Here is a 57,671-nt window from a genome sequence, read left to right as displayed (position 1 = left end):
TGCACTCAAGTTCCACTGTCCGATCGGCACCTGATTGCTGAAGGAATAGCGCCCTTCGTGATCCGAGTGGTTGCAGATGAAGTGCGCGTCAAAGTCATCCAGAAACGCAAACGGCCCGAAGTCGAAGGTGATGCCGAGGATCGACATATTATCGGTGTTCATCACGCCGTGGCAGAAGCCATAAGCCTGCCATTTGGCGATCAGCTCGGCATTGCGCTCTACGATTTCGCGGAACATCGCCAGGTACGGCTCGGGCTGTTCGCGGCACTCGGGGTAGTGCAGGTTCAATACGTGTTCGGCCAACAGTGCCTGCTGTTCGGGCTTTTTGGTGTAGTAGAAGTATTCGAAATGCCCGAAGCGGATATGGCTGTGTGCCATGCGCAATACCATCGCGCCGCGTTCCTGCTTCTCGCGCCACACGGGTGTGTCGGAGCCGATCACGCACAGCGCGCGGCTGCTGGGGATGCCCAGCGCGTGCAGCGCTTCGGAGGCCAGGAACTCGCGGATCGACGAGCGTAACACCGCGCGACCATCGCCCATGCGTGAATAAGGCGTCATGCCCGCGCCCTTGAGGTGCAGGTCCCAGTGTTCGCCGGCCGCGTTGTACACCTCGCCCAGTAACAGCCCACGGCCGTCACCCAATTGCGGGGTGTAGCCGCCGAACTGATGCCCGGAATAGACCATCGCCCGGGGCTCCGCTTCGGCCCACAATTTGTGCCCGCCAAACAGCTCGGCAAATACCGGTGTTTCGGCCACGGCGGGGTCAAGGTCGAGCAGGGCCAGGGCGGCCTCGCTCACCACGACCAGGCGCGGCGCGTCGAGGGGCTCAGGCAGTACGTGGGTCGAGAACGCGTCGCCCAGGCGTGCGAAGCGGTTGTCGAAGGTCAGTTCGTCGAGGGCTTTCACCGGCCATCTCCAGCAGAATGTCCGAGCATTCTGCTGGGGATAGCGCGGTTAGTCGAGTTTGCTCGGCGGCGGTTCAGGCGCGTCGTCGACTTTGCCGGGTGGCGGCTCGGGGGCATCTTGCTCTGTCGCAGGTCCGACGAGGGTCTTGCGGTCATCTTCGACCGGCACCAGTTTGTATTCCTGGCCGTGCATGTTCTTCAGGTACACCTCCATCTGCCGGAACGAGATGTTGATGTGCTGCTTCTTGAATTCGCGGTTGATGTAGCGGTTGACCTCGTCCAGCACCGGGTTGCGGTCACCCAGGTCGCGCACGTGCATGCGCAGTTCGTGGTCGAGGGTGCTTTCACCGAAATTGAGGAAGTACACGTGCGGTTCTGGTTCTTTCAGGACCCGCGGGTTTTCCCTGGCGGCCTTGAGTAACAATTCCTTCACCAAGTCCAGGTCTGAGCCGTAGTCCACGCCCAGTTTGAGGGTGACGCGGGTGATGGTGTCGGTCAGCGACCAGTTGATCAGTTGCCCGGTGATGAAGGTTTTGTTCGGGACAATGATGTCCTTGCGATCGAAGTCGGTGATCGTGGTGGCGCGGATGCGGATCTTGCTCACCGTGCCCGACAGGTTGCCGATGGTGATGGTGTCGCCGATGCGCACCGGGCGTTCGAACAGGATCATGATGCCGGAGATGAAGTTGGCGAAGATCTCCTGCATACCAAAGCCCAAGCCCACCGACAGCGCCGCCACCAGCCATTGCAACTTGTCCCAGCTCACGCCGAGGGTGGACAAGGTGGAGACGAAGCCGACGCCGGCAATCACATACGACAGCAGCGTGGTGGTCGCGTAGGCACTGCCCTGGGCCAGGTCCAGCTTGGACAGCACCAGCACTTCGAGCAGACCGGGCAGGTTGCGCGCCAGGGCGAAAGTGATGCCGATGATGATCAACGCGCCGAGCAGGTCACCGATGCTGATCGGCACCATGCTGATATTGGCGCCGGTGCCGCTGGTGTATTCGTACAACGTGACGTTATCCAGGTACGAAAACACCGAGATCAGGTCCGACCACACCCAGTACAGCGCCGCGATAAAGCCGCCGAGCAAGGCCAGGCGGATCAGGCGCATGGACTGTTCGTTGACCTGTTCGATGTCCAGGGTCGGTTCTTCGATCACCGCTTCACCGTCGCCGGCTTCCTTGGCGGCCTGGCGTTTGGCCAGGGCACGCGCATAGGCCAGGCGCCGGGCGGCAACGCCCAGGCCGCGAACGAAGGTGGCTTCGATCACCAGCCAGAACATCAGCAGGTACAGGGTGTTGATCAGTCGGTCACTGAGCTTGAGCGCGGTGTAGTAGTAGCCAAAGCACACGGCGATAAACAACGCGACCGGTAGCGCGGTAAACAACAGGCCCACAGCCTTGCGGAACAGCGAGGCTTTTTCATGGGTCGGGCTGTTGAGCAACAGGCGGCCGAGCAGCCAGGCCATCAGCGCGTAGCAGGTGAGTACCACACCAATGCCCAGCACGTCGTCGGCCAGCGCCGCCGGTTGGTGCTCGGCAATGGCCACCACGGCCACCAGCGCCAGTACCACCAGCCCGAGTTTGCGCACCCAGCCTTGCAGGAATTCGACCTGGGGTTTTTCCCAGCGAAAGTGCAACTCGGCCACGCCGCCCGGCGCCAGGATGCGATAAGCGGTGTAGAACACCAGCCAGGCCTGGGCGATCTGCAGCAGGGCCGAGCCAAGGTTGGCGTTTTGCCCACGGGCGTCGATCTGCAGCGCGTAGCCGCACAGCGCCAGGCCGAGGGACACCGGCATCGCCAGCAGGATATTGATCAGGATGGCCTGGGGCGTGTGCCACTGGCTGTCGCGCTTGAAGTGGCCAATATCCAGATGCACCTTGTTCAGGCGCTGGTATAGGTTTTTACGGCGCCATAGCAGCGCGCCAATCAACAGCAGCAGCGGGAGGAACAGCAGCGGGCGCTGGGTCAGGCCGTCATACAGCTCGCTGACGCTGGAGGCCCAGGGCAGGGTGGCGACTTGCTTGCTCAGGTGCGCCGGCACGGTTTCCAGCCATTCGGTGTCCAGCGGCTTGTTGCTGGGGATCCAGAACATCTGCTCATCCAGCGTCGCGCGCAGGGTGGTGGCGGTGCTGAGCAGTTGTTTCTGGTTCAGTTGCAGGGTGATGGATTCATTGAGCAGCGCGCTCAACTCACGACTCAGGCGCTCCAGCAGGTCGCTGCGGGTGATCGCCAATTCCAGCAGGGTGCGGCGCAGTTGCGGGGTGACGTCTTCCGGCGCTTGGTTCGCCAGCAAGTTATCCACATAGGCGCTGGGCGAACTGATCAGTTCGCGCTGCTGGTTCACCTCGAACTGGTACAGGCGAATGTTGGCAATGTCGTCCGCCAAGTCGCGGTCCACGGTCAGGCGTGGCAAGGCTTGTTTCTGTTTATAGAGAATCTTGGACAGCAACAGGCTGCCCTTGAGCACGTTGATCTGCTCGTCCAGGGCCGAATCGCTCTGGGTCACCGTGTCGAGTTGTTGCTTGGTTTTCAGGTTCTTCTGGGTCAGGTCATTGAGGCGGTCGGTGCTTTTGAGCAGGTAGTCGGACAGCTTCAGGTTGGCCGCGCTCTCGGTGGCGAGCAGGCTGCTGCCGCCGGCTTTTTGCGCTTCGATGGACTGCTGGGTCACCGTTTGTTGGGATTGGGCCAGGCGTTTCTGGTTGATCAGGGTTTGCAGGTCCTGGATCTCTTGTTCCAGGCGCGCGGTTTTTTCCATTACCAGGTCGTGCTGGCTGTTGCCCAGGTCTTGCAGTTGGCTGTTGCCGGCCAGTTCCTGGCGGCGCAGCGGGATCAGTGCGTTGAGGGCGGCGAGCTCGGCATTGAGTTGGTTGCGCTGGTCGCCGCTGAGAGCCTTGCCGTTGTCTTTGCCGGCCTTGAGGATTGAATTGATCTGCAGGATGCGCGTCTGGCTGCTGCTGATTTCGGTCTGGGCGCGTTCGGGGCGGGTCTGGGCGGCGATGGACAGGCTGTTGGCGTCGGCCAGTTCTTTTTGCAGGTCGCCTTGTTGGGTGGTGCGCTGCACCAGCAGTTGCTCCAGTTGCGGCACCGGCAGGGTGGCGTAGCGCTGGGCGACCGGGATGATTTTGGTGGCCTTGAGCCGGGTCAGCTCGCGCTGGTTGTCGGCGGTCTGGCGCGGCGCGTCTTCCAGCTGGCGCTTGAGGTCGACCAGGCGCTGCTCGTAATCCTGCTGGTTGCCCAGGTAGGTCAGGGTCTGCTGCAGGATGGTCTGCAGGGCCTTCATGTCGGCGTCGGGCAGCTTGCGGTCGGGCAGCTTGTCCAGGGTTTGCTGGATGGCGTCGGCGCTGGGCGGGTCGGCCGCGTGAACGGTGCCGACACAAAGGGTCAAGCCCAGCAGGGCGGTGGCGAGGAACGTGCACAGGGTAGGCATAGAGACCGGTCTTGCAAGGTGAAGAATCGGGGCGTCGTCGCCCCGCAGTTTAGAGGAAGAGTCCGGGGCCCGGGCGACTTCCTTCGGGGAATCTGACGCCCACTTTGCCGATCTTGTTCCCGTCCATGACCGCGACGGTCCAGATGGTGTTGTTCCACTCCACCTGGTCGCCGACGATGGGCGCGCCGCCGACTTTCTGGGTGATGAAACTGCTCAGCGGCATGTCCGGGTCGATGCCCTCCAGCTTCAGGCCGTACAGCGCGGAAACCGCGCCCAGCTGGGCGTCGCCTTCCAGCACGAAGTCGCCGAAGAAACGCAGGTCCAGACCGCGTTGCGGGGCCTGGCTGAACAGTTTGCCCAGGGCCGGCAGGTTGTGTTCGTGACCGATCACACAGAGCAAATCGTCGACTTCCAGTACGGTACTACCCGACGGATGGAGCAGCTGCTGGCCACGGAACAGCGCAGCGATTCGCGTACCTTCAGGCATTTTCAGCTCACGCAGGGCGGCGCCGATGCACCATTTTTCCGCGCCCAGGCGATAGACGAACAGCTCCCACTCGCTGGTGACGTGCACTTCCAGGGCAGCACGGGAAATCGGCGCCGGGTCCGGCGGTACGGTGACTTTGAGCAGCTTGGCCACCCACGGCAGGCTCGTGCCCTGCACCAGCAGCGACACCAGCACGATAAAGAACGCCAGGTTGAAGTACAGCTGCGCGTGGGGCAGCCCGGCCATCAGCGGGAACACCGCCAGAATGATCGGCACCGCGCCGCGTAGGCCGACCCAGGCGATAAAGGCTTTCTCACGACCGTGGAACGCCTTGAACGGCAGCAGGCCGACCATCACCGACAACGGCCGTGCAAACAGGATCATCCACAGCGCCAGGCCCAGGGCCGGCAACGCGATGGGCAGCAAGTCATGTGGCGTGACTAGCAGGCCCAGTACCAGGAACATGCCGATCTGCGCCAGCCAGGCCATGCCGTCGAGCATGTGCAAAATGCCATGACGGCTGCGCACCGGGCGGTTACCGATCACCAGGCCGCACAAGTACACGGCGAGGAAGCCGCTGCCGTGCAGGGCGTTGGTCACGGCGAAGACGAACAGGCCGCCGGCGATCACCAGGATCGGGTACAGGCCGGTGGCCAGGTTGATGCGGTTGACCATTTGCAGCATCAGCCAGCCACCGCCCAGGCCGACCACGCCGCCGATGCCGAACTCGCGCACCAGGTGAGTCAGCAGACTCCAGTGCAGGCCGGTCTGGCCGCTGGCCAGCATGTCGATCAAGGTGACGGTGAGGAACACCGCCATGGGGTCGTTGCTGCCGGATTCGATTTCCAGGCTGGCAGTGACCCGTTCGTTGAGGCCCTTGCCGCCGAGCAGCGAGAATACTGCCGCTGCGTCCGTGGAGCCGACAATCGCGCCAATCAACAAGCCTTGGATGATATTGAGGTCAAACAGCCAGGCCGCAGCCATGCCGGTGAGGCCGGTGGTAATCAACACCCCCACCGTGGCCAGCGACAACGCCGGCCAGAGTGCCACGCGGAAACTCGCCACCCGTGTGCGCAAACCGCCATCGAGCAGGATCACGGCCAGGGCGAGGTTGCCCACCAGGTAGGCGGTTGGGTAGTTATCGAAGATGATGCCGCCGCCATCGACGCCGGCGACCATGCCCACGGCCAGGATGATCACCAGGATCGGGATACCCAGGCGGGACGAAAGAGAACTCACCAGAATGCTCGCACTCACCAGCAACGCGCCGATCAAGAACAGGCTGTTGATGGTCGTCGCATTCAAAGGCAGTACTCCATGAGCAAACAAGACGGGGCGCAAACTGACCATGCAGTCTGCGTGCCAGCGATTCTAACCTGTTGAATTGCTGCGCTGTCAAAAAGCTTTTTCTGATTCGTGCAGGGTTAATGTGGAAGCTGGCTTGCTGTGGTGGGCAGGGCCCTTGGGGTGAGCAGGCTTGTTGTGGTGAGCAGGCTTGCCCTGCGCTGGGCTGCGAAGCAGCCCCAAAACCAGTCACCGCGTACTGTCTGTGAGCAAGAGGTGTTCCTGTTAGGGCTGCTTCGCAGCCCAGCGCAGGGCAAGCCTGCTCACTACAGGGTTCTGTGGTGTTCGTTAGAGGCGGAAGCGGCCGACCATTCCGTTCAAATCCACCGCCAGGCGCGACAGCTCACTGCTCGCCGCACTGGTCTGGCTGGCGCCGGTCGCTGATTGCACCGACAGATCGCGGATATTCACCAGGTTGCGATCCACTTCCCGCGCCACTTGGGCCTGCTCTTCCGCTGCGCTGGCGATCACCAGGTTGCGTTCATTGATCTCGACAATCGCGGTATTGATGGTATCCAGCGACATGCCGGCGCCTTTGGCGATGTTCAGCGTCGATTCGGCGCGTTCGGTGCTGTTGCGCATCGAATCCACCGCGTGCTCGGTGCCAGCCTGGATACTGCCGATCATCCGCTCAATCTCGCTGGTCGATTGCTGCGTGCGATGGGCCAGGGCGCGCACTTCATCGGCCACTACCGCAAAACCGCGACCGGCTTCACCGGCACGCGCCGCTTCAATCGCCGCGTTCAGGGCCAGCAGGTTGGTCTGGTCGGCCAGGCCGCGAATCACATCCAGCACCTTGCCGATGTCGCGCGACTCGTTGGCCAGGTCGCCAATCAGCGTGGCCGTGGCCTGCACGTCGCCGCTCATGCGTTCGATGGCGCTGACGGTTTCCTGCACCAGGTCACGGCCATCGCCGGCGGAGGTGGTGGCATTGCGCGAAGCTTCGGAGGTGCTCACCGCATTGCGGGCGACTTCTTCGACGGCGCTGGTCATCTCGTTCACCGCCGTGGCGGCTTGTTCGATTTCGTTGTTCTGCTGGGTCAGGCCACGGGCGCTTTCGTCCGTGACGGCGTTCAGTTCCTCGGCAGCCGACGCCAACTGGGTCGCTGACCCGGCGATGCGTTGCAGGGTGTCGCGCAGCTTGTCCTGCATCTTGGCCATGGCGGCCAGCAGGCGCCCGGCTTCGTCGTTGCCGTCGACCTTGATCGGCCGCGTCAGGTTGCCTTCGGCCACTTCTTCGGCGGCTTCGAGTGCCTGGGAAATGGGCAGGGTGATGCTGCGGGTCAGCAGCCAGGCGAACAGCAGGGTCAGCAGGGTGGCGATCACCAGCAGGCTCACCACCATGTTGAAGGCCATGTTGTATTGGTCTTCGGCGTCTTTATTGGTAGCCAGGGCCATCTTGTTGTTGATGTCCAGCAGACGGGTGAGCACGGCGTTGACCTGCTCGGAGTTGCTCAGCAGCTCGGTGTTGAGCAGGGCGCGCAGTTCCTCCACTTGATTGGCGCGCGACAGGCTCTTCATGCGCTCTTCAATCTGATGGTATTGGCCCAGCAGGCGCACGTATTCGTCGTAGGTCGAGCGCTCTTCGCTGCTTTCAATGAGTTTTTCGTAGATGCCCTGGGCGGTGCGAATCTGCTGGTTACGCAGTTCAAAGGCTTCCAGGGTCTTTTGCTGAACCTCCGGCTCGCGGTTGGTCAGCAGGCGGTACGACAGCACGCGCAAGCGCAGGGTCAGCTGGGTGAATTCATCGAGGGCACGAATGCTCGGCACGCTGGACAGGGTGATGTCTTCGGTGGCGCCACGGATCTTGCTCATCTGGTTCAGGGCAAACACACCGAGAAACAACATCAACGCGCCAATAAACGCGAAGCCGAGGAAGGCCCTCGGAGCGATATTCATATTACGAAGCGACATGCGGGAATCCTGGGGGAGAAGCGCGATCCGTGCGGCCATGAGACGGGGTGTCCCTCTCTATCGGTCGTACGACTAAAGTCTAAAGGGGCGTGTGCGGTTTTGTCGCATCTGACGAGGGGTTTGGCCGATTCAGGAACCAGATCCGGTAAATGCAGTCACTAAGGCTCGAAAGTGCGGCCCGGCCCTTAAAAAACGGGCTGCGCGCCGGGGATAACCCTGGCATCCGAGGTGAATTTTCTTTATCGTCACCGCCCTTTGAAAAAGCCCGAGAAATCAAAATGTTAGAAGCATCCCTCAGCCAATTGGAACAACTGGTCAGCGACCTGGTACAACAGAATCAGGACCTGCTGGGCTCCAACGAATCCCTCAAGGCGGAACTGGCCCGCGCCAAGGACGAGAACGACAGCCTGCAACTGAACCTGATGGAACAGGAAGAAAAGCACGGCGCCACCGCCGCGCGCATCCAGGCGCTGGTTGAGCGTGTGAGCGCAGGGCCTGTCGGCGCATGAGTGAAGGGATAAAGGTCGTTTCGATTCTCGGAGAGGATTACTCGATCAAGGCTCCGGCCGGGGAAGAGAAAACCCTGATGCACGCCGTGACCCTGCTCAAGGCGTCCCTGGCCACCACCAAGAAGAAGTACCCGACCCTGATCGGTGACAAGCTACTGGTGCTGGCGGCGCTGAACCTGTGTGCCGAGCAGATCGAAATGCAGCAGGCGCACCAGCAGGAACTCGACCGTTACCAAGAGCAAGTCAGCGCCACGGTCGATGTGATTTCCAAGGCGATCGGAACGCCTTAGAACCACTCATCTTGCATGCCGAGGCACGTGTCATCACGGGCCTCCAAGATTGCCAGTTCATGATGGCAGCTCGGCACTTCCCAGGTCAGGAAGTACCGGGCGGCCTGGAGCTTGCCTTTATAGAAGGCCACATCCGCCGCATTGCCCTTGGCCAAGCCGGCTTCGGCGCGAATCGCCTGTTCCAGCCAGCGCCAGCCAATCACCGTATGCCCGAACACCTTCAAGTACAGTGCCGAATTCGCCAGGCTGCTGTTGACCTTGCCGTGGGCGAGATCCGTCAGCAAACCGAGGGTGACGCTTTGCAGGCGGTTGACCAGTTGTTCCAGCGGCTCCCTCAGCGCGTTAAGGCTTGGGTATTCCTGGGCGCGGGCGCCGGTTTCGGCGATCAGTCGGATGAGTTGCTTCAAGCCCGCGCCGCCGTTCTGCGCCAGTTTGCGCCCGAGCAGATCCAGGGACTGGATGCCATGGGTGCCTTCGTGGATCGGGTTCAGGCGGTTGTCGCGGTAATACTGCTCCACCGGGTATTCGCGGGTATAGCCGTGGCCGCCGAGAATCTGGATCGCCAGTTCGTTGGCCTTGAGGCAGAACTCCGACGGCCAGGATTTGACGATGGGCGTGAGCAGGTCGAGCAGTTCGTGGGCTTGCTTGCGCTCGGTTTCGGTGCCTAGTGTGGTGGTGTCGTCGAACAGCCGCGCAGCGTAGAGGCCGAGGTCGAAGGCGCCTTCCACGTAGGATTTTTGGGTGAGCAGCATGCGCTTGATGTCCGCGTGCTGAATGATCGAGACCGGTGCGGTCGTGGGATCTTTACTGTCGGGCAGGCGACCTTGCGGGCGTTCGCGGGCGTATTCCAAGGAGTAGAGGTAGCCGGCGTAACCGAGCATGACCGCGCCCATGCCGACACCAATCCGCGCCTCGTTCATCATCTGGAACATGCAGCTCAACCCCTGGTGCGGCTTGCCCACCAGATAGCCGACGCAATTCCCGTTATCGCCGAAGTTCAGCGCGGTAGACGTGGTGCCACGCCAGCCCATCTTGTGGAACAGTCCCGCCAGCAACACATCGTTGCGCTCGCCCAGGCTGCCGTCGTCGTTGACTAGGAACTTGGGCACGATAAACAGCGAAATGCCCTTCACCCCGGCCGGCGCGTCCGGCAGTTTGGCCAGCACCATGTGCACGATGTTTTCCGACAGCGGGTGGTCGCCGCCGGAAATGAAGATCTTGTTGCCTTTGAGTCGATAGCTGCCGTCAGTCGCAGGCTCTGCGCGTGTACGAATATCTGACAGCGAAGAACCGGCGTGGGGTTCGGTGAGGGCCATGGTGCCGAAGAAACGGCCGTCGATCATCGGTTGCAGGAAGCGTTGTTTCTGATCCTCGGTGCCGAAGCTTTCAATCAGGTTGGCGGCGCCCATGGTCAGGAACGGGTAGGACGTGGATGCGGCGTTGGCCGACTGGAAATGCGCAAAACAGGCTTGGGACAGCAGGGTCGGCAGTTGCATGCCACCGGCTTCGAAACTGCGCGCGGCGTTGAGAAAGCCGGCTTCCAGGAAAGCGTCCACGGCGGGTTTCACTTCCGGGATCAGGATGGCCTGGCCGTCTTCGTAGCGCGGTTCGTTTTCGTCGTTCTTGCGGTTGTGGGGCGCGAAATACTTCTCGGCGATAGTGCGCGCGGTGCTGATGGCCGCGTCGAAGGTTTCACGATTGTGGTCGGCAAACCGCTCGCGCTGGGTCAGACCCTCGGCATCGAGGACTTCATACAGCTCGAAAGCCAGATTGCGGGAACTGAGCAGCGTCTCGGACATGGCGGCTTACCTTTAAAGGAATTGGCCTGAGTCTAAGTGCGCGAATGGAGGGTGGATAGCAAGATTGATTTGGGTGATGGAAGGCCAGAACAAACTCGGTTCCTGTGGGAGCTGGCAAGCCAGCTCCCACAGGGTTTACCGTTAGCCGATGGTCATCAGGCTAGCGTTACCGCCCGCGGCTGCGGTGTTGACGCTCAACGCCCGCTCGATCACCAAGCGCTCCAGCGCAATCGCCGTCTCGTCCTGCGACAAGCCATGCACGCCGACAATCGCGCCACCACGCTGCGCCACTTGCTGGCACACCGCACGCAATTGATCGGAATCACCGTGATGCAGAACAGCGTCAAACACCACGTCGTCCTTGGTCCAGTCGGCCACGCGCTTGATCTTCGCCTGAATCTCTTTAGGCAGGCGTGGGAACAAGGCCTTGGTCAGGTCGGATTCGGGCCATACCGCCGAGCCGCCCACAGCCAACACTGCCGCCAGCTGCGTCAGCAGATCGCCTTCCACTTCCGCCAGGCACAGTACGTGCTCGCGGGGCAGGATGGCGTAGCTGTTGCGTTCGCCGGTCGGGCCAGCCAGTTGGCGGGTGATACCGCTTTGCGATTGCGCGGCGAACTGGCTGCACAGGGCACTCAGGTCGCTGAACTTATTGCTGTCGGCCCAGGTTTTCAGGGCGGTCAGCGGCTGGCTCATGGCGTCACGCAGGCGCACGTCCGGTGCGGCCAAGGCGTCGCCGCGTACGAAGGATTGCTCAATGGCATCCGTAGGACGCGTCGACAGCAGGCGGTACAGGTACAGCGGGCCACCGGCTTTCGGGCCAGTCCCCGACAGACCCTCGCCGCCGAAAGGTTGCACGCCGACCACAGCACCGACGATGTTGCGGTTCACATAAACGTTACCGGCGTTGACGTTGTCGATCACCTTGGCGATGGTCTCGTCGATACGGGTGTGTACGCCCAGGGTCAGTCCGTAGCCGGAAGCGTTGATCTGGCCGATGAGCTGGTCGATCTCTTTGCGCTTGTAGCGCACCACGTGCAGCACTGGGCCGAAGATCTCGCGTTGCAGTTCGTCGAAGCTTTCCAACTCGATCAGGGTCGGCATCACGAAGGTGCCACGCTTGATCTCTTCACCGTCGGCAATCGCTACCTGGTACACATTGCGGCCTTTGTCGCGCATGGCCTGGATGTGTTTCTCGATGCCGGCCTTGGCTTCGGCGTCGATCACCGGGCCGATGTCGACGGACAGGCGCTCCGGGTTACCCAAGCGGCATTCCGCCATGGCACCCTTGAGCATTTCGATGACACGGTCTGCCGAATCTTCCTGCAGGCACAGTACGCGCAGGGCCGAGCAGCGTTGGCCGGCACTGTCGAAGGCCGAGGACACCACGTCGATGACCACTTGTTCGGTCAGCGCCGAGGAGTCGACGATCATCGCGTTCTGGCCACCGGTTTCAGCGATCAACGGGATCGGACGGCCCTGGGCATCCAGACGACCGGCGACGTTGCGTTGCAGCAGGCGCGCCACTTCGGTGGAGCCAGTGAACATCACGCCTTTGACGCGATCATCACCCACCAGGCGGGCACCGACGGTTTCGCCCTGGCCCGGCAGCAATTGCAGCACGCCTTCCGGAATACCGGCTTCCAACAGGATGCGCACGGCTTGCGCGGCGACCAGCGGGGTTTGCTCGGCAGGCTTGGCCAGTACCGGGTTGCCAGCAGCCAATGCGGCGGCGACTTGGCCGCTGAAGATCGCCAGCGGGAAGTTCCACGGGCTGATGCAGACCACCGGGCCCAGCGGGCGGTGGGCGTCGTTGGTGAAGTCGTTGCGTGCCTGCACCGCGTAGTAGCGCAGGAAATCCACGGCTTCACGCACTTCGGCGATGGCGTTGGCGAAGGTCTTGCCGGCTTCGCGAGCCAGCAGGCCCATCAGCGGTTGGATCTCGCCTTCCATCAGGTCGGCGGCACGTTCCAGGATCGCAGCGCGCTCGGCGGGCGGGGTGGCCTGCCAGATCGGGCCAGCGCTGATGGCGCACTGGATAGCGTTGTCGACGTCTTGAACGGTGGCTTCTTGCACATGACCGACCACGTCACGCAGGTCGGACGGGTTCAGTACCGGTGCTGCGGGTTGCTCGCTGGAGGCGCAACCGAGCATCGGCGCCGCTTTCCAGTGGTTGTGCGCGGTGGCCAGCAAGGCGCAGGACAGCGACGCCAAGCGGTGTTCGTTGGCCAGGTCGATACCGGCCGAGTTGGCGCGCTCGCTGCCGTACAGGTCACGCGGCAAGGGGATGCGCGGGTGCGGCAGGCCGAAGCCGCCTTCCAGCGTGGCCATTTGCTCGATGCTGGCCACTGGATCGGCCACCAGCTCCTGAATGGAGATGGACTGGTCGGCAATGCGGTTGACGAACGAGGTATTCGCGCCGTTTTCCAACAGGCGACGCACCAGGTAAGCCAGCAGCGTTTCGTGGGTGCCAACCGGTGCGTACACACGGCACGGACGGTTCAGCTTGCCTTCGGAAACCTTGCCTACAACCTGTTCGTACAGCGGTTCGCCCATGCCGTGCAGGCATTGGAATTCGTACTGGCCGGGGTAATAGTTCTGACCGGCGATATGGTAGATGGCCGACAGCGTGTGGGCGTTGTGCGTGGCGAACTGCGGGTAGATGACTTCCGGCACCGACAGCAGTTTGCGTGCGCAGGCAATGTAGGAAACGTCGGTGTACACCTTGCGGGTGTAGACCGGGTAGCCCTCCAGGCCTTCAACCTGGGCGCGTTTGATTTCGCTGTCCCAGTACGCGCCTTTTACCAGGCGGATCATCAGGCGATGGCGGCTGCGGCGCGCCAGGTCGATGACGTAGTCGATCACATACGGGCAACGCTTCTGGTAGGCCTGGATCACGAAACCGATGCCGTTCCAGCCGGTCAGTTGCGGTTCGAAGCACAGGCGTTCGAGCAGGTCCAGGGACAGCTCCAGGCGGTCGGCTTCTTCGGCGTCGATGTTCAAGCCGATGTCGTATTGCTTGGCCAGCAGGGTCAGGGACAGCAGGCGCGGGTACAACTCGTCCATCACGCGCTCGTATTGCGCACGACTGTAGCGCGGGTGCAGGGCCGACAGCTTGATGGAAATGCCCGGGCCTTCATAAATCCCACGGCCGTGGGACGCTTTGCCGATCGAGTGGATGGCTTGTTCGTACGAGGCCAGGTACTTCTGCGCGTCGTGTTCCGTCAGCGCGGCTTCACCGAGCATGTCGTAGGAATAGCGGAAGCCTTTTGCTTCGAACTTGCTCGCGTTGGCCAGGGCTTCGGCAATGGTTTCGCCGGTGACGAATTGCTCGCCCATCAGGCGCATCGCCATGTCGACGCCCTTGCGGATCATCGGCTCGCCGCTCTTGCCGATGATGCGGCTCAGGGACGAGGTCAGGCCCGCTTCGTTGTGGGTGGCGACCAGTTTGCCGGTCAGCAGCAGGCCCCACGTAGCAGCGTTGACGAACAGCGACGGGCTGTTGCCCAGGTGCGGCTGCCAGTTGCCGGTGCTGATCTTGTCGCGGATCAGTGCGTCGCGGGTGCCCTTGTCCGGGATACGCAGCAGCGCTTCGGCCAGGCACATCAGTGCCACGCCTTCCTGGGACGACAGGGAAAATTCCTGCAGCAGGCCCTGAACAATACCGGCACGGCCGCCGGCACTCTTCTGGTTACGCAGTTTTTCGGCGATCGAGGCGGCCAGCTTGTTGGTGGCGTCGGCCATCGGGGCCGGCAGGCGAGCCTGTTCGATCAGCATCGGCACCACTTCCGGCTCAGGGCGGCGGTAAGCGGCGGTGATCGAGGCGCGCAATACGGATTGCGGCAGGATGCTCTCGGCGAACTCAAGGAAGCACTGGTGGGCGTGGTCGGTCTGGACCTCGCCTGCATCGTCGGCGTCCTTGCTGCTCAAACCATTGAGTTCGGACAGGGTTGCACCACCCTCCAGTTTCTCCAGGTAATTGAAAATCGCCTGCTTGATCAGCCAGTGCGGCGTGCGATCAATGGAGGTCGCGGCAGCCTTCAGGCGCTCGCGGGTCGGGTCGTCGAGTTTGACCCCAAGGGTGGTCGTAGCCATTTTCTTATCCTCATGGGTGCCACTACCGAGTGGCATCAGCTGGCGGCAAGATTAGCTTTGCGCATGCATAGGTGCAACCGGGTGCAACCCTTTTTATTCAGGAAAATTTCGATCGTGATCGGGAAAGAAACACACCGTCGACGGATTCCGCTCCTCCTTGGTGCGTTTGCTTCTGAGATCGGCTGTTCTTGCTCCGAAAAGGAGCAAAAACAGGCTGTTTTCCGCAAAACATATCCAGGTGCAACTTATTCTCACGAAACTGGTTGCATCTTATTTGCTTTGTTGAATAGCATTCGCGCCCAAGGTGCAACCACCTCAACGAGTCGGTTCATCGGCTGACGGCTTTCCTGGGGAAACGTCAGTCATAAATGCGCGGCACGCAGCTACGTCTACCTACTTCCAGTGGGTGGCCGTCTGACAGACCGCTGCTACATAAAAACAAAGCCAGGGCGTCACTCTTATGAGCGTTAGTAATCCAACCCTGATCACGTTCGTGATCTACATCGCAGCAATGGTGCTGATCGGCTTCATGGCCTATCGCTCCACCAACAACCTTTCCGATTACATCCTGGGCGGTCGCAGCCTCGGTAGCGTGGTGACTGCCTTGTCGGCCGGCGCTTCCGATATGAGCGGCTGGTTGTTGATGGGCCTGCCGGGCGCGATCTACATGTCTGGCTTGTCGGAAAGCTGGATCGCCATCGGCCTAATCGTCGGTGCCTACCTCAACTGGCTGTTCGTTGCCGGTCGCCTGCGGGTCCAGACCGAGCACAACGGTGACGCCCTGACCCTGCCGGATTACTTCTCCAGCCGTTTCGAAGACAAGAGCGGCCTGCTGCGGATCATCTCCGCCGTGGTGATCCTGGTGTTCTTCACCATTTACTGCGCTTCCGGCATCGTCGCCGGTGCCCGTTTGTTTGAAAGCACCTTCGGCATGTCCTACGAGACTGCCCTGTGGGCCGGTGCTGCAGCGACCATTGCCTACACCTTCGTCGGTGGTTTCCTGGCCGTGAGCTGGACCGACACCGTACAAGCCACCCTGATGATTTTCGCGCTGATCCTCACGCCGATCATCGTGCTGCTGGCCACCGGTGGCGTCGACACCACGTTCCTGGCGATCGAAGCCAAGAACCCTGACAACTTCAACATGCTGAAAAACACCACCTTCATCGGCATCATCTCGCTGATGGGCTGGGGCCTGGGTTATTTCGGCCAGCCGCACATCCTTGCGCGTTTCATGGCTGCGGATTCGGTGAAGTCGATTGCCAAGGCACGTCGCATTTCCATGACCTGGATGATCCTGTGCCTGGGCGGCACCGTGGCCGTAGGCTTCTTTGGTATTGCCTACTTCTCGGCGCATCCGGAAGTGGCAGGTCCCGTGACCGAGAACCACGAGCGTGTGTTCATCGAACTGGCCAAGCTGCTGTTCAATCCGTGGATTGCCGGTGTACTGCTGTCGGCCATTCTGGCGGCGGTGATGAGCACCTTGAGCTGCCAACTGTTGGTGTGCTCCAGCGCCCTGACCGAAGACTTCTACAAGACCTTCCTGCGCAAAAACGCCTCCCAGCTTGAGCTGGTATGGGTCGGCCGCCTGATGGTGCTGCTGGTTGCACTGATCGCCATCGCCATGGCTGCCAACCCGGAAAACCGCGTACTGGGCCTGGTGAGCTACGCATGGGCTGGCTTCGGTGCCGCGTTCGGCCCTGTGGTGCTGATCTCGGTGATCTGGAAAGGCATGACCCGCAACGGCGCACTGGCCGGTATCCTGGTCGGCGCGATCACTGTGATTGTGTGGAAACACTTCGAACTGTTGGGTCTGTACGAAATCATCCCAGGCTTCATCTTCGCCAGCCTGGCGATCTACTTCGTGAGCAAGATGGGCGCACCGACTGCGGGTATGGTCGAGCGTTTTGATGCTGCGGAAAAAGACTACAACCTCAATAAGTAATTCGCTGGGCGTTTAGTGCCAGGTGAGTTGAAAGAAAGGCCCGCGTCCTACGGATTGCGGGCCTTTTTTTACGTGCGTTTTACGCCGCTCCGAAGAGGATTCAGACGCGTCTGTGTAGGGCTTTACTGATTTATCCGGGGCATGCTCAGCCAGGGGGAGCCGTGATGCAGAATCGGTCCTCCACACCTAGCAGAGAAACACCGGATGTTCGCTCCTGCCAATCAAAGCGCCTTTACCCTGACCCTCGATGGGGAGCCCAGTGAATTCCAGGTCCACGGGTTTATGGGGGATGAATTCATCAGCCTGCCTTTTCGCTTTGACCTTGAGCTGGTCAGCGAACAATCCGATCAAGACCTTGAGAGCCTGCTACACCGCCAAGCGTTCCTGGGGTTTGACGCCCATGGTCATGGGATTCATGGCCTGGTGTATCGGGTGGCGCAGGGCGATTCGGGCAGACGCCTTACCCGTTACCAGATCACTCTGGTGCCGCAGTTGGCTTATCTGGAACACAGCACCCATCAGCGGATTTTCCAGAAGAAAACGGTGCCCGAGATCATTGCGCAGGTATTGGAAGCTCAGGCTATCCAAAGTGATGCCTTTGCGTTTCAACTGAGCGGCAAGTATCCGCAGTGTGAATACTGTGTTCAGTTCGGTGAAACCGATCTGGAGTTCATTCAGCGCCTATGTGCCGAATCGGGCATTCACTATCACTTCCAGCACAGCCCCGAACGGCACCTGTTGGTATTTGGCGACGATCAAAGCGTTTTTGCCAGACCGGATCAAGCCACGCCGTATTCGCCTGGTACCGGGATGGTTGCCGACGAGCCAGCGATCAAGCGCTTTATCCTGCGACTGAAGACGCGTACCACTGGCGTGAGCCTGCGGGACTACGATTTCCAGAAGCCGGGCCTGACGTTGGAAAGCGAAGCATCCAGTCGGCTACGGCCCACCCTGGATGACCAGCGCTACCCTGGGCACTTCACGGATCGTGAGCGTGGCAAGTACCTGGCGCAACGACTGCTGGAGCGTCATCGCAGCGATTACTGCCAGGCCAGTGGCGCTAGTGACCAGCCGGCGTTGGTGACAGGGCAGTTCTTGAAGATGACTGGGCACCCGCGTCAGGAATGGAATGATTTGTGGCTGGTTACCCAGGTGCACCATGTAGGGCACCAACCTCAGGTGCTTGAGGAGTCTGTGGGCGATGAGTCGCCTCAAGGCTACAGCAATGACTTTGTTGTAACGCCTTGGGACATAGCGTTTCGAACACCTCTGATTATGTCTCGGCCTCAAATAGCGGGTTACCAGAACGCAGTGGTGACCGGCCCTGCCGACAGCGAAATCCATTGCGACGAATACGGGCGGGTCAAGGTGCAGTTGGCGTGGGATCGCGACGGCGAACACAACGACCATTCCAGTTGCTGGCTGCGGGTTGCCAGCGGCTGGGCGCATGATCGTTATGGGTCGGTATTGATCCCTCGGGTGGGTATGGAAGTGCTGGTGGGCTTCGTCAACGGCGACATGGATATGCCGCTGGTCATGGGCTGCCTGCCCAATGCGGCCACCCAGATTCCCCTCGACCTACCGGCGGACAAGACCCGCAGCATCTTCCGCAGCCAGAGCAGTCCCGGTGGGGGTGGCTACAACGAGCTGCGCATCGAGGACCGCAAGGGGGCCGAGGAAATCTACCTGCGCGCCCAGCGGGATTGGACGCAGCACGTGCTGCATGACCTTCGGGTAAAGGTGGACGGTGAGTCGCATCACGAACTGCAAGGTGAGGAGCAGCGCATCATCCATGGCAACCGTCTGACCGACCTGAAGCAAGACGACCACTTGATGGTGGGCGGCTCACGGCAGGTAAGGGCAGGGCAGACCATTCAGATAGGCGCGGGGCAAAGCGTTGTGATCGAGGGTGGCGCAACCGTCACGATTCAGGCGGGCGGGCAGTCGATCACGCTGTCTGCGGGCGGGATTTTCAGCAGTGTGCCGATCCAGCTTGGCGGTGCGCCTGCTGTTGCTGCAGCGCCGTTAACGCCTGGACAGAAGGAAACATTGCTGGCGGTGATTCCCGCTCCGCTCAGCCGCGTACAAGTGGCCAGCCTGAAGCGCAGCGCGCCGTTTTGCGAGGAATGCGAGCGTTGCAAAAACGGCCAGTGCGGCCCCATCTGACTTTTAAAGGGATTTACGAAGATGCATCAACCTTTGCTGCCTGGCGAACAAATGTTTGCAGTGCTGGGCGCTGCCAGCGACGCCAAACCCCTTGACGCTTGGCGGGCGCTCGCCTGCGGGGCCGCCCTGCACCCCGTTTGGGCCGGCACGGCCTATGCGGCATGGGACGAGGTCATGCCCTATGTAGGCATCGTCGAGCCGGGCAGCCCTTTCCTGGAATGGGCTGCCTCCACTGATGCTACGGATTGGGGGTGGTTGGCCATATCGACCTACCCGCTGGAAACCGTGATTGCACACCTGCAAGGACTGACCAAGGTGTACCTGCCCGATGGTCAGGATGTGTTCTTACGGTTCTGGGATGGTGCTCAATTCCTGCCGATTCTTCAGCAGGCGGGCGATGAGCTATTGCCGGTGTTCCAGCGCTACGTGATCAATGGCCAGTCGCTGACCGTCACTTCTGGCCCAGTCACAGCCGCCAAGGCGAGCCCGTGGTGGCGAGTGCCTGCGCCTTTACTGCAACATCTGGCCGAGCAATCGCCGCAAACCCTGATCGATAACCTCCTGCAAGGGCTCGAAGAGCAGCGCCCCGACCTCCACACCGCGTTCCTGCCGACGACCCTGCGGCACAAGGTCGCCTACTTCGCGCGTCGCCGGGATGTCAGCCATCAGGGTTTGGCGGCTTATCTGGCTTCAGAGTTGAGTTGAACCCAGCGCGCCCCTTCGACTTAAGCACCGCCCGGCACACCCCACTGCACCAACGCCCGCGTAAAAGGTAAACTTCGCCCCCTGCGCAGGAGCAACCATGAATTATCGTCACGCCTTTCACGCCGGCAACCACGCCGATGTCTTCAAACACCTGACCTTGACCCGCCTCATCGCCCTGATGTCGCGCAAGGAGCAGCCGTTCGCCTACCTCGACACCCACGCCGGGATCGGCCTGTACGACCTGCAGGGCGACCAGGCCAACCGCACCGGTGAGTACCTGGAAGGCATTGCGCGCCTGTGGGGCCAAAGTGACCTGCCGCCGTTGACCGCTGATTACATGCGCGTGCTGCACGAGATGAACCCGGACGGCCAGTTGCGTTACTACCCCGGCTCGCCGGAGCTGGCGCGCCGCCTTACCCGCCCCCAGGATCGCGTGCTGCTCAATGAAAAACACCCGGAAGACGGCGTGCTGCTCAAGGACAACATGAAGGGTGATCGTCGGGTGAAGGTGCACCTGGGTGAAGGCTGGCATGTGCCGCGTGCTTTGCTGCCGGTGCCGGAAAAACGCGCGTTGATGCTGATCGACCCGCCGTTCGAAAAACTCGACGAGATGCAACGCTGCGCCGCTTCCCTCAAGGAAGCCGTGAGCCGCATGCGCCAGACCGTCGCCGCCATCTGGTACCCGGTGAAAGACCAGCGCATGTTGCGCCGTTTCTACCAGGACCTGGCCGGCACCGGCGCGCCGAAGTTGCTGCGTGTGGAATTGCTGGTGCATCCGCTGGACACACCCAACACCCTGACGGGCTCGGGCCTGGCGATTGCCAACCCGCCGTGGGGTTTGGAAGAGGAGTTGCGTGAGCTGCTGCCGTGGCTGTCCAAGCAGCTTGGCCAGACCCAGGGCGGGTGGCAGATGGATTGGTTGATCGCTGAATAGTCAGCAACGCTGATCAATTTGCGGGGAGCGGGCTGTTGTGGTGAGCGAGCTTGCTCGCGCTGGGCTGCGTAGCAGCCCCAAAACCAGTCACCGCGGTCCGCAGCGGCCTTGTTGGGGCCGCTGCGCGCCCCAGCGCGAGCAAGCTCGCTCACCACAGGGGATTTGTGTAAGCACAAGATCGGGTCAGATCGGGTCAGATCGGGCAGGTCACACCTGTGCCACCGATGCCGCAGTACCCCTGCGGATTCTTCGCCAGGTATTGCTGGTGGTACGCTTCGGCGAAGTACACCGTCGGCGCCTGGTCAATTTCGGTGGTGATGGTGCCCAGGCCAGCCTTGGTCAATTCACCCTGATAAGCCTCGGCACTCGCCTGCGCCGCCGCCAATTGCTCCGGCGTGGTCGCGTAGATCACCGAGCGGTACTGGCTGCCGATGTCGTTGCCCTGGCGCATGCCCTGGGTCGGGTTGTGCAGTTCCCAGAACATCTTAAGCAGGTCTTCGTATTTCACCTTGGCCTGGTCATACACCACCAACACCACTTCGCTGTGGCCGGTCAGGCCTGAGCAGACTTCTTCGTAGGTCGGGTTCGGCGTGTAGCCGCCGGCGTAACCGACCACGGTGCTGACCACGCCATCGCGCTGCCAGAACTTGCGCTCCGCACCCCAGAAGCAGCCCAGGCCGAAAATCGCAAAGCCGACGTCGTCCAGGAAGGGGCCGAGCAACGGGTTGCCGTTGACGAAATGCGTTTCCGGCAGGTTCATCGGGGTTTCACGGCCAGGCAGAGCTTGTTCTTGAGTGGGCAGCACGTTTTTGTTCACCAGAATTTCCGAGCGCAAGACCATGATCAGTCCTCTCAGTCAGATTGAGTTGGGTAAGAATTCAGACAGCCAGTGTGCCCGAGTGTTACGGCGCTGTCAGGCGATTGGCCCGCGCGGGTAGCGTTTGAGCATCGCCAGCAGCTCTGCACCGGGGATCGGCCGGTCAAACAGGTAGCCCTGGCCGACATCGCAACGGTGCCGGCGCAGGAACGCCAGTTGTTCGGCGGTCTCGATGCCTTCGGCCACGACCTTGAGCTTGAGGTTGTGGGCCATGGCGATCACGGCCGAGGTGATTTCCATGTCGTCCTGGTTGTCCGGGATTTCGTGGATGAAGCTGCGATCGATCTTGATGATGTCGATGGGGAATTTTTTCAGGTAGCTCAGCGACGAGTAGCCGGTGCCGAAGTCGTCCATGGCCAGGGTCAGGCCAAAGCTTTTCAGTTGATCAAGCTGCAGGCGTGTGTCTTCGGTGGCTTCCAGCAGCAAGCCTTCGGTCAGCTCCAGCTCCAGCAGGTTGGCCGGCAGCTGTTCTTCCTTGAGGATCGCGGCAATCGAGGCTACCAGGTCCGGGTCGGAAAACTGCTTGGGCGACAGGTTGATTGCCACCTGCAAGTTGCCCATGCCGCCGGCGCTCAGTTGCTTGCTCATGCGGCAGGCCTGGCGGGCGATCCATTTGCCGATCGGGATGATCAGGCCGGTCTCTTCCGCCACGCTGATGAATTGGTCGGGGCGGATCATGCCCTTTTCCGGGTGGTTCCAGCGCAGCAGCGCTTCCATACCCAGCAGGCGGCCGCTGCGCAGGCACAGCTTGGGCTGGTAGAACACGTCCAGCTCGTTCTGGGTGAGGGCGCGGCGCAGGTTGTTCTCGACGAACAGCTTGTAGCTGGCCTCGGCGTTCAGCGCTTCGGTAAACACCTGGACCTGATGCTTGCCGTTGGCCTTGGCCTTGTGCAAGGCCAGGCCGGCGTTGCGCATCAGGGTCTGCGGCTCGCGCCCATGCAGTGGCGCGCAGGCCAGGCCCACGGAGCCGGTGACGCTGATCAATTGGTTGTCGACGAACATCGGCTTGTCGAGGGTCGCCAACAACTGGCTGGCAACCTGCTGGCCGCTCTCCAGGTCGGTGTCATCGAGCAGCACCGCGAATTCGTTACTGGCAAACCGCGCCAGGCTGCCACCGGCACTCAGGCTGTTGCGCAAACGCCGCGCGAGGCTGATCAGCAGCTTGTCGCCGGTCTGGTGGCCGAGGCTGTCGTTGATGCGCTTGAAGTTGTCGATGTCCACCAGCAACAGGCTGATCGGGCTGTCGCTGTCGCGGGCAAAGCGCTCATCAAGGTTGCGGATGAACGCCGGGCGGTTGCCCAGGTTGGTCAGGTTGTCGGTGTAGGCCAGGCGCTCGATGCGCTGTTGGGCCAGCTTGGTCTGGGTGATGTCTTCGTAGATGCCGATGTAGTGGGTCAACTCGCGGTTGTCGCCGTACACCTTGGAAATCGACAGCTGGCCCCAGTAGGGTTCGAGGTTTTTGCGGCGGCTCTTGAATTCACCCTGCCAGCTGTTGCTCTTGGCCAGGGCTGACGGTGCGTCGAACAGCAATTCACTGAGGTTTTCCAGGGCTGGTAACTGGGCCAGGCGATGGCCGTGGACCTCCTCGGCGCTGTACTGGGTGATCGCGGTAAAGCTTGGGTTGACGTACTCGACCACGCCGTCGCAATTGACCAGCAGAAAGGCGTTGGCGCTTTGTTCCACGGCGCGCTGGAACAGGTGCAGCGCGCTGGTCGCCGTACGGCGGTTGTGGTTGTTGATGACCTGCGCGAACTGGTCGGCCAGCTCGCCGGCAAAGGCGATTTCGTCAGCCTGCCAGGCGCGGCTGCTGCCGCTTTGTTCCAGGCACAGCACACCCACCACTTGGCCGTCGACGCGAATGCTCGCGTCGAGCATGGCGTGGATGTCTTTGTCGCGCAGGCTGTCGGCCATTTCCCGGGTGCGAGGGTCGCGCAACGCGTTGGTGGCGTCGATCGCCCGGCTGCTGTGCAAGGCTTCCAGGTAGTCCGGGAAGCAGCTGGCATCGATGGACTCAGGCAGGTGGTGCTGCCCGTCGGCGCGGTGGTAGGCCGAGATCGGCACCAGGCGCTGACCCTCAAGGTTCCAGATACTGGCGCAGTCGATCTGGTAGATATCACAGGCACTGCGAGTGATCAGCTCGGCGGCTTCTTGCAGCGAGTTGTTGGTCGTGTAGCGCTGGCGGGCCAGCAGCAGGATCAGCTCCTGCTGGGCGCGCACCCGTTCCAGATGCTGCAATTGTTCCTGCTGGGCGCGCTGGTTGAGCTCCAGGGCGATCTGTAGGCGGCTGTTCTGGTTCTCCAGGTCGGCTGTCGGGGCTGCAACGGGGACTTCGCTGAACAAGCCGTCGACCACCATCAGGTAGCCGCGCAGCAGGTGACGATTGTGTTGTTTATAGGATTCGCCCATCTCCAGCAGGCTCAGCGGCCCGTCGTTGGTGTGCAGGGTGTAGCGCACCAGGTAATGCGGGCTCTGGGTCAGTTGTTGCTGGATGGCGTCGTGCAGTTGATAACGCGCCTGGGGCTCCATCAGGCTGGCGTAAGGCGTGCCGATCAAGGCACACAGCTCGACCGCCGGCAGGCCGAATTGGCGCTCGCAATTGGGGTCGAGATAAAGGAGGGCCCAGCTTGCCTCATTCAGCCGCTCGAAACGCAGCATACCGAGGCGCGAAGGCACCGGTAACTGCGTCACTACCTCGGCCGCCATACGGGCGACATCGGGTTGGCTTTTCATGGGGGAAACTCACTTGAAATTACGCGCACGGCGCCGGGCTCACGCCCTCTTTTCTGTTGCCTGCGGCAAGGTTGCATCATGCGGCGCGGGCTGACAAGAGAGGATGAAGGCTAAGTGCTATAAGGGGGTTATCGGCCGCGGAAGGGATTTCTACAGTCGGGGTGATGGAAGGTGTACAAGCCTGTTTTTGTTGTCCAATAAATGGGCAAAAAAAGCCCCGCCAAGTGGCGGGGTTGAGGTACGAGCGTGGCGCTCGAAAATCGGTGCAACCAGGCCTCCCGGGCGAACGGGAGGCCTGTTCGTGCTTACAGCAGGATGGTGCGGATGTCGTTCAGCAACTGGCTCAGGCGCTGGGTGAAGCGTGCAGCCGCGGCGCCGTTGATCACACGGTGATCGTAGGACAGCGACAGGGGCAGCATCAGCTTCGGCTGGAACGCTTTACCGTCCCACACAGGCTGAATGGTGGCCTTGGACACGCCCAGGATCGCCACTTCCGGCGCATTGACGATTGGCGTGAAGCCAGTGCCGCCAATGTGACCGAGGCTGGAGATGGTGAAGCACGCGCCCTGCATGTCGTCCGGGGTGAGCTTCTTGTCGCGGGCCTTGGCAGCCAGTGCAGCGGCTTCGGCAGCGAGTTGCAGCAGGCTCTTCTGGTCGACGTTCTTGATGACCGGTACCAGCAGGCCATCCGGGGTGTCGACGGCAAAGCCGATATGCACGTATTTCTTGCGGATGATCGCCTTGCCGCTTGGCGCCAGCGAAGCGTTGAAGTCCGGCAGTTCCTTGAGCAGGTGCGCGCAGGCCTTGAGCAGCAGCGGCAGCACGGTCAGTTTCACGCCGGCTTTTTCGGCCACGGCTTTCTGCGCAACGCGGAAAGCTTCCAGGTCGGTGATGTCGGCCTGGTCGAACTGGGTCACGTGCGGGATGTTCAGGTAGCTGGCGTGCAGGCCGGCCGCGCCGATTTGCATCAGGCGGGTCATCGGCACTTCTTCGGTCTCGCCGAAGCGGCTGAAGTCCACGGTACGGATCGGCGGAATGCCCGAACCACCGGTAGCAGCGCCGGCAGCCGGAGCTTCCTTGGCTTTGTGCATCATGGCCTTGACGTAGACCTGCACGTCTTCCTTCAGCACGCGACCGTGAGGGCCGGTGGCCGACACAGCGTTCAGCTCAACGCCGAACTCACGGGCCAGCTGACGCACGGCAGGGCCGGCGTGAACCTTGGCACCGCTTGGCGCAGGCGCGGCAGCAGCAGGGGCCGGTGCGGCCTCGGCTTTTGCAGCAGGCGCAGGCGTAGCAGCAGCCGGTGCAGCTTCAGCCTTGGCGGCGGGAGCGGCGGCCGGAGCGGGCGCGGCAGCAGGTGCAGCGCCTTGTACTTTCAGCTTGAGGATGAAGTCGCCAGTGCCGACTTCGTCTTCCAGCTTGACCGCGATGCTTTCCACCACGCCGGCAGCCGGCGAAGGGATTTCCATGGAGGCCTTGTCGGACTCCAGGGTGATCAGCGACTGGTCGGCTTCGACGGTGTCGCCGACCTTGACCAGCAGCTCAATGATCTTGGCCTTGCCCGACGAGCCGATGTCCGGGACGTGAATGTCCTGGACGCTGGCAGCGGCAGGTGCAGCAGCCGGGGCCGGAGCGGCCTCGGCAGCCGGCTTTTCAGCAGCAGGCGCAGGTGCAGCAGCGGCAGCAGGCGCCGCCGCAGGGGCCGCATCAGCGGCACCTTCGATTTCCAGTTCCAGCAGCTCGTCGCCTTCTTTCAGGCGGTCGCCCAGCTTCACTTTCAGGCTCTTGACCACGCCGGCCTTAGGAGCAGGGATTTCCATGCTCGCCTTGTCCGATTCCAGGGTCAGGATGCTCTGGTCGGCTTCGACGGTGTCGCCGACCTTCACAAACAGCTCGATTACTTCACCTTCACCGCTGCCGATGTCAGGTACGCGAATGAGTTCGCTCACAAAAAGTCTCCTCAGCAGTCCAGTGGGTTGCGTTTTTCCGGGTTGATCCCGAACTTGACGATAGCGTCTGCCACCACCTTGGGTTCGATCTCACCACGGTCAGCCAAGGCTTCCAGGGCTGCCAACACCACGAAGTGACGGTCGACTTCGAAGAAGTGACGCAGCTTCTTGCGGCTGTCACTGCGACCGAAACCGTCGGTGCCCAGGACTTTGAATTCCTTGGACGGGACCCACTGGCGAATTTGTTCAGCAAACAGTTTCATGTAGTCGGTCGAAGCGATCACCGGACCTTTACGGCCGTTCAGGCACTCTTCAACGAAGGTGAGCTGTGGCTTCTGGCCAGGGTGCAGGCGGTTGTGACGCTCTACGGCCAGGCCGTCGCGACGCAGTTCGTTGAAGCTGGTCACGCTCCATACGTCGGCGCCGACGTTGAACTCGTCACGCAGGATCTTCGCCGCTTCGCGCACTTCGCGCAGGATGGTGCCGGAGCCCATCAGCTGTACGTGGTGCGCTGCTTCCTTGGTGTCTTCTTCGAGCAGGTACATGCCCTTGATGATGCCTTCTTCCACGCCAGCCGGCATGGCTGGCTGCTGGTAGGACTCGTTCATCACGGTGATGTAGTAGAAAACGTCCTGCTGCTCTTCGGTCATCTTCTTCATGCCGTCCTGGATGATCACCGCCAGCTCATAGCCGTAGGTTGGATCAAAGGTGCGGCAGTTCGGGATGGTGGCAGCCAGGATGTGGCTGTGACCGTCTTCGTGTTGCAGGCCTTCGCCGTTCAGCGTGGTCCGGCCAGCGGTGCCGCCGATCAGGAAGCCACGGGTACGGCTGTCGCCTGCTGCCCATGCCAGGTCGCCAATACGTTGGAAGCCGAACATCGAGTAGAAGATGTAGAACGGCAGCATCGGCTGGTTGTGGCTGGAGTACGAAGTACCGGCAGCGATGAAGGAGCTCATGGCGCCCGCTTCGTTGATGCCTTCTTCGAGGATCTGGCCCTTCTTGTCTTCCTTGTAGAACATCACCTGGTCTTTATCGACTGGCTCGTAGAGCTGGCCGACGGAGGAGTAGATACCCAACTGACGGAACATGCCTTCCATACCGAAGGTACGGGCTTCGTCCGGGATGATCGGCACGATGCGCGGGCCGATTTCCTTGTCCTTGACCAGCTGCGCCAGGATGCGCACGAAAGCCATGGTGGTGGAGATTTCACGGTCGCCCGAGCCGTCGAGGATAGCCTTGAGGGTGCTCAGGTCTGGCGTCGGTACGCTGAAGCTGTTGGCGCGACGCTGAGGCACGAAACCACCCAGTGCGGCGCGACGTTCGGCCAGGTAGCGGGCTTCGGCGCTGTTCGGCTCCGGCTTGAAGAACGGCAGGTTCTCCAGCTCTTCGTCCTTGACCGGGATGTCGAAGCGGTCGCGGAACAACTTCAGGCTGTCGACATCGACTTTCTTGGTGTTGTGCGCAGTGTTCTTCGCTTCGCCGGCACCGGTGCCATAACCCTTGATGGTCTTGGCCAGGATGACGGTCGGTTGTTCTTTGTGGTTGACCGCTTCGTGGTACGCCGCGTAGACCTTGTACGGGTCGTGGCCGCCACGGTTGAGTTTCCAGATCTCGTCGTCGGACAGGTCTGCAACCATTGCCTTGAGTTCAGGCGTGTTGAAGAAGTGTTCACGCACGAACGCGCCGTCTTTGGCTTTGTAGTTCTGGTACTCGCCGTCGATGACTTCGTCCATGCGACGTTGCAGGATGCCGTCGACGTCTTTGGCCAGCAGTGGGTCCCAGAAGCGGCCCCAGATGACTTTGGTCACGTTCCACTGAGCACCGCGGAACACGCCTTCGAGTTCCTGGATGATCTTGCCGTTGCCGCGAACCGGGCCGTCGAGGCGCTGCAGGTTGCAGTTGATGACGAAGATCAGGTTGTCCAGCTTCTCGCGGCCAGCCAGGGAGATGGCGCCCAGGGATTCCGGCTCGTCACACTCGCCGTCGCCCAGGAAGCACCAGACTTTCTGCTTGCCTTCAGGGATGAAGCCACGGGCTTCCAGGTACTTCATGAAGCGCGCCTGGTAGATCGCCTGGATTGGGCCCAGACCCATGGAAACGGTCGGGAACTGCCAGAAATCAGGCATCAGCCAAGGGTGCGGGTACGACGACAGGCCGTTACCGTCCACTTCCTGGCGGAAGTTGTTCATGTGTTCTTCGGTGATGCGGCCTTCCATGAACGCACGGGCGTAAACGCCTGGAGAAGTGTGGCCCTGGAAGTAGATCAGGTCGCCGCCGTGTTCGTCGGTCGGGGCCTGGAAGAAGTAGTTGAAGCCGATGTCATACAGGGTTGCGCTGGAAGCGAAGCTGGAGATGTGACCGCCCAGGTCCGAATCTTTCAAGTTCGTGCGCATTACCATCGCCATGGCGTTCCAACGTACCAGCGAGCGAATGCGGCGTTCCATGAACAGGTCGCCAGGCATGCGTGCTTCGTGGGTAACAGGGATGGTGTTGCGGTATGGCGTAGTGATGGCGTAAGGCAGTTGCGAGCCGCTGCGGGTCGCGAGTTCGCCCATACGGGTCATCAGGTAGTGAGCACGGTCTTCGCCTTCTTTGTCGAGAACCGATTCCAGGGCGTCCAGCCATTCCTGGGTTTCGACGGGATCGAGGTCTTGCATGGCTTGCTCCAGGGCGGAAAGGCTACCAGAATCGGTTGCCTGAAGTTTGCGACTGGCCTTGTGGGCAGACGACATAAATTCTTGGATGGCCGAAGGTTGCTTCGGCGTCCTGTAGTTTTACTACAAATCGTCGGCCATTTCAGCCTTTCGAATGTATATACGAGTAGTAAAACTACACAAGACTGAGCGTATGGCTCGGTCTGGCTGGTGAGCATAATCGTTATTGTTGATCTTTTGCGAACAAGAAAAGGTGAATGTTTGATGTTGGCTGCCAAAATGAAGTTAATTTCAGCTATTTCTAACCTTTGTTCGACAGTCCTTCATAGAGCGTGGTTCTTGCGTTCACAGCCACACGCCATTTACGCGCCGAACAAGGATAGACCATGAGCCTTCCAACACTCGCCGAACTACCGGCGATTCTCTTGCCAAAAGCCCAGCGGGCCGAGCAGTCATTTCGTGACGCAGTGGCCGCGCTGGACGACGATCATGGACTTTCTGCGTGGACGCCGCAACGGTGGGCCGACTTCGCCCGCGTCTGCGCGGCCAGTGATTTCGTCATTGAACAGAGTGTTCGTGACCCTTTGATGTTGCTCGAACTGGTGGCGTGGGGCGAGCTGGACCGTGGTTTTGCCCCTGGTGAGCTGTGCGGGCAGATTGCTGGCGCCGTGCAACAAGCCGAAACAGAAGATGAGCTGGGCCGTGTGCTGCGTCGCCAACGTACGCGCCAGCAGGTGCGCATCATCTGGCGCGACCTGACCCGTCAGGCGGACCTGGTGCAAACCTGCCGCGACCTCTCCGACATGGCCGACGCCAGCATCGACCAGGCCTACCAATGGCTGTACCAACGCCACTGCGTGCAGTTCGGCACGCCCACCGGCCGGCGCAGCGGCGAGCCGCAGCACATGGTGATCCTCGGCATGGGCAAGCTCGGCGCGGTGGAGCTGAACCTGTCGTCGGATATCGACCTGATCTTCGCCTACCCCGAGGGCGGCGAAACGGTGGGTGTCAAACGCTCCCTGGACAACCAGGAGTTTTTCATCCGCCTGGGTCAAAAACTGATCAAGGCCCTCGACCCGATGACCGTCGACGGCTTTGTGTTCCGTGTCGACATGCGCCTGCGCCCCTACGGTTCGGCCGGCGCGCTGGTGCTCAGCTTCAATGCGCTGGAGCAGTACTATCAGGACCAGGGCCGCGACTGGGAACGCTACGCCATGATCAAGGCGCGGGTTGTTGCCGGCGACCAAGTGGCCGGTGCGCAACTGCTCGACATGCTCCGACCGTTCGTCTACCGCCGCTACCTGGATTTTTCCGCCATCGAGGCGCTGCGCACCATGAAGCAGCTGATCCAGCAGGAAGTGCGGCGCAAGGGCATGGCCGACAATATCAAGCTGGGCTCGGGCGGGATCCGCGAAGTGGAATTCATCGCCCAGGCCTTCCAACTGATCCACGGCGGTCGTGACCTGAGCCTGCAACAGCGCCCGTTGCTCAAGGTACTCGGTACGCTGGAAGGCCAGGGCTACCTGCCGCCGGCGGTGATCGCCGAATTGCGCAATGGCTACGAATTCCTGCGCTACACCGAACACGCGATCCAGGCGATTGCCGACCGGCAGACGCAAATGCTTCCAGACAGCCCGGAAGACCAGGCGCGCATAGCCTTTATGTTGGGCTTTGCCGACTGGGCCGCCTTCCACGAACGCCTGATGTACTGGCGCGGTCGGGTGGACTGGCATTTCCGCCAGGTGATCGCCGATCCTGACGAAGAAGAGGGCGAAGAAAGCGAGTTGGTGGTGGGCGGTGAGTGGTTGCCGCTGTGGGAAGAATCCCAAGATGAAGAAGCCGCCTGCCGGCAATTGGCCGAAGGCGGCTTCACCGACGCGACCAAGGCGCTCAAGGCGTTGGCCGGTCTGCGCAACAGCCCGCAATTGCGTGCCATGCAGCGTTTGGGGCGTGAGCGGCTGGATGCATTTATTCCGCGCCTGCTTGCCCAAGCGGTGGAACACGCCAACCCGGACCTGGTGTTGGAGCGCGTGCTGCCATTGGTCGAAGCTGTCGCGCGGCGTTCCGCTTATCTGGTGCTGCTCACGGAAAACCCCGACGCCCTGCGTCGCCTGTTGACCCTGTGCGCCGCCAGCCCGTGGATCGCTGAGCAGATCACTCGCTTCCCGCTGTTGCTCGACGAATTGCTCAACGAAGGCCGCCTGTTCAAACCGCCATTGGCGCCTGAGTTGGCCGCCGAGTTGCGCGAGCGTCTGACGCGCATCCCGGAAGACGATCTTGAGCAACAGATGGAAGCCTTGCGTCACTTCAAGCTGGCCCACCGCCTGCGTGTGGCCGCTTCGGAAATCGCCGGCAGCCTGCCGCTGATGAAAGTCAGTGACTACCTCACCTGGCTCGCCGAGGCGATTCTCGAACAAGTGCTGGCCCTGGCCTGGCGCCAGACCGTCGCGCGCCATGGCTCGCCGCAACGGCTGGACGGCACCCTGTGCGATCCTGGGTTTATCATTGTCGGTTATGGGAAAGTCGGCGGGATCGAACTGGGGCATGGTTCGGACCTTGACCTGGTGTTTATCCACGATGGCGATCCGCAGGCGGAAACCGATGGCGCCAAGCCGATTGACGGCGCGCAGTTTTTCACGCGTTTGGGCCAAAGGATCATTCACCTGCTGACCACCCAGACCAACTCCGGCCAGCTGTATGAAGTGGACATGCGCTTGCGGCCTTCCGGCGCGTCCGGTTTGCTGGTGAGCTCGCTGGGGGCGTTTGACCGCTATCAACAAAATGAAGCCTGGACCTGGGAACATCAGGCCTTGATTCGCGCGCGGGTACTGGTGGGCAGCCAGGATGTGGGCCAGGCATTCGAGCAGGTGCGGGCCAAAGTGCTGGGGCAGCAACGCGACCTGGCGAAGCTGCGCCAGGAGGTCAGCGAGATGCGCGCCAAGATGCGTGACAATCTGGGGACCAAGACCACGGCGGCCGGCACCGGCGCCAATGCCTTCGAGGCCACGGCAGTGTTCGACCTCAAGCAGGACGCCGGAGGTATCGTCGATATTGAATTTATGGTGCAATACGCGGCTTTGGCGTGGTCTGCGCAACATCCATCGTTGCTGCGCTACACCGACAATATCCGCATTCTGGAAGGCCTGGAGCAGGTGGGCTTGATGCCCGCCGCCGATGCCCATCTGCTGCGCGAGGTGTATAAGGCCTACCGTTCCGCCGCGCACCGCCAGGCCTTGCAAAACGAGGCCGGTACGGTGGCCGGGGATCAGTTCGCCGACGAACGGCGCCAGGTAATGCGCATCTGGCAGGCGCTGGGGTTGAGCTGAAACACTATTAGGGCGGGGAGGCATAAGCCTCCCCGCATCGTTTGTGGAAACTACATGAATATTCTGATCGTTGGGCCCAGTTGGGTCGGTGACATGGTGATGGCGCAGACACTGTTCCAGTGCCTGCGTATGCGCTACCCGGACTGCCAGATCGACGTACTTGCCCCTGAGTGGAGCCGGCCGATCCTCGAACGCATGCCGCAAGTGCGCAAGGCCTTGAGCTTTCCGCTCGGCCATGGCGCGCTGGAGCTGGCGACGCGCCGTCGTATCGGTAAATCCCTGGCGGGCGAATACGACCAGGCGATCCTGCTGCCCAATTCGCTCAAGTCGGCGTTGGTGCCGTATTTCGCCGGTATCCCCAAGCGCACCGGTTGGCGTGGCGAATTCCGCTACGTGCTGCTCAATGACGTGCGCACCCTGGACAAAGCCCGCTATCCGCTGATGATCGAGCGTTTCATGGCCCTGGCCTACGAGCCGGGGGCCGAGTTGCCCACGCCGTATCCGCGTCCGAGCTTGCAGATCGATCCAGTGAGCCGTGAGGCCGCCCTGGCCAAGTTCGGCCTGGAACTCGACCGTCCAGTCTTGGCGCTGTGCCCCGGCGCCGAGTTTGGCGAGTCCAAGCGCTGGCCGTCGGAGCACTACGCCAAGGTTGCCGAGGCGAAGATCCGCGAAGGCTGGCAGGTCTGGTTGTTCGGTTCGAAGAAAGACCATCCGGTGGGCGAAGACATTCGCCAGCGTCTGATTCCTGGCCTGCGTGAAGAGGCGGTCAACCTCAGTGGTGACACGTCCTTGGCCGAAGCCATCGACCTGCTGTCCTGCGCCGACTCGGTAGTGTCCAACGACTCTGGCCTGATGCACGTCGCTGCCGCGCTGAACCGCCCACTGGTGGCGGTATACGGCTCCACATCGCCGGGCTTCACGCCGCCGTTGGCCGACAAGGTCGAAGTGGTGCGCCTGGGCCTGGAGTGCAGCCCGTGTTTTGATCGCACCTGCCGTTTCGGTCACTACAACTGCATGCGCCAGTTGCTGCCGCAGCCGGTGAACGAAGCCTTGCAGCGATTGCAGGGCTCTGCGGTCGAGGTCCGATAGTTTGCGCGTACTGGTAATCAAGACCTCATCCCTGGGCGACGTGATTCATGCCTTGCCGGCCCTGACCGACGCGGCGCGGGCGATTCCCGGCATCCGATTCGACTGGGTGGTGGAAGAAGGCTTCGCCGAGATTCCCACCTGGCACCCGGCGGTCGATAAGGTGATCCCGGTGGCGATCCGCCGCTGGCGCAAAAATATCTGGCAGACCCTCAAGAGTGGCGAATGGCGGCGCTTCAAGCAGCAAGTCCAGTCGACCAAATATGACCTGGTGATCGACGCCCAGGGACTGCTGAAAAGCGCCTGGCTGACCCGCTACGTGCGTGCGCCCATCGCGGGTTTCGACAAGCATTCCGCGCGCGAGCCGATGGCTGCACGTTTCTATTCTCGTCGCCTCGCCGTGGCGCGCGGGCAGCACGCGGTGGAGCGGCTGCGTCAGCTGTTCGCCGTGGCCCTCGGTTATGACTTGCCCAAAGGCTTGGGCGACTACGGCCTGAGCACTGAAAAACTCCTGGGCCTGCCACCGAAAAAGCCGTTTGTACTGCTGCTGCACGGCACCACCTGGGACACCAAGCACTGGCCCGAAGCCTACTGGCGCGAGCTGGCCGAGCGCATGGGGCGCCTGGGTGTGGATGTGAAGTTGCCCTGGGGCAACGCTGCCGAAAAAGCCCGCGCCGAACGCTTGGCCCAAGGCCTGCAAAACGCCGAGGTGCTGCCCAAATTGAACCTGGCCGGCGTCGCCCGAGTACTGGCCGGCGCCCGCGCCTGCGTAGCGGTGGACACCGGTCTCGGTCACTTGGCCGCCGCGCTGGATGTGCCGACCATTTCCCTGTTCGGCCCGACCAACCCCGGCCTCACCGGCGCCTATGGCAAGGGCCAGATTCACCTGGCCAGCGACTTCCCTTGCGCGCCGTGCCTGCAAAAGCAATGTACCTATCAACCGACGGCCGACGACCTGCGTCGGTTCGACATCAAGCGCGAGTCGCCGCTGTGCTTCACGCGCCTGAACCCTGAGCGTGTGGCAAGCCGACTGAGCACGTTGTTATTGGCTGAGGAGCTGCACTGATGCAACTGGCTTTTGTGCTGTACAAATATTTCCCCTTCGGTGGCCTGCAGCGCGACTTCATGCGCATCGCCCTGGAGTGCCAGCAGCGCGGCCATCAGATTCGTGTCTACACGCTGATCTGGGAAGGCGACATCCCGCCCGGCTTTGAAGTGCTGGTGGCGCCGGTCAAGGCGTTCTTCAACCATCGGCGCAATGAGAAACTCAGCGCCTGGATGGCCGCCGACCTGGCCAAACGCCCGGTGGACCGTCTGATCGGCTTCAACAAAATGCCTGGCCTGGATGTGTATTACGCCGCCGACGGCTGCTTTGAAGACAAGGCGCAGAACCTGCGTCATTCGCTGTACCGCTATTTTGGCCGCTACAAGCATTTCGCCGACTACGAGCGCGCCGTGTTCGCCAAGGACGCCAAGACCGAAGTCCTGATGATTTCCGAAGTGCAGCAGCCGCTGTTCATCAAGCATTACGACACCCCGCTGCAGCGCTTCCACCTGCTGCCGCCGGGCATTGCCCAGGACCGCCGCGCGCCGCCGAACGCCGCCGAAATCCGTGAAGGGTTCCGTAAGGAGTTCAACCTGGGCGACGACGATTTGCTGCTGGTGCAGATCGGCTCGGGCTTCAAGACCAAGGGCGTCGACCGCAGCCTCAAGGCCGTGGCTGCGTTGCCGTCTGAGCTGAAAAAACGTACGCGCCTGTTTGTAATCGGCCAGGACGACCCCAAGGTATTCCAACTGCAAAGCGCCACGCTGGGGCTGGGGGACAATGTGCAGTTCCTCAAGGGCCGCAGCGATATCCCGCGTTTCCTGCTGGGTGCTGACCTGTTGATCCACCCGGCATACAACGAAAACACCGGCACCGTATTGCTTGAAGCCCTGGTGGCCGGGCTGCCGGTGCTGGTCTCGGCCGTATGTGGTTATGCCCACTACATCGCTGAAGCCGACAGCGGCCTGGTGCTGGATGAGCCGTTTGAACAAGCGCAGCTCAACAGTTACCTGGCGAATATGCTCACTGACACTGCACAGCGCGCGGCCTGGAGCCGCAATGGTTTGGCCTTCGCTGAGACGGCCGACCTTTACAGCATGCCGCAGCACGCTGCGGATGTGATCCTGGCGGAGCCAAAACGATGAAGTTGATTCTTGCCGAACCGTTCAAGACGTTATGGGCCGGGCTTGATGCCTTTGCCGAAGTCGAGAAGCTGCAAGGCGAAGTATTCCGCGAGCTGGCGGCGCGTCGCACCCTGCGTACCGTGGTGGATGGCCGTCCGTATTTTGTGAAAATCCACCGTGGCATTGGCTGGGCGGAAATCTTCAAGAACCTGATCACTGCCAAGTTGCCGGTGCTAGGCGCTGGCTTGGAGTGGGATGCGATCCACCGCTTGCAGGTCCTGGGCGTTCCGACCATGACCGGCGTGGCCTTCGGCGAAAAAGGCAGCAACCCGGCGGACCAGCACTCGTTCATCATCACTGAAGAGCTGGCGCCAACCCTCAGCCTGGAAGATGTGACCATCAACTGGGTGGCGGAGCCTCCGGCGCCCGCGTTGCGTCATGCGCTCACCCATGAACTGGCGCGCATGGTCGGCGACATGCACCGTGGCGGTGTGAACCATCGCGACTGCTACCTGTGCCATTTCCTGCTGGACACGGCCAAGCCTATCGATGCAAAGAACATCAAGCTGTCGGTGATCGACCTGCACCGCGCCCAACTGCGTGCGCACTTGCCGTTGCGCTGGCGCGACAAGGACCTCTCCGCGCTGTACTACTCGGCGCTGGACATCGGCCTGACCCGCCGCGACAAGCTGCGCTTCCTCAAGGGCTACTTCCGCCAGCCGCTGCGCCAGATCCTGGCCGAGCAATCGGCGTCGTTGAACCTGTTGCAGCGCAAGGCCGACAAGCTTTACGCACGCAAGCAGCGCCTCGGGGATGCAATCTGATGGCGGGCTGGAACCTGGAACCTGCCTACGCCAACCTGGCGGATGATTTTGGAAGCCTCGAAGCGGTGTTCGCCCTGCAGGGCGAGCAACTGACCCGCGACCCGCTGTCGGAAGTGATCCGCGTGGAGCGCGGCGGGGTCAATTACTACGTCAAGCGCTATACCGGCGCCGGCAAGGGCCTGCGGCGTTACCTGGGCAAGCCTCGGGTCAAGTCCGAGTGGCAGAACCTCAAGCGCTTCGCCAAGTGGGGCATTCCCACCGCCGACGTGGTTGCCTGGGGCCTGGAGCGCAAAGGCCTGGCCTACGACCGTGGCGCGATGATCACCCGCGAGCTGCCGAGGACCGAAGATCTTTCGGTGCTCGCCGAGCGCCACGATGCGCGCCTGCGCGACCCCAAGTGGGTCAACGCGGTGAGCCGCCAGCTCGCCGAGTACACGCGCACGATGCACGATCATCGCTTTACCCATAATGATTTGAAGTGGCGCAACCTGCTGATCGATGATCAGGCCACCCTGTACCTGATCGATTGCCCCAATGGCGACTTCTGGCGCGGGTTCTGGCTCAAGTACCGCATCACCAAAGACCTGGCCTGCCTGGACAAGGTGGCCAAATATCACCTGTCCGCCACCCAGCGCCTGCGTTTCTACATGCAGTACCGCCAGCACCGGCACCTGAGTGCATCGGACAAAGAGCGGATTCGCCACGTGGTGAAGTTTTTCGAGGGACGCGAATGAGTGATTTCCTGGCGGTTGAAGACCGTGCGCTGCTGGAGCGCCACGGCCTGGCGACGTTCGACGCCTTGTGGGCCAAGCAACTGGACGCAGTGGATGAACCCAATACCAGCCGGGGTGGCTGGAGCAGCGTGTTCCGCCTCGAACTCGACGGCCAGGGTTATTACCTCAAGCGCCAGAGCAATTACTTGACGCGCAGCTTGCACCGCCCCTTTGGCGAGCCGAGTTTTTCCCGTGAATTCCGCAATATCAGCCGTTACCGCAAGCTTGGCATTCCGGCCTTGCAAGCGGCGTTCTACGGCGAGCGTAAAGTTAACGGCGAACACCGCGCCATGTTGCTGACCCGTGCCTTGGACGGCTGGAATGACCTGGATTCGCTGCTGGAGCAGTGGCCTTCATTGGGCGATCTCCAGCACCGCGAGATCTTGCTGGCCTGCGGTCAACTGGCGCGTCGGCTGCACAGCGTCGGCCAGGTGCATGGCTGTTTTTACCCCAAGCATATTTTCCTGCAGGCTACCGGCGACGGTTACGCCGCGCAGTTGATCGACCTGGAAAAAACCCGCCCGCTGCTGTTTGGCTGGCGCGATCGGGTCAAGGATCTGGAGCCGTTGTTGCGTCGCGCACCCCAATGGTCTGATGCGCAGGTGCGCCAGTTGTTGGCGGCGTATCTGGAACTGCCTGCGGACAGTTCGTTGGTCGACACCTGGTTCCAGCGCCTGAGCGCCCGCCGTAGCCACAAGGAAAACCGTTGATGCGTTTGTCCGAGCTGAAAACCGCCGGCCGTTCCCCCGACTTGCCCCTGAGTCTTGAACTGGCCGATGCGGCGGGCCCCGGCCAGTTGCAATTGCTGAGCCTGTTGCGCGTGCTGCCGGGCGAGCGCTACGTAGGTGCTGGCGTATGGCGCGGACGTCCGGTGCTGGCCAAGTTGTTGGTGGGCAGCAAGGCGGCGCGGCATTTTCAGCGCGAGCTCACGGGTGTGCGCCTGCTCGCCGATCAGGGGCTGACCACGCCATTGTTGTTGGCCGATGGCCTGCAGGAAGGCGAGGGTGGCTGGTTGCTGTTTGAATTTATCGAAGGCGCCGAAAGCCTGGCCGATGCCTGGCACGCCGTCGAAAACCTGCCGCCTTTGGCCGACGAGCAAACTGCGGTGTTGGCCGAAGCGCTGGGCGCGATTGCGCAGATGCACACCCAGGGCCTGTGGCAGGAAGACCTGCACCTGGACAACCTGCTGCGCCAGGACGGCAAACTGTACCTGATCGATGGTGCCGGGATTCGCGTGGAAGAGGCGGGCAAGCCGCTGTCGCGCAACCGCGTACTGGAAAACCTCGGCGTGTTTTTCGCCCAGTTGCCGAAGAACCTTGAGCCGTTTACCGAAGAGCTGTTGGTGTATTACCTGCTGGGCAACGGGGAACATGCCTTGCCGCTGGAAGCCCTGGAAAAACAGGTGCGCAAAGTCAGCGCCTGGCGCCTGAAGGACTTTCTCAACAAGGTCGGCCGTGAATGCACGCTGTTCAGCGTGCTGCGCGGGCCGTTTGCCTTGCGTGCCATCCGCCGCGAAGAAGAAGCCGCGTTGCTGCCGGTGCTGGAGCAGGCCGATGCCTTGCTCGACCAGGGCCATCTGTTCAAGACCGGTGGTGCCGCGACGGTGGCCAAGGCTGAAGTGGCCGGTCGTGCGTTGGTGATCAAGCGCTACAACATCAAGGGTTTCGCCCATTGGCTCAAGCGCTTCTGGCGCCCGAGCCGCGCCTGGCATTCCTGGCGCGAAGGCAATCGCCTGGCCTTTCTTGGCATCGCCACGCCCAAGCCGCTGGCCGTGCTGGAAAAGCGTTTTTTCTGGCTGCGCAGCCGTGCGTACCTGGTGACCGAACTCATCACGGGGCCGGACATTATCGAGCGCTTTGCGCCCTACGTTGAACAAGGCGATGCGCCGGAAGATGAACTGCTGGCCCTGGATCACCTGTTTGCCGAACTGATCCGCGAGCGCATCAGCCATGGTGATTTCAAAGGGCACAACCTGTTCTGGGACAGGGACCGCTGGTCGTTGATCGACCTGGACGCCATGCGCCAACACAGCTCCGCCGCGAGCTTCGCCCCGGCGTTTGCCAAGGACCGCGCGCGGTTTATGCGCAACTGGCCGCAGGAGAGCGCGCTGTACAAGCTCATCGATCAGCGCTTGCCCACTCACGCCTGATTGGCCTCAAACGGTGGGAGCGGGCTTGCTCGCGAATTCGCAGTGTCAGTGAATACATTTGTTGCTGACCTACCGCATTCGCAGGCAAGCCAACTCCCACATGAGCTTCGCGGTGGTTTTAGAATTGGTACTCGGCACCAGCACCCGCATACCAGGAGCGCCCCGGCGCGGCTTCGTAGTAGCGGAAGTTACCATCGCCGACGATCACCGAGCCGACGTACTGGCGGTCAAGCAGGTTGTCCAGGCGCAGGGTCTGGTGGAAGGTCCAGTGCTCGACTTTCTGCTCGAAGCGCGCGCGCCAGTTGAACACGCTGTAGGCCGGTGCGGCGTGTTGGCTGTTGGTGTCCTCGACATAGACCTTGCTGCGGTACAGGCCTTCGATGGCGGTGCTGACCCAGTCCCGCGGTTTCCAGTTCAGCTCGGCGAACAGCGTGGTTTGCGGCACGCCGGGCAGGTAATTGCCTTTGTCGACGGCAGTGTTGCCGCCGCTGACAAAGTCACTGTCGTAGGTGGCTTGCAGGCGGGTGTAGGCCAGGTTGGTGCTCCAGTGTTCGCTGAGCTGGCTTTCGATGCCCAGTTCGAAGCCGCGGCGCAGGGTGCGGCCGGCGTTCTGGTAAGTCGTACGGCCGCCGCTGGATTGCTGCACCACCAACTCGTCTTCGGTGGTGATCTGGAAGACGGCGGCGTTAATGCGCGTGTCCTGGCCGACGCGTGCTTTCAGGCCGACCTCATATTGCGTACTGACCGAAGGCTTGAGCGCGAAATTGAAACCGTTTGAGCTGCTGGAATAAGCCGATTCAGCTTGCGTCGGGGTTTCAAAGCCTTTGCCTGCGCTGACGTAGCCATGCAAGTCAGGCGTGAACGCGTACATGACGCTGACTGACGGTGTGTTCTTCTGGTAAGTCTTGCTGCCGCTGTCGTTGCCGTCGCTGAGGAAGTGGTCGTCGACCTTCATTTCCATGGTGCTGTGGCGTAGCCCTGCTTGCAGCGTCCAGTCACCCAGTAACCAGTTGGCTTGCACGAATGGGTCAAGGCTGGTGGCGGTGTCGATTTCGTCGCGGCCAAGGGCGCCTTTCACGCCGTGAACGCCAGTGACGGTGTTGGAATAGCCTTGACGATCATCCTGGCTGCGGTCGTAGTCGAGCCCGGCGATCAGGGTCAGGTCGCCCGGGGCGCTGGTGATAGGTTGCAACCAATGGACGGAACCACCGTAGAACTTGCGATCAAACGCCACCACGCCGCCGCGTGCATTGGCGGGGTTATTCACGCCACTGGCAAACTTGTCAGGAATCGACAGGTACTGAATCACACTCCGCCGCCCCGTATACGCATTCACCTGCAACGTCGCATCGCCGAAGTAGCGCTCGTAATTCAGGCCCAATTGCTGATGATCGATGCTTTTGCGCGTGTTGTAGGTCAGCGCATTGGCACTCACCGAGCGCGGATCGGCCTTGTACGCCGCCCAGGTCTGCCCCAGCGGATCCTGCGTGCCGTCCTGTTCAAGGGTGCTGTAGATCAGCGCGAGTTTGCTGTCGTCATCTGGCTGGAAGTTAAGCTTGGCGAAGGTCTGGTCGCGGCGCGCGCTGCTGTGGTCGCGGTAGCCGTTGGTGTCCATGCGTGAGGCGTCGAGCACAAAGCCTGCGCCATTCGCTGCGCCCTCGGCGGTCAGGTGGTTCTTGTTCAAACCGTCGCTGCCCACCAGGGTCTCGGCGCCGATGCGTGGCGGGCCTTCGCCGTCGCGGGAGAACATCTGGATCACGCCGCCGGCGTTGCTGCCATACAGGGTGGCCGCCGGGCCGCGTAGCACTTCGATGCGCTCGGCGGTGTCGAGGTTGAAGGTGGCCGCCTGGCCTTGGCCGTCCGGGGTGCTGGCGGGAATGCCATCGGCAACCAGTTTGATGCCGCGCACACCGAAGGCCGAGCGGGCGCCGAAGCCGCGGGAAGAAATCTGCAGGTCCTGGGCGTAGTTCTGGCGGTTCTGCACCACCAGGCCGGGCACGCGGGACAGGACCTCGGAGGCATTGATGCCCAGTTGGCCGTCGCTGATCTGCTCACGGCTGATGCCGTCGACCGAGTAGGGCAGGTCGAAGGTAGGGCTGGCGCTGCGGGAGCCGGTGACCACGCTGGGGTCCAGGATCAGCGGTACGTCGTCAGCCCGCGCGGCATCACTCAAGGCGAGCAAACCGGGCAGCAACAAGGTGAAGCGGGCGAGGGTTTTCATGGGTCAGCCAGAATCCGTGGCGCGTTGTATAGGAGGTAAACGCGCAAAGGGGCGCGAGTTTAGTGACTTGGGCGAGATTTATCATTTAGGAATCGTCTTACGCTGCACATCGGAGGTGCCACCCTGGGACATCAGCCTTTGCGATGTTAGCGTGGCAGGCCTTGGTAACGACAATGGCCGATGGGTCAAAAGGAAGGGGTCATGAGGATTGGGTCGAAAGTCGTGTGGCTTGTGCTGTGCTGTCTGCTTGCCGGTTGCGGAACCGTCACCACGGTCATGCGTCCCGACGCGGTTGCCAGCCAGAACCTCAAGGATTCGCGCAGCCACTGTGAGAACGTGCCACGTATCTACAGCGGGGTGATCTACAACTTCTGCACGCTCAACGGCGAGCCGGCCCCCGACAAAAGCCTGACAAGCAACAGCCTGATTGACCATGGCGGTGCCACGCTGCCCTTCGTTGCCGTGGATTTCATTGCTTCCGGCGTGGTCGATACGCTGGTGTTGCCCTACACCCTTTACCGCCAGAGCAAAGACGGCAGCATCGAGATCTTCCGCTGATCCTTCTTGCCACTCGCCGCTAACAGCTCCCCCCTGCTTTTAAGCTATAATCCCGCCCTTTAGCTGTTTCCTGCCCAGGCGGGAAGCACACTTTTTCGCGGCGTAACCCGCCTGCATGCAGACTAAAAGAGGCTAGACCCCTGTGGCATTGACGATTCTTGGCCTGTCCGGCGCCCTTAGCCATGATCCTTCCGCAGCCTTGTATATCGACGGCAAGCTGATCGCGGCCGCCGAAGAAGAGCGCTTCGTACGCGACAAACATGCAAAGAACCGCATGCCCTACGAATCGGCGAAGTTCTGCCTGGAACAGGCTGGCATCAAGCCTTCCGACGTTGACGTGGTGGCGATCCCGTTCGCCCCGATCAGCCTGTTCGGTGAGGCGCGCTGGCACTACGCCAAGCGTTACTGGTACGCCCCGGACCGCGCGCTCGACGCAATCCTGATGGGCAACCGTCGCTACAAACGCTATCGCAACAAGATCGTCTGGTGCCTGGAGCAACTGGGCTTCGATCCGAAGAAAATCAAGATCGAACCGGTTGAACACCACCTGGCCCACGCATCCAGCGCCTACCACTGCTCCGGCTTCCAGGAGAAAACCGCGATCCTTGGCATCGATGGTAAAGGTGAGTACGCCACCACGTTCTTCGGCTACGGCGAAAACGGCAAGATCCATAAGATCAAGGAATTCTACGATCCGGACTCCCTCGGCGGCCTGTACGGTGCAATCACCGAGTTCCTCGGTTTCGAGATGCTCGACGGCGAGTTCAAGGTCATGGGCATGGCGCCGTACGGCGACGCCAGCAAATACGATTTCTCGCGCCTGGCCTCCTTTGAAAACGGCGAGCTGGTGATCAACACCGACTACGCCAACGTCATCGGCCTGCGCCGCTATAAAGAGAAAGGCAAGGGGTTCTACTTCTCGCCAAAACTGATCGAGTGGCTGGGTCCGAAGCGCGAAGGCGATATCGCCGACGAGCCGTACATCCACTACGCCGCCAGCATGCAGGCGTTGTTCGAGAAACTGGCCCTGCAGATGATCGACCACTACCTGGGCGACATCCTGAAAGACACCGGCAAGCTGGCCTTCGCTGGCGGCTGCGCGCTGAACGTCAAGCTGAACCAGAAGATCATCGCCCGTGACGACGTCAAGGAGCTGTTTGTTCAGCCGGCGTCCGGCGATGCCGGTACGGCGGTCGGTGCGGCAGCTTATGTGTCCCACGCCCGTGGTGTGCCGGTGGAGAAGATGGAACACGTCTACCTCGGCCCGTCCTATAGCAACGAAGAGGTGATTGCGGCGTGCGCCAAGCACGAGAGCAAGCCCGTATGGCGCAAGATCGACAACATGCCCCAGCGCATCGCCAAGATCATGGTCGACGGCAACCCGGTGGCCTGGTTCCAGGGTCGCATGGAGTTTGGCCCGCGTGCCCTCGGCGGTCGTTCGATCATCGGTTGCCCAAGTGCTACCGGCGTGGCTGACCGTATCAACCACCAGATCAAGTTCCGCGAGCGCTGGAGGCCTTTCTGCCCGTCGATGCTCGACACCGTCGCCCCGCAGATGATCAAGGTCGACCACCCGGCGCCGTTCATGACCTTCACCTTTGAAGTGGCTGAAGAGTGGAAGACCCGCGTGCCGGAAGTGGTCCATGAAGATGGCACGTCCCGCGCCCAGGTACTCAAGCGTGAGTACAACCCGCGTTACTACGACATGATGAAAGAGCTGGAAGTGCTCACCGGTAACGGTGTGTCGCTGAACACTTCGCTCAACCGTCGTGGCGAAGCGATGATCTGCTCGCCGAAAGACGCGCTGGACATGTTCTTCGGCTCTGACCTGCAATACCTGATCATGGAAGACATCCTGGTCGTCAAAGACGGCGTGGACCCTTATGACACGGTCGGCTGAACGCCACGTCCTGCAGTTCTGCCACGGCTATGACGGGCCGTTCCTGGACTGCGCGCGGCAGTACGCCAGCCTGTTCGCAGGCTCCGGCTACAAGGTGACCACGGTGTTTCTCACCGGGGTTGCCGACCCTGAAGTGGCGGCGGGTTGCGCCAGTGATGAGGTGTTGTTCATGGAGTTCAGCTCGAAGGCCATTCGTGGCCTCAAGCTGGGCGCCATCGCCGAGATGCGCAAGATTGCCGCCTCGCGCAATTTCAGTTTCTGCATCGCACACCGCGCCAAGCCGATCTACGTGGCGTTGCTCGCCACGCGGTTGCAGGTGATCGGTGTGCACCATGCCTTCGGTGATTATCAGCGCCGTGGCCGCCGCCTGTTCGCGTCGATCTTGCGCAAGCGCCTGAGCCTGCTGGGGGTTTCCGACGCCGTGCGCGATGACATCCGCCGCTGCCTGCCGAATTGGCCGGCGGCGCGTATCCAGACCTTGTACAACCGCATCGATGTGCAAGCCCTGCAAGCCCAGCAGGTTTCCAGGGATGACGCGCGGGATGCCCTGGGGTTGTCGCCGGATGAATGGGTGGTCGGCAATGTCGGCCGCCTGCACCCGGACAAGGACCAGGCCACCCTGCTCAAGGGCTTTGCCTTGGCATTGGCTCAGCTGCCGGTTGAAAGCCGACTGGCGATCCTCGGCACCGGGCGCTTGGAACAGGACTTGAAGGAGCTGGCCCGCGAGTTGGGGATTGCCGACAAGGTGCTGTTCCTCGGCCAGGTGCCGGAGGCGCGCCGCTATTTCCGCGCGTTTGATGTGTTTGCGCTGAGTTCCGATCACGAACCCTTCGGCATGGTGCTGCTGGAAGCCATGGCCGCTGGCGTTCCACTGTTGGCTACCGCGTGTGGTGGTGCACGGGAAGTGGTCGAAGGTGTTGGCATCCTGTTTCCGTTCGGTGACGCTGAGCACCTGGCCCAAGGGCTGGGCCATCTGGCCGCGATGGACCCACGCCAGCAACACCAGTGCGCAGAACTGATGCTGGAGCGCCTGCACGCACGATTCTCGGATCAGGCGGTGCGCGACACTTTCTGGCAATTGCCCCATGTCATTGAACTGACCGCGAGGGCTTGATGCTCAATCGATTCCAAGGCTGGCGCGAGCGCGGCTGGTCCGTCGTCGATGCACCGACCTACAACGAGGCCTGGCAGCGTTTTGGCGGTAGCGTCGCCACCCATCCGCAAGTGATCGAGCGCCTGGCTGGGCTGGCGCAGATTCCAGTGCGATACCTGGCCTGGGAGCAGGCGGGTGAACTCAAGGCGTGCATTGCCACTTGGGGTCGCGACTTGGCGCTGTCCAAGGACGTGCTCAAGCGCAGTGGCAAGAAAGGCCTGTTCGACCTGGGCAATGCCGAGGTGATCCTGCCGGCCGCCGCCGATGCGCAGGCGCCTTTGCGCCAGCGTGCACGCTACCTGTCGACGCTGAACGAAGGCCGCTTCAGCGGCCTCAAGCCCCAGGCCGAGCAGTTGGCCATGGCGCGCACTCCAGAAGAACTGTCGAAGAAGTTTCGCTACAACCAGCGCCGCGAACTGCGTTTGCTGGAAGAGGCGGGCGGCGTGGTGCGGCCAGTCAGCGAGTTTTCCAGCGCAGAGTTGGCGGCCATCTACTGTGACCTGTTCCTGCGTCGCTGGGGCTTCACCGCCACGGGCGCCGAGCGCTTGGCCGAAGTGATCGAGCTGATGCGCGAGTGGTTGATCGGTTCGGTGATTTTTCTGAATGATGCGCCTATCGCGATTCAGTTGGTGTATCGGGTCGAATCGCCGGAATGGATCAGCGTGGAGTACGTCAACGGCGGGGTCGATCCTGAAACCCGTGCCTTCAGCCCCGGTAGCGTTTTGAGCTTTCTTAATACCCAGAGCGCCTGGGAGCAGGCGCGCGAAGTCGGCAAGCCATTGCGCTTCTCCTTTGGCCGGGCCGATCGCGAGTACAAGGACCGTTGGTGCAACCCCGTGCAGGTATTCAGCGTATGACCCGTAAGCAGCAATTGCTCAAGCGCCATCGGCGCAACAAGCGCACGGCGCTGATGGTTGGCGTATTGCTGCTGGTGGTGATCGGCATCCTGGTGGCCTGGTGGTTGCCATTGCTGTTGGCCGTGCTGGCCTGGATCGCCCATGAAGCGTGGTTTGCCGACCATCTGTTCTATGCGCCTAACGAGGATTACCAATACCGTTTTGCAGCGGACGCCGAGGTGCCGGGCGTGCGCCTGGAAAATGGGCGCTTGCTGCTGGATCAGCCGGTAGACACGGACGCAACGCGGGTGCTGGCGATCAAGGTCAAAAGCACGTGGCTGGGGCGCTTCCTCGACCCGAGCATTGAACTGGCGGGCGACCGGCAAACCTTTGAGCGCGGCGTCAACGGCGTGCGTTACCTGAACCTCAGTGGTTTGGCGCTGAACGAGTTGCCGTTGCGCGGGCGGCATTGCCGATTGATCGGCACGCCCCGCCTGTGGGCCTGGACCCACCCGGATTACCGCACGCAGCGCGTGATGGTGATCGCGCCCCATGCCGACGATGCAGAATTGGCGGCGTTTGGTCTGTACAGCCAGGCTGAAAAGCCTTGGATCGTCACCCTGACCGCAGGTGAAATCGAAGCCGAGCATTACCAGCAGATGGGCCTGGACGCGGTCGAAGCCGCACGCATCAAGGGTCGCCTGCGCGCCTGGGACAGTATCGCGGTGCCGCTGTGGGCCGGTGTGCCACAAGCGCACTGCGTGCAACTGGGTTACTTCTGCCTCCAATTGCAGGCGATGCAAGCCGCACCGGACCTGCCCTTTGCTTCCCGTGAAGCCGAGATGACAGACGTTCGGCCGTTCCGCCAATTCAATCCGTTTGCACTGCCAGCGGACAGCGATGGCTTGCCCACGTGGAACAACCTGTTGGCCGACCTGCGCCAAGTGTTGTTGATGGCGCGTCCAGAAGTGATTGTGCTGCCGCATCCGGTATTGGACCCGCATCCAGACCATGTCTGCGCACAGCACGCGGTTCTGGAAGCCTTGCAAGGTCTTGAGTGGCAGCCGACGACAATACTGGGCTACGCCAACCACCTGCACGACAACGACCGCTGGCCCATGGGCGACGCGGGTACCGGCATTGCGTTGCCGCCGCTGTTCGACGCGACCGAAGAGCTGCTGCCCTGCAGCCTGCCACTGACGTTGGCGGATCAGCGTGACAAGGCCATGGCGCTGGGCATGATGCATGACTTGCAGCCGTCACCGCCCTTCAAACGCCGTGTCCGGCGTTGGCTGCAGCGAGTGTTGGCGGGCCGTGCACCGTCTCCATATGGTGAGAATGAATTTTTCCGCAAAGCCGTACGACGGCATGAGCTGTTCTGGCGTTTGGGAAAGGATAAGTCATGAAAGTCTTGTTTCTGGTGCAGAAAGAGCAGCGCGCCATCCTCGATCGCTTGTACGAAGGCGTGGCCGAGCACTGCGAATGTGATATCCGTTGGTTGAGCAGCGATGAGCAGCGCAACCTGCGCGGTTACTTCCGGCGTGAGGTCGACGTGACCCGTTACGATCGCATCGTGTTCTTCCTGCGCTTCAAGCAGGAAATCCGTCAGGTCGGATTTATCCGTACGATCCCGAACCTGGTGATCCTCGAACACGACGCCTACCAGAACTATATTTCCTGCAAATACACCGGAAAATTCAGCGCCCATTACCGTCGCTTGCCCTGGGCGCGGGTGATCAGTTCCGGCTACATGGTGACCCAACGCCTGCGCGCCGAGGGCTTTGACGCGGTGTTCGTGCCCAAGGGCTATGATCAGGCGCTGTTGCAGCCGCAGGAACGTGAGCGGGATATCGAGCTGGCGTTTGTCGGCAGTACCAACAGCGTGGCCTACAGTGGACGCAAGGCACTGCTCGATGAGCTGGCACAGGTTGAGCCGTTGGTGGTCACGCGCACCAAATCCGGTGAAGAATATTGTGCCACGCTCAACCGGATCCGCTTTTTCGTCAGTGCCGATGTAGGCATGGGCGAGTACATGATCAAGAATTTCGAAGCCATGGCCTGTGGTTGCGTGCTGCTGGCGTTCGATCAGGGCGCCGAAGAAAACGCGGCCCTGGGGTTCGAGGAAATGGTCAATGTGGTGTTCTACAAGGACATCCCGCAGTTGCAGGAAAAACTGGCCGTGTTACGGTCCAATCCGCAGTTGGCGGCCGACATTGCGCGAAAGGGTCAGGACCTGGCCGTCAGCCAGTTCAGCTTTGCCCGGATCGGCCAGCGGATTGTCGAAGTCCTCGAGCCGCCCCTGCGGCCCCGTGCACCATTGAGTGTGCTGGAAAGGTTGCGCCTGAAACTGGGCGTTTGATATCGGCCAGATGGCCGCAAATGATGGCTATGTGATATTATCGAGGCTTGAATGCAATTCTCCGATCAAAGCGACATAACGCTCGTAGTGACCAGTTGCGGTCGCTTCGATTTGTTGAAGCGCACGCTCGAGAGCTTCGATCAGTTCAATACGGCGGCGATCCGCGAAGTCTTCATTACCGAAGACTCCGGTGACGACGCCGTGCGCCAAGCGGTTCCACAGCACTGGCACGGCCATTGCACTTTCTTGATCAACCGCCCGAAGCTTGGGCAGTTGGCGTCCATCGACTTGGCCTATGAGTCGGTCAAGACCCCCTACATATTCCATTGCGAGGATGACTGGGCGTTTTATCGACCCGGCTTTGTCGAGGATTCCAAGACGATATTGGAGCACCGACCGGATATTTTGCAGGTGTGGTTGCGTAACTACGTCTACGACTTGCAGGTGCACAGCCCCTATATTCACCTGGGGCCTCGTGAAGTGGTGGGCGGTGTGCCGTGTTACCCCCTGCTGTCCGACAAACCCGAGTGGCAAGGGTTTTCGTTGAATCCAGGGTTGCGACGTATCAAGGAGTATCGCTTGTGCGCGCCCTATGCCGGGTTCGAGGGTGAGAAGGGATTATCGAAGCGTTACGCGCAGCTGAACCTGGCGGCCGTGACTCTGGAAGGCGATGCGGTTCTGCATACCGGTTTCGGTTTGCATGTGGCGACGGCAGAAGAGCGCTTGACCAAAGCGCGGCGCAAGCGGCGCGAGCGGATCAAGCTGGCGGCTATGTTGGTACTGGGTGTCGGTATTGGCTGGTTGATCCATTAAGTACAGGCGACAAGCCACCACAACGCCGCAAAAGGTCATTTTTTCGATGAGTATCCTCAACATCATGTGGGCCGGTGGTTCTGCATTCGCTTCGGTGCAGAAGGTTCATCAACAGATACTTTCCCACGCTGTATGCCGTGCGCCGATCACTACCTGGTTGCTTCAAGGTCGTTCGGACGAAGGGGAATCGGCAGTAGAGTGGAGTTTGTCCTCTGCCCGACTCAAAGGCCGGCACTTGTGGAAGTTGCTGATGCCTTGGATGCGCGTGCGTTTCCAGAAGGCGCTGCCTGACGATTTGCAGGTTGTGCTGCTGGATGGGGTGGGCGTGGCCCGGGTGATGTTGCCGGTGCTCAAACACTTGCCGCACGTGCGTGTTGTCGTGGTTTTTCATGGCGTCACACGCATGCGCCGGTCGGACAAAAAGCTGTTTGAGCAGTTTCCCGCTGAGCAACTCACGCTGGCTGCCGTCTCGCAAACCCTTGCCCAGTCGATCGAGCGTTTTCTGCAACGGTCCGTGACAGTGCTGCGCAGCGCGTTCGACCCAGTAGCCTTTCGTGCCGCCGCGCTTTCTCGGGAGCAGGCACGCATTCGTCTTGGACTGCCGCTGGACGGTTCGCCCGTGCTGGGTGCAGTAGGCCGATTGGTCGACGGCAAAGGGTTCAGCTGTTTGCTGGAGGCGTTTGCCGGCGTGTCGGCGCATCTGCCGGACGCGCGGCTGGTGATTATCGGCGAGGGCGCCGCAAGGGATGCCTTGGAGGCGCGTATCGAAAAACTCGGCTTGCAGGGCAAGGTGACGTTGCCGGGTCATCTGTCGGATGCGGCGACGCTTTACCGCGCCTTCGACTGGGTCGCCATTCCGTCGACCCAAGAGGGCTTGGGGTTGATCCTGCAAGAGGCAGTGATGGCCGGTGTGCCGGTACTGACCAGCGAGTTGGCCGTGTTTCGCGAGCAGTTGGCGGAGGCCGGCTGGTACGCCCCTTCAGATAATGCGCAGGCCTGGGGCCTTCTGATGGAGCGTGCCTTCGCCGCTTCGGCCCGGGATGTGCTCAAGGCCCAATCGCGTGCATTGGCGCCGGAGCAAGCCTGGAAGGATTTCAGTGAAACTTCCCAGCGCCTGTTTTCATGCCGCTAGTAGCGCTTGTTCCAGTGCTTGCATTGGAAAGCGTTCGTTCAGCTTCTCGCGCGCAATATAGCGGGCGAAATGCTGCAAATTGCGTCTTGCCAACTCCTGGTTCAACGGGGCGCGCAGGAAGCGCATATCCGCCACATCGATCAGCCCCATTTCGTTATCAGGTGTAACAACGATATTGCCCAAGTGCAGGGAGCGGAAGTAAATTCCCGCACTGTGCAAACGGCGGATGAGCGCCACCAGCGGGTCGAGGTTCGATTGCCAGTCAAAGCCTTCTTTATTGGAAATCTGGCGTAGCGTTTCACCCGGCAGTGGGCGGTACAGCACCGCGGTCATGCCGGGTGCGGCCAGTTGGAAGAACGCCAGTACGGTCAAGGTAGGGATGCCACGTTGTTGCAGTTGCGCCACGTTGTCGATGAAGCGCTTGGAGTAGGGGCGAAACAGCGCCGACGAAAACAGGCGCTTGCGGCGAAACAGTTTGAGGATATTCCCGTCAGCCAGCAGGTAGACTTTGGGGCCGTAGCTGTCCTTTTCCAGGATGCGGGCGCCTTCAATCATTGCGTTTAAATCGGCTTGGGGAAGCCTTGAACATTGCATCGTCGGAAAGCCTTGTAGGAGTCGCGGGCACAGTGATCGGTAATAATGCCGAAAGTTTTGGGTTTTAACCATGCCGCGTTGGTGGGGTGGACGTATTCAGGAGCGGGTGATGCAAGCAAGTCGTTGGGCGCAGGTGTGGATGGTTTTCGGGTTACTTTGGTTTTTGCTGGCGATTGCCTTTGCGCCGACCAACAAGATTTACCAACAAGGCTTGACCCTGTTTCTCTGGTTGCCTGCCATGGTGTTCGCCTGGTCGGCCCGTGAGCGACTCAAGGAAGTCTGGCGTGAACAGCGTTGGATGTGCCTGATGGTGGCGGCACTGGCCATCTGGGGCGCCATCAGCCTGTCGTGGAGCAATGCCGAAGACCCGTCCCGCGAGACCAAGCGCTTGCTGTATATCGGCGTGTTCCTGCTGTTTTTCCCGGTGTTTGCCTGCGGGCAAGCCGATCGGGTCATCCGCGTGATGCAATGGGGCGGTTTCGGGCTGGCCTTGTCGTCACTGGTCGCGATCATCAAGTTCTATGGTATTGAACACCACGCCTGGTTTGCGCGCCTCGAAGGGATAGGTCAATTGTCCCACCCGATTCTGGGGGCCTATGTGATTGGTCTGGCTGCCATCTGGCTGCTGCATTGGCTGCCACGTGGCCGCTGGATGCAGGCGGCATGGGTGGTGTCCATCGCATTGCTCGGGCTTTTCGTCGTGCTGAGCCAGAGCCGAGGTGCTGCACTGGCCTTGCTGCTGACCGTCGTGGCGATGCCGGCCTGGTGTCGTGATCGGCGTACCGCGGTAATCTCCATTGGCGCAGTGATAGTGGCGCTGGCGGTATTCTTCTCCATGCAGTCCCTGGTGTTGTCCAGAGGCGTCTCCTACCGGCCGCAGATCTTCATGACCGCCGTCGAGATGGTTTCCCAGCATCCGTGGACCGGTTTGGGGCTGGGTGGGGATTACAGGATCTTCATCACCGCGTATGGCATGTATTTCGACCACGCCCACAACCTGTTCTCCCACGTTGCCATCGAACTCGGCCTGCCCGGCCTGCTGCTGTGGTGTGGCTTGTGGTTCGGTGTGTTGTGGCAAGCCTGGAAGGCCCGCGACACGCTTTACGGCAGGGGTATCATCGGCATGTGGGTGTTTTCGTTCCTGGCCATGCAGTTCGATGCCGCCAGCCTCACGGGCACCCCACGGGCCGAGTGGTTTATCTCATGGCTGCCGATTGCGCTGGCGACTGTCTTGGTCTGGGCTCGGGCCAATCCCGATGCATGTGATAAAGTTCGCGTCCTACCCAATCAGTGAGCTCGACACATGAGTGACGCACCGCCCAAAGCGGACCAGGAATCCAGCCTGAAAATCTATTTCAGGCTGCTGGGCTATGTGAAACCGTACATCGGCATGTTCATGCTGAGTATCTTGGGCTTCGTGATCTTTGCTTCCACCCAGCCGATGCTGGCCGGGATCCTCAAGTACTTCGTGGATGGCTTGAGCAATCCCGATGTGGTGTTCCTGCCCAAGATCCCGTTGTTCAAGGACCTGAAGCTGTTGATGGCCGTGCCGCTGCTGATCATCCTGATCGCCGCGTGGCAAGGCCTCGGCTCGTTCCTGGGCAACTACTACCTGGCCAAGGTCTCCCTGGGCCTGGTGCATGACCTGCGGGTCCAGCTGTTCAACAAGCTGCTGGTATTGCCCAACCGTTATTTCGACACGCACAACTCCGGTCATCTGATTTCCCGCATCACCTTCAACGTGACCATGGTCACCGGCGCCGCCACGGATGCGATCAAGGTGGTGATCCGCGAGGGCCTGACGGTGGTGTTCCTGTTCGGCTACCTGCTGTGGATGAACTGGAAGCTGACCCTGGTCATGCTGGCGATCCTGCCGCTGATCGCAATCATGGTCGGTAGCACCAGCAAGAAATTCCGCAAGCAGAGCAAGAAGATCCAAGTGGCGATGGGCGACGTGACCCACGTGGCCTCGGAGACCATCCAGGGCTACCGCGTGGTGCGCAGCTTCGGCGGCGAAAGCTACGAAGAGCGCCGTTTTGCCGCCGCCAGCCAGGGCAACACTGATAAACAGCTGCGCATGAACAAGACCGGTGCGGTCTACACACCAATGCTCCAACTGGTGATCTACACCGCAATGGCAGCGCTGATGTTCCTGGTATTGCTGCTGCGTGGCGACGCCACGGCGGGCGACCTGGTGGCCTACATCACCGCAGCGGGCCTGTTGCCCAAGCCGATTCGCCAATTGTCGGAAGTCAGCTCGACCATCCAGAAGGGCGTAGCCGGTGCCGAAAGCATCTTCGAACAGCTGGATGAAGAGCCGGAAGTCGACAGCGGCACCGTGGAGCGTGATCGCGTCAGCGGTCGCCTGGACGTGCGCAACCTGAGCTTCACCTACCCAGGTGCCGAGCGTGAAGTGCTGAAGAACATCAGCTTCACCGCAGAGCCTGGGCAGATGATCGCCCTGGTCGGGCGTTCGGGCAGTGGCAAGTCCACGCTGGCCAGCCTGATCCCGCGTTTCTACCACCACGAAACCGGCGAAATCCTGCTGGATGAGGTGGAGATCGAAGACTACCGTCTGCGCAATCTGCGTCGGCACGTGGCCCAGGTGACCCAGCACGTGACGCTGTTCAACGATACGGTGGCCAACAACATCGCCTACGGCGACCTGGCGGATGCACCGCGTGAAGACATCGAGAAGGCCGCCACCGATGCCTATGCCATGGACTTCATCGCCGAACTGCCCAAAGGCCTGGACACCGAAGTCGGCGAAAACGGCGTGCTGCTTTCCGGCGGCCAACGCCAGCGCTTGGCGATCGCCCGTGCACTGCTGAAAAATGCCCCGCTGCTGATCCTGGATGAGGCAACTTCGGCGCTTGATACCGAGTCCGAGCGCCACATTCAGGCCGCTTTGGACAAGGTCATGAAGGGCCGTACCACTCTGGTGATTGCGCACCGACTGTCCACCATCGAGAAAGCGGACATGATTCTGGTGATGGACCACGGTGAAATTGTCGAGCGTGGTACACACGTGGAACTGCTGGCCATGGGCGGCTATTACTCGCGCCTGCACGCCATGGGCCTGGATGAGCCGGTAACGGCCAACATCACCTGATATGCCGGGGCGCGCAATGCGCCCTGGTGTTTGTATCAAGCCCCTTACAGGCTTGACCAAAGCCAAATAATTCGCTGCCTAACGTTTGTTATGTTGGCCTTCTCGATTCGAATGACGAACGAGAGGGCTAACCTTCTTGCGTGGGTAATGGAATGTTGCAGCGTCTGTTCTGGAAATTGCTTCCCAAGCCCCAGCGGGTTTTCCTGCTGGGGCGTTTGTCGGTGGTGGATCGCCAGGCGGTGAACAAGTCCCTGTCTGGGGTGACCACGCTTCCACCGGCTTTCGAGCGTCACAACTGCGTATTCATTCATGTGCCTAAATGCGCTGGCAGCAGCGTCTGCTCGGCGCTGCTGGATGGGCGCTGGCCGGGCCATCTGCCGTATTACTGGTACCAGCAGCAATTCCCCGAGCACTGCGAACGCAGTTTCAAGTTTGCCTTTGTGCGCGACCCATTGGAGCGTGCCTATTCGGCCTACACCTACCTGCGCAGCAATCATATGGGTACCCGTGATGTGCACGCCCAGGCGCTGGTGTGCAGCTACCGCGACTTCGATCATTTCGTCGGCAGTTGGTTACACCCGGACAACCTGCACCGCCAACTGCACTTCGCCCCCCAGACTGATTTCCTGGTCGATCACATGGGCCGTATGGCCATGGACTTTCTTGGGCGCCAGGAATCCCTGGAGCAAGACTTCCAGCAGTTGTGCGAGCACCTCGGCGTCAGCACGACGCTGCCGCATCTGAATGTTTCACTGGGGCGGCGCAACGAGCCGGTCAGGGATTTTTGCAGCCTGCGTACACGCCGTCTGGTGCGGCGTGCCTATCAACGTGATTACGAGGTGTTGGGGTATGAATAGTCAGTCACTCTCCCGGGGTTCGGCTTCTGTCCGCCCCTTTGCCTTGTCGTTGTCGGTGGCCGCGCGGGCTGCGCTCAAGCACCAGCAGCCTTGCTGCCTGTGGCTGACGGGGTTGTCCGGGTCCGGTAAATCGACCCTGGCCAATGCGCTGGAAGTGCAGCTCAACGAACAGGGCCGGCATACCTTCGTGCTCGACGGCGATAACTTGCGCACCGGTTTGTGCAATGACCTGGGCATGAGTGATGCGGCGCGCAAGGAAAATATCCGGCGCATCGGCGAGGTAGCGCGGCTGATGGTGGACGCAGGACTGATCGTAATCGTTTCGGCGATTTCCCCGTTCAGCGCCGACCGGGCAACCGCCAAGGCACTGTTTGGGCCGGGACAGTTTTTCGAGGTCTACATCAGCACGCCCTTTGACGTGTGCGCGCGGCGTGATCCCAAGGGCTTGTACCGTGCGGCCCTGGAAGGACGTATCAAAGCGTTTACCGGGCTGGACAGCCCCTATGAGGCGCCGATCAAGGCGGACTGCGAAATCAATACCGAGGAAGTCGAACTGCTCGACGCGGTGGACAAAATCCTGGCGGCGTTGTTCAAAAAGTGATCAGATTTGCCGTGTGATGCATCCCGGATAAAGCTCTCGAACTAGGCGGCGCTCACCCTGTGCTAATATCGCGCCCCTGTTCATTTTGTATGTGGGATGCTCCATGAAGTTGTCCATGCCGCGATTCGATCAAGCCCCTGTCTTGGTGGTCGGCGATGTCATGCTCGACCGTTACTGGCATGGCGGTACCTCACGGATTTCCCCTGAGGCGCCGGTACCGGTAGTCAAGGTCGAGCAAATCGAAGACCGTCCGGGCGGCGCTGCCAACGTTGCCCTCAATATTGCCGCCCTCGGCGCCCCGGCTTCCCTGGTCGGCGTGACCGGCGACGACGAAGCCGCCGACAGCCTGGCCAATAGCCTGCGCGGTGCTGGCGTGCGCGCGCTGTTCCAGCGCATTGCCCACCAGCCGACCATCGTCAAGCTGCGGGTCATGAGCCGTCACCAGCAACTGCTGCGTATCGATTTTGAAGAACCCTTCGCCACCGACGCCCTGGCCCTCAGCGGCCAGGTCGATGAGTTGCTCGAAGGCATCAAGGTGCTGGTGTTGTCCGACTACGGCAAAGGTGCCTTGCGCAACCACCAGGTGCTGATCCAGGCCGCCAAGGCCAAGGGCATTCCGGTACTGGCCGATCCAAAGGGCAAGGACTTCTCGATTTATCGCGGAGCCAGCCTGATCACGCCGAATCTCAGCGAGTTCGAAGCCATCGTCGGCGGTTGCGCCGATGAGCACGACCTGGTCACCAAGGGCGCCGCGTTGATGGCAGACCTCGACCTGGGCGCCTTGCTGGTGACCCGTGGCGAGCACGGCATGACCCTGCTGCGTCCGGGCCACCCGGCGATGCACCTGCCGGCACGTGCCCGCGAAGTGTTCGACGTGACCGGCGCTGGCGACACCGTGATCTCCACCCTGGCCGCCTCGATTGCCGCGGGCGAAGAACTGCCCCACGCCGTGGCCCTGGCCAACCTGGCCGCAGGTATCGTGGTGGGCAAGTTGGGTACGGCTGCCATCAGCGCGCCTGAATTACGTCGTGCGATCCAGCGTTCCGAAGGTTCAGAACGCGGCGTGCTGACCATCGAGCAACTGCTGCTGGCGATTGACGATGCCCGTGCCCATGGCGAAAGCATCGTGTTCACCAATGGCTGTTTCGACATCCTGCACGCGGGTCATGTGACTTACCTTGAGCAAGCAAGCGCCCAGGGCGACCGCTTGATCGTGGCGGTCAACGATGACGCCTCGGTGAGTCGCCTCAAAGGCCCTGGCCGTCCGATCAACAGTGTCGACCGTCGCATGGCCGTGCTGGCTGGCCTGGGTGCGGTGGACTGGGTGATCAGCTTCCCTGAAGCGACCCCGGAAAACCTGCTGGCCCAAGTCAAACCGGACGTGCTGGTCAAGGGGGGCGACTACTCCGTCGACCAGGTTGTCGGGGCGGATATCGTCAGTGCCTACGGCGGCAAGGTCAAAGTGCTGGGGCTGGTCGAGAACAGCTCGACCACGGCCATTGTCGAGAAAATCCGCAACAATGAGTAAGTGGGTGCTTGTTACCGGTGGAGCGGGTTTTATCGGCTCGCACCTGGTCGATGCCCTGCTTGCCAAAGGCTATGGCGTGCGGGTGCTGGATAACTTCTCCACCGGCAAACGCAGCAACTTACCGCTGGGCAACCCGCGCGTCGAACTGCTGGAAGGCGATGTGGCCGATGCCGAACGGGTGGCTCGCGCCGCCGTCGGCGCAACGGCGGTGGTACACCTCGCGGCGGTGGCTTCGGTGCAGGCCTCGGTGGATGATCCGGTCAGCACGCACCAGAGCAACTTCGTCGGCACCTTGAATGTCTGCGAAGCCATGCGCAAGGCTGGCGTCAGGCGCGTGGTATACGCCTCCAGTGCGGCGGTCTATGGCAACAATGGCGAAGGCGCTTCGATTGACGAAGACACCCCCAAGGCGCCATTGACGCCCTATGCGTCTGACAAGCTGGCGGGCGAGTACTACTTGGACTTCTACCGTCGCGAGCATGGCTTGGAGCCGGTGATCTTTCGCTTCTTCAATATCTTCGGGCCACGCCAGGACCCATCATCGCCGTATTCCGGCGTGATCAGCATCTTCAGTGAGCGCGCGCAGCAGGGCGTGCCGATTGCCGTGTTTGGCGATGGCGAGCAGACCCGTGACTTCATGTACGTGGAAGACCTGGTTGACGTGTTGGTGCAGGCGATTGAAGCGCCAACCGCGCCGCTGGGCGCGATCAACGTGGGCTGGAACCGCACCACCACCCTCAAGCAGGTGTTGCAGGCGCTGGAAGCAATTGTCGGCAAGTTGCCAGCGGTGACTTATGGGCCGGCGCGTTCCGGGGATATCCGGCATTCGCGGGCGAATAACCAGCGCTTGCTGGCGAGCTTCACGCTGCCCGAACCCACTCCCCTGAAGGTCGGGCTGGAGCGCTTGCTCAAAGGCTGACGCGATTTGTAGTGAGCGGGCTTGC

At 61.4% G+C, this 57,671-nt stretch carries 39 protein-coding genes and 2 pseudogenes (1 of these 41 running past the window's edge); 28 read left to right on the top strand and 13 right to left on the bottom strand.

The annotated features are described in order from the left end of the window. The 5 genes and pseudogenes from selO to HX812_RS32335 form a co-directional block, all read right to left on the bottom strand. On the bottom strand, positions 1 to 906 hold the 5' portion of the coding sequence (selO, locus tag HX812_RS06965; protein ID WP_038846477.1) for a protein adenylyltransferase SelO. 558 nt of this gene lie to the left of the window's left edge; 906 of the gene's 1,464 nt are visible here — the first part of the coding sequence; the start codon lies at positions 904 to 906; its stop codon lies off the left edge, out of view. Positions 907 to 954: 48 nt separating this feature from the next. Then, positions 955 to 4,338 carry a mechanosensitive channel MscK gene (gene mscK / locus HX812_RS06960; RefSeq protein ID WP_038846481.1) on the bottom strand — a complete coding sequence of 1,128 codons (3,384 nt, stop codon included), beginning with the start codon at positions 4,336 to 4,338 and terminating at the stop codon, positions 955 to 957. A 49-nt stretch (positions 4,339 to 4,387) separates the two neighbouring features. Further along, positions 4,388 to 6,130, bottom strand: coding sequence for a potassium/proton antiporter (locus HX812_RS06955; protein ID WP_038846484.1), 1,743 nt, complete (start codon positions 6,128 to 6,130; stop codon positions 4,388 to 4,390). 327 nt (positions 6,131 to 6,457) lie between these two features. After that, positions 6,458 to 7,057, bottom strand: a pseudogene (locus HX812_RS32340) (methyl-accepting chemotaxis protein); the annotation flags it as partial. A gap of 303 nt (positions 7,058 to 7,360) precedes the next feature. Next, positions 7,361 to 8,017, bottom strand: a pseudogene (locus HX812_RS32335) (MCP four helix bundle domain-containing protein); the annotation flags it as partial. A gap of 344 nt (positions 8,018 to 8,361) precedes the next feature. Between HX812_RS32335 and HX812_RS06945 the strand changes: the two are divergent. Then, positions 8,362 to 8,592 (top strand): hypothetical protein, encoded by a 231-nt coding sequence (locus tag HX812_RS06945; RefSeq protein ID WP_038844376.1) that lies wholly within the window; start codon positions 8,362 to 8,364, stop codon positions 8,590 to 8,592. Beyond that, the gene (locus HX812_RS06940; protein WP_016977202.1) at positions 8,589 to 8,882 is read left to right on the top strand and encodes a cell division protein ZapA; all 294 of its coding nucleotides are present in this window, start codon (positions 8,589 to 8,591) and stop codon (positions 8,880 to 8,882) included. Before HX812_RS06945 ends, HX812_RS06940 begins: the two co-directional genes overlap by 4 nt. On the opposite strand, the gene HX812_RS06935 is transcribed toward HX812_RS06940, so the two are convergent. After that, positions 8,879 to 10,681, bottom strand: coding sequence for an acyl-CoA dehydrogenase (locus HX812_RS06935; protein WP_038844378.1), 1,803 nt, complete (start codon positions 10,679 to 10,681; stop codon positions 8,879 to 8,881). The two genes, HX812_RS06940 and HX812_RS06935, sit on opposite strands and share 4 nt — an antisense overlap. Positions 10,682 to 10,822: 141 nt before the next feature. After that, positions 10,823 to 14,776 (bottom strand): trifunctional transcriptional regulator/proline dehydrogenase/L-glutamate gamma-semialdehyde dehydrogenase, encoded by a 3,954-nt coding sequence (gene putA, locus HX812_RS06930; protein WP_038844380.1) that lies wholly within the window; start codon positions 14,774 to 14,776, stop codon positions 10,823 to 10,825. Positions 14,777 to 15,236: 460 nt separating this feature from the next. Between putA and putP the strand changes: the two genes are divergently transcribed. From putP to HX812_RS06910, 4 genes are all read left to right on the top strand, one after another. Further along, complete coding sequence (putP, locus tag HX812_RS06925) at positions 15,237 to 16,721, top strand: sodium/proline symporter PutP (RefSeq protein WP_038844382.1); 1,485 nt, start codon at positions 15,237 to 15,239, stop codon at positions 16,719 to 16,721. Between the two features lie 204 nt (positions 16,722 to 16,925). Continuing rightward, positions 16,926 to 18,887, top strand: coding sequence for a type VI secretion system tip protein VgrG (locus tag HX812_RS06920; RefSeq protein ID WP_038844384.1), 1,962 nt, complete (start codon positions 16,926 to 16,928; stop codon positions 18,885 to 18,887). Positions 18,888 to 18,908: 21 nt separating this feature from the next. After that, positions 18,909 to 19,592, top strand: coding sequence for a DUF4123 domain-containing protein (locus HX812_RS06915; protein ID WP_038844386.1), 684 nt, complete (start codon positions 18,909 to 18,911; stop codon positions 19,590 to 19,592). 97 nt (positions 19,593 to 19,689) lie between these two features. Continuing rightward, complete coding sequence (locus HX812_RS06910; protein ID WP_038844388.1) at positions 19,690 to 20,526, top strand: 23S rRNA (adenine(2030)-N(6))-methyltransferase RlmJ; 837 nt, start codon at positions 19,690 to 19,692, stop codon at positions 20,524 to 20,526. A gap of 193 nt (positions 20,527 to 20,719) precedes the next feature. On the opposite strand, the gene msrA is transcribed toward HX812_RS06910, so the two are convergent. The 4 genes from msrA to aceE all read right to left on the bottom strand — a co-directional run bounded on the left by msrA (position 20,720) and on the right by aceE (position 28,739). After that, positions 20,720 to 21,367, bottom strand: a complete 648-nt coding sequence (msrA, locus tag HX812_RS06905) for a peptide-methionine (S)-S-oxide reductase MsrA (RefSeq protein ID WP_038844390.1) — start codon at positions 21,365 to 21,367, stop codon at positions 20,720 to 20,722. A gap of 72 nt (positions 21,368 to 21,439) precedes the next feature. Continuing rightward, entirely contained in the window at positions 21,440 to 24,133 is a 2,694-nt protein-coding gene (locus tag HX812_RS06900; RefSeq protein ID WP_038844392.1) for a bifunctional diguanylate cyclase/phosphodiesterase, read from the bottom strand. A gap of 305 nt (positions 24,134 to 24,438) precedes the next feature. Beyond that, positions 24,439 to 26,082 carry a dihydrolipoyllysine-residue acetyltransferase gene (aceF, locus tag HX812_RS06895; protein WP_038844394.1) on the bottom strand — a complete coding sequence of 548 codons (1,644 nt, stop codon included), beginning with the start codon at positions 26,080 to 26,082 and terminating at the stop codon, positions 24,439 to 24,441. Positions 26,083 to 26,093: 11 nt separating this feature from the next. Beyond that, on the bottom strand, positions 26,094 to 28,739 hold the full coding sequence (gene aceE, locus HX812_RS06890) for a pyruvate dehydrogenase (acetyl-transferring), homodimeric type (protein ID WP_033897804.1): 2,646 nt from the start codon (positions 28,737 to 28,739) through the stop codon (positions 26,094 to 26,096). A gap of 383 nt (positions 28,740 to 29,122) precedes the next feature. Between aceE and glnE the strand changes: the two genes are divergently transcribed. Genes glnE through HX812_RS06850 form a run of 8 tightly spaced genes read left to right on the top strand, consistent with a single transcriptional unit; the run spans position 29,123 to position 39,063 of the window. Beyond that, positions 29,123 to 32,062 (top strand): bifunctional [glutamate--ammonia ligase]-adenylyl-L-tyrosine phosphorylase/[glutamate--ammonia-ligase] adenylyltransferase, encoded by a 2,940-nt coding sequence (gene glnE / locus HX812_RS06885; RefSeq protein WP_038844396.1) that lies wholly within the window; start codon positions 29,123 to 29,125, stop codon positions 32,060 to 32,062. Between the two features lie 54 nt (positions 32,063 to 32,116). Beyond that, positions 32,117 to 33,151: a lipopolysaccharide heptosyltransferase II gene (gene waaF / locus HX812_RS06880; RefSeq protein ID WP_038844398.1), complete on the top strand. Its 1,035-nt coding sequence runs from the start codon at positions 32,117 to 32,119 to the stop codon at positions 33,149 to 33,151. Position 33,152: 1 nt separating this feature from the next. Then, positions 33,153 to 34,214: a lipopolysaccharide heptosyltransferase I gene (gene waaC / locus HX812_RS06875; RefSeq protein WP_038844400.1), complete on the top strand. Its 1,062-nt coding sequence runs from the start codon at positions 33,153 to 33,155 to the stop codon at positions 34,212 to 34,214. Beyond that, on the top strand, positions 34,214 to 35,338 hold the full coding sequence (locus tag HX812_RS06870) for a glycosyltransferase family 4 protein (RefSeq protein ID WP_038844402.1): 1,125 nt from the start codon (positions 34,214 to 34,216) through the stop codon (positions 35,336 to 35,338). Before waaC ends, HX812_RS06870 begins: the two co-directional genes overlap by 1 nt. After that, positions 35,335 to 36,141 carry a lipopolysaccharide core heptose(I) kinase RfaP gene (gene rfaP, locus HX812_RS06865; RefSeq protein WP_038844404.1) on the top strand — a complete coding sequence of 269 codons (807 nt, stop codon included), beginning with the start codon at positions 35,335 to 35,337 and terminating at the stop codon, positions 36,139 to 36,141. The genes HX812_RS06870 and rfaP overlap by 4 nt, the downstream gene beginning before the upstream one ends. Further along, positions 36,141 to 36,875: a lipopolysaccharide kinase InaA family protein gene (locus HX812_RS06860; RefSeq protein WP_038844406.1), complete on the top strand. Its 735-nt coding sequence runs from the start codon at positions 36,141 to 36,143 to the stop codon at positions 36,873 to 36,875. Before rfaP ends, HX812_RS06860 begins: the two co-directional genes overlap by 1 nt. Continuing rightward, complete coding sequence (locus HX812_RS06855) at positions 36,872 to 37,624, top strand: lipopolysaccharide kinase InaA family protein (protein WP_038844408.1); 753 nt, start codon at positions 36,872 to 36,874, stop codon at positions 37,622 to 37,624. The genes HX812_RS06860 and HX812_RS06855 overlap by 4 nt, the downstream gene beginning before the upstream one ends. Further along, the gene (locus HX812_RS06850; RefSeq protein WP_038844410.1) at positions 37,624 to 39,063 is read left to right on the top strand and encodes a lipopolysaccharide kinase InaA family protein; all 1,440 of its coding nucleotides are present in this window, start codon (positions 37,624 to 37,626) and stop codon (positions 39,061 to 39,063) included. Before HX812_RS06855 ends, HX812_RS06850 begins: the two co-directional genes overlap by 1 nt. A 118-nt stretch (positions 39,064 to 39,181) precedes the next feature. On the opposite strand, the gene HX812_RS06845 is transcribed toward HX812_RS06850, so the two are convergent. Next, complete coding sequence (locus HX812_RS06845; RefSeq protein WP_038844411.1) at positions 39,182 to 41,284, bottom strand: TonB-dependent receptor; 2,103 nt, start codon at positions 41,282 to 41,284, stop codon at positions 39,182 to 39,184. Positions 41,285 to 41,485: 201 nt separating this feature from the next. Here HX812_RS06845 and HX812_RS06840 point away from each other — a divergent pair, with 201 nt between their 5' ends. The 8 genes from HX812_RS06840 to HX812_RS06805 all read left to right on the top strand — a co-directional run bounded on the left by HX812_RS06840 (position 41,486) and on the right by HX812_RS06805 (position 50,035). Next, positions 41,486 to 41,842: a YceK/YidQ family lipoprotein gene (locus HX812_RS06840; RefSeq protein ID WP_038844413.1), complete on the top strand. Its 357-nt coding sequence runs from the start codon at positions 41,486 to 41,488 to the stop codon at positions 41,840 to 41,842. 142 nt (positions 41,843 to 41,984) lie between these two features. Then, a complete protein-coding gene (locus HX812_RS06835; protein ID WP_033897821.1) occupies positions 41,985 to 43,742 on the top strand; it encodes a carbamoyltransferase in 1,758 nt (585 codons plus the stop codon). Further along, positions 43,726 to 44,856 carry a glycosyltransferase gene (locus HX812_RS06830; RefSeq protein WP_038844415.1) on the top strand — a complete coding sequence of 377 codons (1,131 nt, stop codon included), beginning with the start codon at positions 43,726 to 43,728 and terminating at the stop codon, positions 44,854 to 44,856. Before HX812_RS06835 ends, HX812_RS06830 begins: the two co-directional genes overlap by 17 nt. After that, complete coding sequence (locus HX812_RS06825; RefSeq protein ID WP_038844417.1) at positions 44,856 to 45,752, top strand: antimicrobial resistance protein Mig-14; 897 nt, start codon at positions 44,856 to 44,858, stop codon at positions 45,750 to 45,752. Before HX812_RS06830 ends, HX812_RS06825 begins: the two co-directional genes overlap by 1 nt. Further along, positions 45,749 to 47,137, top strand: a complete 1,389-nt coding sequence (locus tag HX812_RS06820; protein WP_038844419.1) for a PIG-L deacetylase family protein — start codon at positions 45,749 to 45,751, stop codon at positions 47,135 to 47,137. The genes HX812_RS06825 and HX812_RS06820 overlap by 4 nt, the downstream gene beginning before the upstream one ends. Continuing rightward, positions 47,134 to 48,090 (top strand): glycosyltransferase, encoded by a 957-nt coding sequence (locus HX812_RS06815; protein WP_038844421.1) that lies wholly within the window; start codon positions 47,134 to 47,136, stop codon positions 48,088 to 48,090. Before HX812_RS06820 ends, HX812_RS06815 begins: the two co-directional genes overlap by 4 nt. A gap of 51 nt (positions 48,091 to 48,141) precedes the next feature. Next, complete coding sequence (locus HX812_RS06810) at positions 48,142 to 48,903, top strand: glycosyltransferase family 2 protein (RefSeq protein ID WP_038844423.1); 762 nt, start codon at positions 48,142 to 48,144, stop codon at positions 48,901 to 48,903. A gap of 46 nt (positions 48,904 to 48,949) precedes the next feature. Beyond that, positions 48,950 to 50,035: a glycosyltransferase gene (locus tag HX812_RS06805; RefSeq protein WP_038844425.1), complete on the top strand. Its 1,086-nt coding sequence runs from the start codon at positions 48,950 to 48,952 to the stop codon at positions 50,033 to 50,035. Here HX812_RS06805 and HX812_RS06800 read toward each other — a convergent pair. Continuing rightward, positions 50,024 to 50,590, bottom strand: coding sequence for a lipopolysaccharide kinase InaA family protein (locus HX812_RS06800; RefSeq protein ID WP_177074607.1), 567 nt, complete (start codon positions 50,588 to 50,590; stop codon positions 50,024 to 50,026). The genes HX812_RS06805 and HX812_RS06800 overlap by 12 nt on opposite strands. A 148-nt stretch (positions 50,591 to 50,738) precedes the next feature. Here HX812_RS06800 and HX812_RS06795 point away from each other — a divergent pair, with 148 nt between their 5' ends. From HX812_RS06795 to HX812_RS06770, 6 genes are all read left to right on the top strand, one after another. Continuing rightward, entirely contained in the window at positions 50,739 to 51,923 is a 1,185-nt protein-coding gene (locus HX812_RS06795) for an O-antigen ligase (protein ID WP_038844429.1), read from the top strand. 9 nt (positions 51,924 to 51,932) lie between these two features. Continuing rightward, complete coding sequence (msbA, locus tag HX812_RS06790; protein ID WP_038844431.1) at positions 51,933 to 53,741, top strand: lipid A export permease/ATP-binding protein MsbA; 1,809 nt, start codon at positions 51,933 to 51,935, stop codon at positions 53,739 to 53,741. Between the two features lie 152 nt (positions 53,742 to 53,893). Further along, positions 53,894 to 54,598 (top strand): sulfotransferase family 2 domain-containing protein, encoded by a 705-nt coding sequence (locus HX812_RS06785; protein WP_038844433.1) that lies wholly within the window; start codon positions 53,894 to 53,896, stop codon positions 54,596 to 54,598. Continuing rightward, the gene (gene cysC, locus HX812_RS06780; RefSeq protein ID WP_038844435.1) at positions 54,591 to 55,199 is read left to right on the top strand and encodes an adenylyl-sulfate kinase; all 609 of its coding nucleotides are present in this window, start codon (positions 54,591 to 54,593) and stop codon (positions 55,197 to 55,199) included. The genes HX812_RS06785 and cysC overlap by 8 nt, the downstream gene beginning before the upstream one ends. 103 nt (positions 55,200 to 55,302) lie before the next feature. Then, positions 55,303 to 56,727, top strand: coding sequence for a bifunctional D-glycero-beta-D-manno-heptose-7-phosphate kinase/D-glycero-beta-D-manno-heptose 1-phosphate adenylyltransferase HldE (hldE, locus tag HX812_RS06775; protein ID WP_038844437.1), 1,425 nt, complete (start codon positions 55,303 to 55,305; stop codon positions 56,725 to 56,727). Continuing rightward, complete coding sequence (locus HX812_RS06770; RefSeq protein WP_038844439.1) at positions 56,720 to 57,646, top strand: NAD-dependent epimerase/dehydratase family protein; 927 nt, start codon at positions 56,720 to 56,722, stop codon at positions 57,644 to 57,646. Before hldE ends, HX812_RS06770 begins: the two co-directional genes overlap by 8 nt. Positions 57,647 to 57,671: the final 25 nt, after the last annotated feature.

It is taken from the genome of Pseudomonas sp. IPO3749 (assembly GCF_013386605.1).
Classification (GTDB): Bacteria; Pseudomonadota; Gammaproteobacteria; order Pseudomonadales; family Pseudomonadaceae; genus Aquipseudomonas; species Aquipseudomonas azotoformans_A.
Note: the sequence above shows the minus strand (reverse complement) of the source record. Positions and strands in the feature narration are given on the sequence as shown.

What these genes read in the sequence shown, in the direction of transcription:
- mscK (WP_038846481.1), bottom strand. Translation starts at nt 4,338, where the DNA reads ATGCCTACCCTGTGCACGTTCCTCGCCACCGCCCTGCTGGGCTTGACC.
- HX812_RS06945 (WP_038844376.1), top strand. Translation starts at nt 8,362, where the DNA reads ATGTTAGAAGCATCCCTCAGCCAATTGGAACAACTGGTCAGCGACCTG.
- HX812_RS06940 (WP_016977202.1), top strand. Translation starts at nt 8,589, where the DNA reads ATGAGTGAAGGGATAAAGGTCGTTTCGATTCTCGGAGAGGATTACTCG.
- HX812_RS06935 (WP_038844378.1), bottom strand. Translation starts at nt 10,681, where the DNA reads ATGTCCGAGACGCTGCTCAGTTCCCGCAATCTGGCTTTCGAGCTGTAT.
- putA (WP_038844380.1), bottom strand. Translation starts at nt 14,776, where the DNA reads ATGGCTACGACCACCCTTGGGGTCAAACTCGACGACCCGACCCGCGAG.
- putP (WP_038844382.1), top strand. Translation starts at nt 15,237, where the DNA reads ATGAGCGTTAGTAATCCAACCCTGATCACGTTCGTGATCTACATCGCA.
- HX812_RS06920 (WP_038844384.1), top strand. Translation starts at nt 16,926, where the DNA reads ATGTTCGCTCCTGCCAATCAAAGCGCCTTTACCCTGACCCTCGATGGG.
- HX812_RS06915 (WP_038844386.1), top strand. Translation starts at nt 18,909, where the DNA reads ATGCATCAACCTTTGCTGCCTGGCGAACAAATGTTTGCAGTGCTGGGC.
- HX812_RS06910 (WP_038844388.1), top strand. Translation starts at nt 19,690, where the DNA reads ATGAATTATCGTCACGCCTTTCACGCCGGCAACCACGCCGATGTCTTC.
- msrA (WP_038844390.1), bottom strand. Translation starts at nt 21,367, where the DNA reads ATGGTCTTGCGCTCGGAAATTCTGGTGAACAAAAACGTGCTGCCCACT.
- HX812_RS06900 (WP_038844392.1), bottom strand. Translation starts at nt 24,133, where the DNA reads ATGAAAAGCCAACCCGATGTCGCCCGTATGGCGGCCGAGGTAGTGACG.
- aceE (WP_033897804.1), bottom strand. Translation starts at nt 28,739, where the DNA reads ATGCAAGACCTCGATCCCGTCGAAACCCAGGAATGGCTGGACGCCCTG.
- glnE (WP_038844396.1), top strand. Translation starts at nt 29,123, where the DNA reads ATGAGCCTTCCAACACTCGCCGAACTACCGGCGATTCTCTTGCCAAAA.
- waaF (WP_038844398.1), top strand. Translation starts at nt 32,117, where the DNA reads ATGAATATTCTGATCGTTGGGCCCAGTTGGGTCGGTGACATGGTGATG.
- HX812_RS06870 (WP_038844402.1), top strand. Translation starts at nt 34,214, where the DNA reads ATGCAACTGGCTTTTGTGCTGTACAAATATTTCCCCTTCGGTGGCCTG.
- rfaP (WP_038844404.1), top strand. Translation starts at nt 35,335, where the DNA reads ATGAAGTTGATTCTTGCCGAACCGTTCAAGACGTTATGGGCCGGGCTT.
- HX812_RS06860 (WP_038844406.1), top strand. Translation starts at nt 36,141, where the DNA reads ATGGCGGGCTGGAACCTGGAACCTGCCTACGCCAACCTGGCGGATGAT.
- HX812_RS06855 (WP_038844408.1), top strand. Translation starts at nt 36,872, where the DNA reads ATGAGTGATTTCCTGGCGGTTGAAGACCGTGCGCTGCTGGAGCGCCAC.
- HX812_RS06850 (WP_038844410.1), top strand. Translation starts at nt 37,624, where the DNA reads ATGCGTTTGTCCGAGCTGAAAACCGCCGGCCGTTCCCCCGACTTGCCC.
- HX812_RS06845 (WP_038844411.1), bottom strand. Translation starts at nt 41,284, where the DNA reads ATGAAAACCCTCGCCCGCTTCACCTTGTTGCTGCCCGGTTTGCTCGCC.
- HX812_RS06840 (WP_038844413.1), top strand. Translation starts at nt 41,486, where the DNA reads ATGAGGATTGGGTCGAAAGTCGTGTGGCTTGTGCTGTGCTGTCTGCTT.
- HX812_RS06830 (WP_038844415.1), top strand. Translation starts at nt 43,726, where the DNA reads ATGACACGGTCGGCTGAACGCCACGTCCTGCAGTTCTGCCACGGCTAT.
- HX812_RS06825 (WP_038844417.1), top strand. Translation starts at nt 44,856, where the DNA reads ATGCTCAATCGATTCCAAGGCTGGCGCGAGCGCGGCTGGTCCGTCGTC.
- HX812_RS06820 (WP_038844419.1), top strand. Translation starts at nt 45,749, where the DNA reads ATGACCCGTAAGCAGCAATTGCTCAAGCGCCATCGGCGCAACAAGCGC.
- HX812_RS06815 (WP_038844421.1), top strand. Translation starts at nt 47,134, where the DNA reads ATGAAAGTCTTGTTTCTGGTGCAGAAAGAGCAGCGCGCCATCCTCGAT.
- HX812_RS06810 (WP_038844423.1), top strand. Translation starts at nt 48,142, where the DNA reads ATGCAATTCTCCGATCAAAGCGACATAACGCTCGTAGTGACCAGTTGC.
- HX812_RS06805 (WP_038844425.1), top strand. Translation starts at nt 48,950, where the DNA reads ATGAGTATCCTCAACATCATGTGGGCCGGTGGTTCTGCATTCGCTTCG.
- HX812_RS06800 (WP_177074607.1), bottom strand. Translation starts at nt 50,590, where the DNA reads ATGATTGAAGGCGCCCGCATCCTGGAAAAGGACAGCTACGGCCCCAAA.
- HX812_RS06795 (WP_038844429.1), top strand. Translation starts at nt 50,739, where the DNA reads ATGCAAGCAAGTCGTTGGGCGCAGGTGTGGATGGTTTTCGGGTTACTT.
- msbA (WP_038844431.1), top strand. Translation starts at nt 51,933, where the DNA reads ATGAGTGACGCACCGCCCAAAGCGGACCAGGAATCCAGCCTGAAAATC.
- HX812_RS06785 (WP_038844433.1), top strand. Translation starts at nt 53,894, where the DNA reads ATGTTGCAGCGTCTGTTCTGGAAATTGCTTCCCAAGCCCCAGCGGGTT.
- cysC (WP_038844435.1), top strand. Translation starts at nt 54,591, where the DNA reads ATGAATAGTCAGTCACTCTCCCGGGGTTCGGCTTCTGTCCGCCCCTTT.
- hldE (WP_038844437.1), top strand. Translation starts at nt 55,303, where the DNA reads ATGAAGTTGTCCATGCCGCGATTCGATCAAGCCCCTGTCTTGGTGGTC.
- HX812_RS06770 (WP_038844439.1), top strand. Translation starts at nt 56,720, where the DNA reads ATGAGTAAGTGGGTGCTTGTTACCGGTGGAGCGGGTTTTATCGGCTCG.